The following is a 56929-nucleotide window of genomic DNA, read 5'->3' as shown; positions in this document are numbered from 1 at the left end:
TGGTGGTCTGCTGGGTCACCAGGCGCTGCTTGCGAGACCGGCCCGCTTCTGTCTTGAGCCAGTCGGCGAGCTTCAAGGCAAAGGGATCAAGTCTGGAAGGGCTGACCCGCTTGGGGTAGTGCGGCTCGTCCTCGCCTGCGCGCAGGTACTTGCGGATGGTGTTGCGCGAGAGGCCCGTGCGGCGGGCGATCTCTCGGATGGACAGCTGCTCTCGCAGGGCCCAGCGCCTGATGACACTCAGTGTTGCCACGTCTATCACTCCTGGTCTCCTGCTGCTCAGCAAAGCAGCAGGCTAGGGTTAGTACGTGGGTCAGATTTAGATGGAAATCCTGGGGGTCAGTGGGTCATTTCTGCGTGGAAATCAACAGCCTTCTATCTCGCCTCAGCCGCGCACGGCAAAGGCGTATGAGCTACTGGCGATGGCGCAAGACCGGTGCTTGGATCACGTCTACTCCATGCGCATCATGCGGGCCTTCTTCCAGGAAGACCAAGACATTGGCAAGCCGGAAATCCTGATCGGGCTTGCCGCCGAGGTTGGCCTTGACCTCGACGAAGCCCGCCAGGCATTGGAGAGAGGAACCTATGCCCAGCGTCACCAGGAGGCGCTGCGCTATGCCCGTGAGGACATGCAGATCACGTCCGTTCCCACCATCGTCGTTGGCGATCAGGTGTTCCGTGGCACGCCACCTCTGGAAGCACTCAAGCACGCCATCGACCAGCTCCAAAGCGAGCAGACGAGCGATTTGCTGCCGGCATCACCGCACGCTTGAACGCGCATCTCTCAACTAATCACCCAACCGCCCTCTGGGGCACATCAAGGAAAGGAAACTTCATCATGAGTTGGCTATATCTGGGCATCGCCGTGGTCTTTGAAATCGCGGTGGCCATTTCCGCAGGCAACGCAAAAGGCTTCACCCGTTTCGGCTGGACAACTGCCACGCTGGTCAGCTGGGGGATCGCCACCTATTTCCTCAGCCTCGCCTTGTTGACCTTCGATGTTGGCGTTGGCTACGCCATCTGGACGTCCGTTGCCGGCGTCGGAATTGTCATCTTCGGCGCCTTGTTCTTCGGGCAGGGTCTGAGCTTGAGCAAGCTCTTTGGAATCACGCTCGTCATCGGCGGCGTCGTGGGCCTGCGGCTCAGCGGCGCGGCATGAAGGCAACAGACCATCACCTCATTCATTTCACAAAGGAATCCGACATGACGACTATCAATGAAACGAACAAGAGCAACGGCCGCGCATGGATCATGCTGCTGCTCGCCAGCGCCTTCGAGATTGGCTATGCCCTCAGCGTGGGCGGTAGTCAGGCCTTCACGGTGCTTGGTTGGTCAATTTCCGCAGGGGTGTTCTTCCTGCTGACGCTGTACTTCCTCAGTGCAGCCTTGAAAACCATCGACGTGGGGATTGGCTACGCCGTATGGGCGGGCATTGGCTCAGTGGGCGCGGCAGCGTTCGGCAGCGTGTTGCTCGATCAGCCGCTGACGCTCGCCCAAGCATTCTGGCTGGCGGTCATCATTGGCGGCGTCGTCTGGTTGAAGCTCGCGGACAGCGCCAAGCTCTACGCCCACAAAAGCGGAGTACCCGCATGATGGCCGACGACCCCACGGCGTGCCTCACGCAGCGCATGAAGGACGCCGTGGCCTACTCGGCAGAGCATGTTCACCGCGGCGGAATTCCCTTCACCGCCTTCGTCGTCGATACGTACGGCACGGTTCTCGGGCGCGGCGTCAACCGCGTCCGGGAACACCACGACCCTACCGCTCACGCGGAAGTCGAGGCCATCCGGGATGCGTGCCGTACCACAGGCATGCCACATCTTCCCGGCATGACGCTGCTGGCGTCGGGAGAGCCATGCGCCATGTGCTACCTGAGCGCGCTCTATGCGGGTATCGAGCAGGTGTACTTCGCCGTTGATCGGAACGAAGCGGCAGCACACGGGTTCGACTATCGCGGAACCTACTCGCTGTTTTGCCACGATCCGCAGGTCTGGGAGTCTCCCGCCGCACGCAAGTTATCGGTGCAAGAGGGCATGCAGCCGTTCCTGGCGTTCCGATCCCGAGTGCGCGTGCTGCAGGGCAGAATCTCTTGAGTTACTTGCATGGGCATGCATATGAGAAAATGGACAGCCCATCGTTCAAGAGGAGTGCGTGTCAGCAATGTCAAAGAGAAGCGATGCATGGCTCAAGCTCATTCAAATCGTCTCCAACGTAGAGGCCGATCTGGGCAGAGTCTTACAAGCCCAACATGGGATTGGCCTGTCCGAATACCGGGCTCTGGACATACTGGCCCGGTCTCAGGATTCCGAACTGCGAATGCAGGAGTTAGCCACCCATCTGCGTTTGAACCAAAGCTCGGTCTCTCGGATGGTCGAACGGTTGGAGCGCGCCGATCTGACCATTCGAGACCTGTGCCCGGACGACAAACGCGGGGTGTATACGGTGCTGACCAAGAAGGGGCGTGCGCGCCTGGAAAGTGCACAGCCCGACTACGAGAAGGCACTGGAGGCAGCGCTCGCCGAGCATGGTGGCGAGAAGTTGCTGGCGATGCAAGGCTTGAAGGCGCGATAGGCCGTTCCTTGGGTTCTGCCAATGTGGCAAGGCTGATTGGCGCGTGTTGCATGTGCGTTCCATGCGCAGCCAGCCCGGTGCGGCTTGTCATCGGCCATGAGGTCAGATGATGGAACTCCGGCATCTACGGTGTTTTCTCGCTGTGGCCAAAGAACTCCATTTCGCCCGTGCAGCGGAGAACCTGCATATTGAGCAGTCGCCGCTGTCGCGGGCCATCAAGGAAATCTGCGTGGTGCTGTTCGCACGCGCCACGCGCAGCACCCGGCTGACCTGTGCAGGTTCATTGCTTCTGGCGCATGTGCGCCGCGTGTTCACGGTCTTGCAGCAAGCGCGCGATAGCGCTCAGGTATCAGTTCAGGGCGTCAACGAGTCATGCCATCGCGTTTGCCGGCGCTCCTGGCGTTGTGTCGCCAGGAAGAACCGGAGGTCGAGCTTCGATTTTTTGAGATTGCCCTATCGCAGCAGATCAAGGGCTGCATGATGACCTGTACGACGTGGGTTTCGCGCAGTCCGACGAGGTGGGCAATGGAGTCGTTGCTACGGCCGTCTGGAGTGATGCATTTATGGTGGCGGTGCCAGCGCGGCATCCTCTGCTGGCGCACAAGCGCATTTCCCTGAACGAGCTGCTGCGCTATCCGTAGGTCCTGTGTGAAGGGGCATGCGAGGCCTGTTGAGCGTGTTCTACGTTGAGTCGATATGGAGTCGCTGGTCGCGGAACGGGTATGTAAATCAGTTTCTGCGACTCAGCTCCTGGCTGCTGTTGCCACGACCTGCTGCGCGCGCTTGAGCAGCGGACCGTCCACCATGCGGCCCTCGAAGTCGATGGTGCCCAGACCCCGGGCCATGGCCTCTTCGTAGGTGCGGATCAGGCGTTGGTAAAAGTCCACTTCCTCGGCACTGGGTGAGAACGCGGCATGGGCCAGCTCCACCTGGCGTGGCAGCAGGCAGATCTTGCCCTCGTAGCCTAGGTCGCGGCCGCGCTCGGCGTCTTCCTGGAAGCGCGCGTCATCGCGGATCTCGATCACGGCCTGGTCGATGGCCGTGACGCCCGCGCGCCGCGCGGCCAGCACGACTTGCGAGCGCGCGTAGAGCACTTCGGTGCCGCTGGGCGTGCGGCGTCCGCCAATGTCAGAGATGAAGTCCTCGGCGCCAAAGTACATGGCCGCCACCATGGGGTGTGCGCTGCACACGGCATGGGCGTTGGCCACGCCTTCCATGGTTTCAAGGCCCGCCAGCAGGAAGCCCGTGGGCTGTGTGCCCTCCAGGCGGCCCGCCTGCCGGGCAGCGTCGATGGCGGGCTGCAGTTCGGCCGCGCTGCCGGGCTTGGGCACCACGACGCCATCGGCGCCGCTGGCCCAGGCGGCCTGCAGGTCGGTCGCATGGTGGGGGCTGGCGGGCTCGTTCACGCGCACGGTCACCAGGCCTTGCACTGCGGCAGCGCGCAGGGCCACCACGTGGGCAGTCAGCTGCTGGCGTGCGTTGGCCTTGTCGGCTTCGGGTGTGCCGTCTTCGAGGTCGAGGACGTAGCAGTCGGCCGCGGTGCGCGGCAGCTTGGCCACCAGGTCGGCACGGTTGGCGGGCGCAAAGAACAGGCTGCGAATCAGGGGGGCGGGGTAGCGTTGCATTACCAGGCTTGGCTCAAGAGGGTTTCGAGTTCGACCGCGTTGTGCACGCGGCGGGGGTTGTCGCGCACGAACCAGTCGTCCATGCAGACTTCGGCCAGGGCGCCCAGCGCATCGCGGGTCACGCCCAATTGGCGTAACTGGGTGGGCAACTGCAGCTGGCGCGAAAGTGTCTGCAGCGCATCCAGCAGTGCGTCGAGCGTGGGCGCCTGGTTCAGGGCCCTGCCCATCTTCTGCAGCCCTGGCTGGGCCGCCGGGGCGTTGAAGCGCAGCACATGCGGCATGACGATGGCATTGGCCAGGCCGTTGTCTACATGAAAGCGCGCGCTAATGGCATGGCCCAGTGGAATGGCGATGCCGGCGCCCGTGTAGTCTGTGTCATGGCCGCAGAGGATGGAGGCCATCATGAGCTGGGCGCGCGTATCGGCGCTGTCGCCATCGGCCAGGGCGGGCAGGTGCTCCACGATGAGGCGCAGCGCATGCATGAGGTAAGCGTCGGCCATGGGGTCACCGCGCGTGGAACACAGGCCCTCGATGGCCATGGCCAGGGTGTTGAGGCCGGCACTTAGCACCAATTCGTGTGGCGGCGTGGCCAGCAGGGCGGGGTCGATGAACACCGCGCGGGCGCGGGTCTTGGGGTCGAACAGCGCCATGCGGGCGCCGTAGGCCGGGTTCAGCATGGCACTGCCCGCCTTGACGATGGCCGTGGTCGGCGTGGTGGGGATGACGAACTGCGGCAGCTTGGGCGCCTGCAGGCGCGGGCTGTGCAGGCGGCCGTGGGTATCACGGGCCGTGCACAACTGCGCGGCGGGCGCGGCTTCGGCCCGCAGTTGCTGCAGCGTGCGTGCGGCCTCCTGCACATCGGGCAAGGGGCTGTGGGCGCGTACCAGAGGGGCCATGCCGGCGCAGCGCGATCCCAGGGCTGCGCGCACGCGTTCCATGGAAGGCATGTCGCGCGCGAGGGAGGCCCCGCAGAGCACGACGGCGCGGGTGCAGCCCAGGGCGGTCGAGTTCCGTGCCGAGTTGCTGCAGGGCCTGTGCCCCCTGGTGCAAGCGCAGCGCCGGGGTGGTGTGGCTGAAGTCATGCATGGTGGCTGGGCCCTGGCGTGGCGGGCGTTATTGGGCTTCGATGCCGGCGCTCTTGGCGATGTCCTTGAAGCGCTTGTTCTCTTCGGCCACAAACTTCGTCATGGCCGCGCCGTCATGACCCAGCGGCTCCCATCCCAGCTTGACCAGGTAGTCCTTGGTGGTGGGCTGGTTCATGACCTGCACCATGGCCTGCGAGAGGCGGTCGAAGATGGGCTGGGGCGTATCGGCGCGCACCACGAGACCGATCCAGATGAAGTTGATGTAGCCCGGGAAGGTCTCATGGACGGTGGGCACGTCGGGCATGTCGGCCAGGCGCTTTTCCGAGGCGATGGCCAGGGCGCGCACCTTGCCGTCGCGTACCAGCGGCAGGGTGGAGAGGTAGTCGGCCGACATGGTCTCGAGGCTGCCGCCGATGAGGTCCGTCACGGCCTGCGAGGCACCGCGGTAGGCCACGTTGGTGATGGGTACGTTGGTCAGCGTGGACAGCCAGGCCGCGCCGATTTGGTAGGAGCCCGCGTAAGTGCCCATGGCCAGGGGGCGCTTCTCGCGCTTGGCGGCGTTCACGGCATCGCCCAGCGTCTTGAAGGGCGAGTCGGCGCGCACGAAGAAGCCGATCGGGCCCTTGGACATGCCGGCGATGGAGCGGAAGTCTTCCACCGTGTAGTTGGCGTTCTTGCTCATGATGGGCGTGACCACGAGCGAGGGCGAGACCACGGCCACGGTGAGACCATCGGCCGGGGCGTGCTTGACGGCCTGCAGGCCCAGGGCACCATTCACACCGGGCTTGTTTTCCACATACACGCTGGTGTTGAGGACCTTGGCGAGCTGGTCGGCGAAGTAGCGGCCCTGGCTGTCCACGGCGCTGCCGGGGCCGAAGGGCACGATGAAGCGGATGGGCTTGGAATGGGCCGCCGGGCCCTGGGCCTGGGCGGCCAGGGTGCTGGCGAGCAGGGCCGTAGCGAGGAACAGGCGCCGGGCGTGGCGGTGTTTCTGGATGGTGTTCATGGTTTGTCTCCTGATGATTGTGGGTGGCTTGGCGTCAGGCGCCTTGCCATTGGGGGGCGCGTTTTTCCTTGAAGGCCGTGGGGCCCTCGATGGCATCCTTGCTGCGGTAGACGCGGTCGAAGGCGTGGTCCGCGGCGCGCAGGGCGGCCGTGCGGCCCATCTCGGTCGAGAGGTAGACCACTTCGCGCGCTGCGCGCACCGTGAGCGGGGCGTTGGCGGCAATCTTTTCGGCCAGGGCCAGGGCCGTGGGCAACAGCTCGTCCTGGGGCACCACGCGGTTCACGAAGCCGATCTCCATGGCGCGGCGCGCGTCGATCATTTCGCCCGTGAGCATGAGCTCCATGAAGAAGCGCTGCGGCAGCATGTGGATCAGTGGCGGTGCCCAGGGCATGCCGCGCCCGACCTTGGCCTCGGTGATGCCAAAGCGCGCATGCTCGGACGCCACGCAGAGGTCGCACATCTGCGCGAACAGCCAGCCACCGGCCGTGGCCACGCCGTTCACGGCGCAGATCGTGGGCTTGGTCACGCGCAGGCTCTGGCCAATGATGGGCAGGTAGCCGGGCGGCAGCGGCTGGTTGGCCATGCCCGACATCATCTTGAGGTCCATGCCCGCGCAGAAGGCCTTGTCGCCCGCACCCGTGAGCACGGCGCAGAGCAGGGTGTCGTCGTTCTCGAAACGCTCGAAGGCCGCGAACAGGCCTGTGCGCACGTCTTCGTTGATGGCGTTGCGCTGCTCGGGGCGGTGGATGGTGATGATGGCCGTGCGGCCCTTCACTTCAAAGAGAACGGCGTTGTTCATCGGGTGCTTTCTGCGAGGGTGGGTTCGACCACGATGCCGCGGTCACACAGTTGATCGATGTGGGTGTCGCTGAGGCCCAGGCCCTGGAGCAGGGCGCGCGTGTCCTGGCCCAGCGGCGGGCCTGCAGGGCGCAGTGGCGCGGGCTGCTGGCCAAAGATCACGGGCGGGCGCGGCATGCGCAGCGCGCCGTCCTGGGCATCGTCGAGGGACTGGAAGAAACCCACGTCCTGCAGGTGCGGGTCGAGGAACAGGTCTTCGGTGGTGTTCACGCGCGCCGCAGGAATGCCGGCGGCTTCGAGTGCGGGCAGCCACTGGGCCGTGGTGCGCTGCGACAGGGCTTGGCTGATGGTGTTGCACCACTCGGCCACGTTGCGCGAGCGGTCCTGCAACGTGCGAAAGCGCGGGTCATCCTTGAGTTCCGGGCGGCCCGTGAGGTCGGCAAAGGCGGCCCATTGCTTGTCGTTGTAGGCCAGCACGGAGATGAAACCGTCGGCCGTCGGAAAGGGGCGGCGTTCGCGCGAGATGGCGCGCGGGTAGACAGGGCGGCCCTGCGGCGGGTCGTAGAGCGCGCCCGTGAGGTGCTCGACGAGCAGAAACGAGGCCATGGTCTCGAACATGGGCACATCGACCTCGGTGCCCGCGCCGCCATTGCGCTCGCGCTGCAGCAGCGCCGAGGTCACGGCATAGACGGCCGTGAGGCCGCAGACCTTGTCGGCCATCACCGTGGCCACGTACTGGGGCTGGCCTGCCAGCTCGGACTGGAGCATGGCCATGCCGCTGGCGGCCTGGATGGTGTCGTCGTAGGCGGCCTGGCCAAAGTAGCGGCCGCCCCGGCCAAAGCCCAGCAGGTTGCAGTACACCAGCTTGGGGTTGTGCGCCTGCACCTGGGCGTAGTCGAGCCCCAGTGCGGCCATGGCCTGGGGGCGCATGGAGTGGATTAGCACATCGGCATCGGCCACGAGCTGCAGCAGCAGTGTCTTGGCCTCGGCGTCCTTGAGGTTCAGCGCCAGGCTGCGCTTGCCGCGGTTGAGCCAGCGGTAGAGCGCGCTGCTGCCGCGTGTGCGCGCAGGGGGAATGGCGCGCAGCGTGTCGCCGCCCGGGCTTTCGACCTTGATGACTTCGGCACCCATGTCGGCCAGGATCTGCGTGCAGTAGGGGCCCATGATGACCGAGGTCAGGTCGACGACCTTGATGCCCGCGAGGGGGAGCGAAGAGGATGCGGTGGCGGTCATGCGCCGGACTCCTTGGTGAGGGGATGGGCAGCGCGCTCGAGGGCTTCGCGCTGCGAGGGGTCGGCGATGGCGATCATGGCGCGCATGCGCTGGCGCAGGCTGCGTCCGCGCAGTTCGGCCACGCCATGTTCGGTGACGACCAGATCAACATCGCTGCGCGCCGTGGTCACGGGGCCGCTGAGCTGCGTGACGATGCGGCTGGCCCCCTTGGGCGTGATGCTGCCCAGGGCCATGATGGAGCGCCCGCCGGGCGAGAGGGCCGCGCCGCGCACGAAGTCCACCTGGCCACCCACCCCACCCAGCGTGTGGGGACCCAGGGCCTCGGCATTCACCTGGCCCGTCAGGTCGATTTCCAGCGCGGAGTTGATGGACACGAGATTGGGCAACTGCGCCAGCCGCACGGGGTCATGGGTGTACGAGAGGGGCGCCAGGCGTACAGCAGGGTTCTGGTGGCACAGCTGGTACAGGCGCTGCGTGCCCATGAGGGCGCCCGTGACGCTCACGCCGCGGTCGAAGGGCTTGTGCTCGTTGGTGATGGCGCCGCATTCGACAAGGTCCACGAAGCCATCGCTGAGCATGCCCGAGTGCACGCCCAGGCGCTTGCGGTCACGCAGTTGCAGCATCAGTGCGTCGGGCACGCCGCCAATGCCGAACTGGATGGTGGCGCCATCGCCGATGTAGGGGGCCGCCCAGTTGGCGATCTGCGCATCGAGGGGGCTGACCGTGGCCGCGGGGACCTGTGGCAGCGGGCAATCCACATGCACGGCGAAGTCGATGTCGGCCTCGGTGAGCGGGATGTCGCAGGGCACCCAGGGCACCTGGGCGTTGACTTCGGCAATCACCACGCGCGCGCGCTCCACGGCGGCGCGCAGGTAGTCGCCCGTGAGCCCCAGGCTGTAGCGGCCCTGGGCGTCTGGCGGGCTGACCTGGATCAGCAGCACGTCGCAGGGCAGCAGGCCGCTGCGGATGGCCGATTCGACCTGTGAGACATGCATGGGCACCATGTCGAGCACGCCTGCCTTGGCCAGTACGCGGTTGGCACCGCCCGCGTTCAACGCCAGCATGTGCACGGCGTCGGCATGTTCAGGCTGCAGGGTGTTGGCGGTGCGAAAGCCCATGAACACCTGGAATTGCCCAATACGGTGGCGTTGCGCCATCAACTGCTGCGTTAGCAGCGTGGGTTCGGCGCAGACCTGGCCCCACAGCACCGTATCGCCTGCTTGCAATAGGGCTCCGAAGTCCAGCGACTCGATGTCATCCACCTGCTTCATTGCATTGTCTCCACCAGCACTCTTGTCAGAATTCTGGGCATCCTAGTCATTCACTGGATGGAATGCTAATTATTAAATTAATATCAATTTCGGTATGACTTGGAGCTGCCATGAACCCATCCGAAATGCCTGCCGATGCGGTGCCACCCGCGCTGCTGAGTGCCCATCTGGACAAGCTGCGTCGCCGTGACTTGAATGCGCTCGTGACCTTGTATGCCGTGCTGCGCACGCGCAGTGTGTCGGGGGCGGCGCGTTTGCTGGGACTGACGCAACCGGCCGTGAGCCGGACCCTAGAGCGACTGCGCAGCGAGTTCGATGACCCGTTGGTCCTGCGGCAGGGCAATGGCGTAGTGCCAACGCAGCGCGCGCGGTCAATTGAAGCGGCGCTGGTATCGATGATGGATCTGACGCAGCAAATCTTCGCGTCAGGTACGTTTCATCCGGCGACCGCGCAGCGCGATGTTCACCTGGCCATGAACGAGCATCTGCAGCAACTGCTCGTGCCACGGTTGCTTGATTGCACGGCGCATCAGGCGCCGGGCATGCGGCTGTTTGTGCGCTCCATTTTGCGTAGCGATATGGCGGTGCTCAAGGATGGGCATCTCGACATGATTTTGGGCATGTTGTCGCCCGACGAGCCGCTGCGCGAGATGCCTCTGCTGCGCCAAAGGCTGCTGTGCGTGGCGAGGCCGGACGTCGCACGCAACCTGGTAGGTGACGGGGCGTTGACGTTGAGTGCCTTTGGAAGGCATCCCCAGGTGGATGCCCAGCCCGCGGGCATTGGGCAAATCTCGGCAATGCTTAACGAGCTTTTTAAAGGAACCCACACTCGCCGCAACATAGTGTGCGTGGTCTCAAGTTTCGAAGCACTCATGCGAACGCTGGAGACAGGTCCGTATCTGGGAGTGGTGCCCGAGCTTGCGCTATTGCCGCGTTGGCATGAAACGCTCGCCGTCGTGCCCCTGGCATTCAAGTTGCCCACGTACGCCGTCTCGGCTTGGTGGCATAACGTCGCCAATCATGATCCGGCCCTGCAGTGGTTGCGTGAACAGCTGCGCCAGATCTGTAGCGAGCTGCACTGCGATGTGTCCGAGCGTGCCAGCGGCATTTCTTGATGCGTCTATGACGCGGTGAGGTGTTTACGACTTTAGGTGAGCTTCGCGTTGGGAAGGGTGTTGTGGAGGGCGCATGAATGCTACGCCCCTGCTTACGACTTTCATTGCCAAGAATAATCGTTGTTCTGGGTAATTAAATTTGTAAACACGCCTCTAGTTAGCGCTTGTGGTCCACCCGACGCGCCAGCCATTCGCCTGCGAACTGGATCAGCGTGACCAGGGCCACCAGCGCCACGATCACCTCGAACATCACGCGTGTCTCGTAGCGCTCGTAGCCGTATCGGATGGCCAGGTCGCCCAGGCCGCCGGCACCGACCGCACCGGCCATGGCCGATGCGTTGACCATGGCGATGATGCTCACCGTCATGCCGCCGATGATGCCGGGCAGAGCCTCGGGCAGCAGCACATGGCGCACGATGTGCCAGCGCCGGCAGCCCATGGCGCGCGCGGCCTCGATGAGGTCAGGGTCCACGTCGTTCAGGCTGACCTGGGCGATGCGCGCGTAGAACGGGATCAGGTTGATGGACAGCGGCACCACGGCCGCCCAGGTGCCCAGTGTGGTGCCCACCAGAAAGCGCGTGACCGGCAGCAGCGCCACCAGCAGGATGATGAAGGGAATGGCGCGGAACACGTTGACCGTGATCGACAGGCCCTTGTGGAAGCGCGGCCGTGGGTACAGGCTCTTCGCTGCGGTGACGGTGAGAACCACGGCCAGCAGCAGCCCGACAGCGATGGCGATCACGGCCGAGACGCTCACCATGAGCAGGGTTTCCAGGAAGGCCTGGACGTACTTGTCAATCAGGGGAGCGGACATAGCCGAGGATCTCTATGCGGTCGGCGCCCAGCGCAGCGCGCGTGGTGTCGTCGATGTGGAAGCTGATGCCGGCGGGCACGGACACCAGCAGCCGGCCATGGGCGTGGCCGCGGATGCGGTCCAGTCCGCCATGCATCAGCGTGGCGCCAGGGCCCAGGGCGGCCAGGGCTTGCAGCGGCAGGCCCTGGGGCCGTGCTGCGCCTGCAAAGCCCAGGCTGAGCACCGCGCAGCCGGGGCGGCCGTCAAGGTCTGGCACCAGGGCGCTGGACAGGTCGGCCGGCAGATCGTGCTGCAGCGGGCGCAGCAGGGCACGTGTGGCATCGGTTTGTGGCTCGCCAAAAACGCGCCATACCTCGCCCAATTCCACCAACTGGCCCTGGTCCACCACCAGCACGCGGTCGCAGACCTCGCGGATGACGGCCATGTCGTGCGTGATGAGCGCGATGGTCAGGCCCAGTGTGCGGTTGATGTCGGCCAGCAGCGCCAGGATGGACTGCGTTGTCTCGGGGTCCAGCGCCGAGGTGGCTTCGTCGCACAGCAGCACCTCTGGCTGGTGCACCAGCGCCCGCGCAATGCCCACGCGCTGCTTTTGCCCGCCCGAGAGCTTGGCGGGGTACACGTCGGCCTTGTCGCGCAGGCCGACCAGGTCGAGCAGGGCGTCCACGCGCGGCGCGATGTCGGCGGGCTTCACGCCGGCGACCTTGAGCGGCAGGGCCACGTTCTCGCGCACCGTCTTGGCCGACAGCAGGTTGAAGTGCTGGAAGATCATGCCGATGCGCCGGCGCAGCGCCACCAGGGCGTCTTCGTCCAGCTCGCTCACGTCGACACCGTCCACGCTCACGCGGCCGCCGCTGGCGTCTTCGAGCCGGTTGATGGTGCGCAGCAGGGTGGATTTGCCCGCGCCGCTACGGCCGATGATGCCGAAGACCTCGCCACGGCGCACGTCAAAGGAGATCGCATCCAGCGCCTTTACCGGGCCGCTGGGGCCAGCGTACTCCTTGTGGACTTGGTCAAAGACGATGTGCGGGTTGGCCTGGGCGGGCGCTGCGCTGTGAGAGGGGAGCATGGGGCAGGCCGGAGGGGGCGGGGCGTGCGTGTCAAAACGCGGGGATGACCGAACCCTCGAACTTCTTCAAGATGAACTGGCGCACTTCCTCCGATTGGTAGGACTTGACCAGCGGGGCCACCCAGGGCTTGGCCTTGTCCTGCTCGCGTACCACCAGGATGTTGACGTAGGGGTTGTTTTCGCGCTTCTCCACCGCGATGCCGTCGCGCGTGGCGATCAGGCCAGCCTGGTAGGCGAAGGTGTTCACGATGGCCGAGGCCTCCAGGTCGTCGAGCGAGCGCGACAGCACGACCGAAGCCGCCTCGATCAGTTGCACCTTCTTCTTGTAGCCCGTGATGTCGGCCAGCGTGGCCGTGCCCGTGGCGGGGTTGAAACCGTCGCGCAGCGTGAGCACGCCCTGGTCGCGTAGCACGACGAGCGCACGTGTCTGGTTGCTCGGGTCGTTGGGGATGCCCAGGCGTGCGCCCTCGGGCAGGTCCTTGAAGGCCTTGACCTTCTTGGAATAGAAGGCGATGGGCGAAATGTAGGTGTCGCCCACGGCCGCCAACTTGTAGCCGCGCTGCTGGATCTGGTCGCGCAGGTAGGGGTTGTGCTGAAAGGAGTTGGCTTCGAGGTCGCCGTTGTTGAGTGCCTCGTTCGGGCTCGCCGTGCCGGTGATCACGACGGGCTTGATGGCCAGGCCATTCCTTTTGGCCACCTGGGTGACGACCTCCCAGATCTCCTCGTCCACACCGCCGCGCACACCCACGCGCAGGGTCTGGTTGGACTGTGCCCACCCGGCAGCGGTGGTGACGAAAAGGGCGGTAGCGGCCAGGGTGCGTAGTACAGAGCGTTTTTGCATATGGATGGTCAGGAAGTCGATGGACAGGTTGGAGGCAGACGAAGTCTAGGAAGCAATCGGCTCCAGGCTGCGAAGCTTTCTGAGCAAGCAAATGCCATTTCCGAAAAAGCCTTTGGCGCAACGTACCGGTGGTGCCTTTTCGCATGTGCTTGGGCAAAAAACTTCGTTGGCGTGGTTGCAGGCGCTTCCGACAATGCCCTCCCGATCCGATACCACTGCGGGCGAAGGCCCTGCGGTTTTCCATTCCATGACCACGACACCCTCAGTTACGGCACTGCCCATCCTTGATCTCCATGAATTCACCGCAGGCAACGCGCCAGTGCGCGAACGTTTTGTGCAGACGCTGCGAGAGGTCGCCCATGGCGTGGGCTTCTTCTACCTGCGCGGCTATGGCGCCGCGCCTGGGCAGGAAGATGCGCTGTTTGAGGCGGCACGTGCCTTCTTCGCGCTGCCGGCCGAGCGCAAGCAGGCGCTGCGGATGGTGAACTCGCCGCACTTTCGCGGCTACACCGGCCCGGGCCTGGAGATCACGCGCGGCGCGCAGGACTGGCGCGAGCAGATCGACATTGGATCGGAATATGCAGCCATCGCCCAGGGCCCGGGCGTACCGGCATGGACGCGCCTGCAGGGCCCCAACCAATGGCCGGCAGAGCTGCCCCAGTTCCGCTCGGCCGTGGTGGCCTGGCAGCAGACGCTGACGGTGGCGGGGCGCCAGTTGCTGCAGGCGCTGGCCCTGGCGCTGGGTCAGCCAGAAGGCCGCTTCGATGCAGCCTTTGCCACAGCCCCCATCCAGCACGTCAAGGTGATCCGCTATCCGGGACGCGGGGCCGACATGTCGCAGCAGGGCGTGGGGGCGCACAAGGATGCCGGCTGCCTCACCTTGCTGCTGCAGCACCGCGAGGCGGGCTTGCAGGTGCTGGACCGCAATGCACCCGGCGAAACCTGGATCGATGTGCCGCCCATCGAAGGCACGGTGGTCATCAACTTGGGCGAGGTGCTGGAAGTCCAGTCGGGCGGCTACCTGCGTGCCAATATTCACCGCGTGGTGAGCCCACAGCAAAGCCGCGAGCGCTTTTCCATCGCCTTTTTCCTGAGCCCGCAGCTCGATGCGGAACTGCCGCCCCTGCAGCTACCGCCCGAACTGGCCGCCCGGGCGCGCGGGGTGGACCGCGACCCCCGCAACCCTCTCATCGCCCACACTGGGCGCAACCTGCTCAAGGGGCGCCTGCGCTCGCACCCCGATGTGGCCGAGCGTCACTATGCCGATGTGCTGGAGGCCGAGGGGATCCGCAGGGGCGCAGCGGCAACCGCCTACGTCTGAGGGAGGTCAGCACCTGCGACCTGCAGGTGCTGCACGGTCGCGCCTCAGGCGTATTCCGTCGAAGGCTTTTCCCAGAGGTTGATGCCGCCTTCGACCGCGTACTGGTCGATCTCTGCGAGCTCCTCGGCGGTGAACGACAGGTTCTGCAGCGCCGCGACGTTGTGGGCGATCTGTTCGGGCCGGCTCGCGCCGATCAGAGCCGAGGTGACGCGCGCATCGCGCAGCGTCCAGGCCAGCGCGAGCTGGGCCAGGCTTTGGCCGCGGCGCTGCGCAATCGAGTTGAGTGCGCGGGCACGCTCGATGTTGGCTTCAGACAGGTGTTCCGCGCGCAGCGAGCCGCCACCGGGGCGGTTCACGCGCGCATCCGCGGGCGTGCCGGCCAGGTACTTGTCGGTCAACAAGCCCTGGGCCAACGGGGTGAAGGCGATGACGCCGGCACCGATGTCTTCGGTGGCGGCGAGCAGGTCCTTCTCGATCCAGCGGTTGAACAGGTTGTAGGCCGGCTGGTGGATCAGCAGGGGCACTTTCCATTCCTTGAGCAGCTCGGCGATCTCGCGGCTTTTGCGCGCGGAGTAAGACGAGATGCCCACGTACAGAGCCTTGCCCTGCTGCACGGCCTGGGCCAGTGCGGCTGCGGTCTCCTCCAGCGGCGTGTCGGGGTCGTAGCGGTGCGAGTAGAAGATGTCCACATAGTCCAGGCCCAGACGCTGCAGGCTTTGGTCCAGGCTGGCCAGCACGTACTTGCGCGAGCCGCCACCCTTGCCGTAGGGGCCGGGCCACATGTCCCAGCCGGCCTTGGACGAGATGATCAGCTCGTCCCGGTAGGGCCGGAAATCCTCCTTGAGCAGGCGGCCGAAGTTGATCTCCGCACTGCCATAGGGCGGACCGTAGTTGTTGGCCAGGTCGAAGTGGTTGATGCCCAGGTCGAAGTGGTTGATGCCCAGGTCGAACGCGGTGCGCAGCAGCTGGCGCTGCGTATCGATGGACGTGCTGTCGCCGAAGTTGTGCCACAAGCCTAGCGACAGGGCGGGCAGTACCAGGCCACTGCGGCCCACGCGGCGGTAGGCCGCGCCTTCGTATCGGGAGGGGGAGGCGGTGTAGGTCATGGAGTTTCCAAAAAAACGAGCGGAACGGTGGGGCAGAGTGCCCCGTCAGTTGCGGCTGGCCAGCCTGCGTACCAGGGCTTCGCCCACGAACTGCACCAGGCTCACGAGCAGGATCAGCAGAGCGATCACCATCAGCATCACCTGCGTGTCAAAGCGTTGGTAGCCATAACGTATTGCCAGATCGCCCAGGCCGCCGGCGCCCAGCGCACCCGCCATGGCAGACGAGCCGATCATGGCCACCACGGTGAGTGTGAAGCCGGCGATCAGGCCCGGCAGCGCCTCGGGCAGCAGCACACGCAGCACGATGTCCCGTCGGTAGCAGCCCATGGCCTGGGCGGCTTCGATGAGGCCGCGGTCCACGGCGCGCAGGCTCACTTCCGAGACGCGGGCGAAGAATGGGGTGGAAGCTACGGTCAGTGGTACGGCGGCCGCCCACACCCCGATGGTGCTGCCAATGAGCAGACGTGTGAGCGGGATCAACGCCACCATGAGGATGATGAATGGTGTGGAGCGCAGCATGTTCACGCCCGTGCCCACCACGCGGTTCAGGCGCGGAGCCTCGTAGATACCGCCGGGGGCGGTGGTCACCAGCAGCAACGCCAGGGGAATGCCCATCACCAGGGCTGCGAGGGCCGAAACGGAGACCATGGCAAGGGTATCGCGGATGGCCGCGAGGAAGAGTTCAGGCAAGGACATGGCGAACTCCGACGATGCCGACGCGGTCGGCGCAGGGTTGGGCCATGGCGCGCACCTGCGCGACATTGGGCAACTGCGTGGTGGCCGAGACCACCAGGCGCCCCTGCGGGCGCTCTTGGATGCGGTCCACCCCGCCATGTAGCAGGTGGATGCGTCCGCCCAGGGCCAGGGCGAGCGATCCCAGGTCGGGCTCGCGTCGGCTTTCGCCGGTGTAGATCAGCTCCAGCAGCAGCTGGTGGCCTGCTGCGAGGCTGAAGGCATCGTCCACAGGCTGCAGGTCGCGCAGCAGCTCTGGCGGAAGGGCATGCACCAGCGGCTGGAGAAGGGCGCGCGTTGCATCGCTCTGTGGGTCGCCAAAGACCTTCCATACCTCGCCCAACTCCACCAGCCGGCCTTGTTCGAGTACCGCCACGCGGTCGCAGATCTCGCGGATCACGGCCATCTCATGGGTGATGAGCACCACGGAGAGGTTCAGCCGTTTGTTGATCTCGCGCAGCAGCGCCAGGATGGATTGCGTGGTCTCGGGATCCAGGGCTGATGTGGCTTCATCGCACAGCAGGAGGTCGGGGTCGTGCACCAGGGCGCGGGCGATCCCTACGCGTTGCTTCTGGCCGCCCGAGAGCTTGCCTAGGTAGGTGTCGCGCTTGGCAGCCAGGCCCACCAGTTCGAGCAACTGGTCGACTTTCTGCTTCGCGAGGGCCGGGTGTACTTTGGCCACCTGCAGGGGGAGGGCCACGTTCTCCCAGACTGTCTTGGATGACAGTAGGTTGAAGTGCTGGAAGATCATGCCGGTGCGGCGGCGCAACTGCACCAAGGCATGCTCGTCCAGGCTATTCACGTCGGTGCCCTGCACGAGCACACGGCCGGCCGAAGGCCTTTCCAGCCGATTGATGGTGCGCAGCAAAGTGGATTTGCCCGCGCCACTGCGGCCGATGATGCCGAAGATCTCTCCGCGCTGGACGCAGAGGTCGATTCCGTCCAGGGCGGTGACGGTGCCCGCAGCGCTGTCATAGGTCTTGCCCAGTCGCTCGAACACCAGCGGCGGTGCCTGCTCCTGGCGGCCTGCGGCCGCCTGCACAGGTCGGATATCGGACATGTCGGTCATGGAAGAGGATGCACTGCGAATCGGGAATGGAGGGAAAATTCTAGGAAGGCTGCTGGGGTATATTCGGCAATGGAGTATTTGATTTTCGATTTTTCATATGAGAAAAATGAAAATATCGTTATGAGATATTCGGTGCGTCAATTTTTTGAGGGGCGGCTATATTTTTCTGGTTGCAATCAACCCATTTCCCTGTCGTGAAAAATATTGGAAACATTCTGTTGATCGGCTTGAGCGCCTTCTTCGTATCCACTGCAATGCATGCGCAGGACAAGGCGAGCATCAAACTGGGCATCAGTGGTGGTGTGATGGAGGACATCGCCCAGGCGGTACAGAAGGCCGCCGCCCGTGAAGGGCTCAAGGTGCAGCCCGTGGTGTTCAGCGGGCACATCAATGCCAATGGCCCGCTCAACGACGGAGACGTCGACGCCAATGCGTTCCAGCACCAGCCTTTTCTGAATGGCCAGATAAGGGCCTTCAATTACAGGATCGTGCCGGTCGCCAAAACCCTGAGCGCCCCCCTGGGGATTTACTCGACCAGGGTCAAATCACTGGGCGAGCTCAAGGAGAAAGCCGTCATCGGTATTCCGGGCGACGATACCAACCGCAACCGGGCCTTGCTAATCCTGCAGCACTATGGCGTGATCAAGCTGCGCCCTACGCTCGACGTGGCCAAGGGTGACAACGCCACGTTGCTGGACGTGGTGGAGAACCCCAGGAAGGTGCAGATCAAGGAGATCGACTCCCTGATCCTCGCGCGCTCATTGGCGGACGTGGATGCCGGCGCCGTGATCACGGCCCAGGCCTCGCAGGCGGGTCTGCTGCTGGCGCGAGATGCCATTGCTGCAGAGCCACCGGGCGGCCCCTATGCCAACGTGATCGCAGTGCACGAGAAGAACCAGAACCAACCCTGGGTGCCCAAGCTCATCAAGGCCTTCCATTCGGCCGAGGTGCGCGAACTGCTCAGCACCAAATACAAGGACACGCTGCTGCCGGCGTTCTGAGCGCTGCCCCGGGTGCTGAGTGCCTGCCGTATCCCCGCCCCGCCCTGCGGTGATCGCCGCACTGGATGCAGATCACAGAGCCTACCTGCCTTGGTCCTGAATGACGAACACCCCGTGACTGGTGATGCCAAGGCGCTTGGGCCCAACCCGCTTCGTGAGCGACGCGAACCGCATTCTGGAACTGGTGGCTGAGCGCCACGGCATTCAGGGACTGGTACGAGCAAGTCGACATGGCTAGGATGTACGCTATCGCTTGATTTCGCGGAAAAAAATTAGGCGAGTCAACGCTGATTTATCTGCGTTGATTCCTGGTGGTCCCCATGCATGCAGGTGAACGGGAGGCACATCCATGTCGATTCAGCCGGTGGTTCTGTCGGGTGGCTCGGGTACGCGTCTATGGCCGCTCTCACGTGAAAAGTATCCCAAGCAATTGCTTGCTTTTGCGAATGGGGAATCGTTGCTGCAAGCAACGCTGCGCAGGCTTGAAGGAAAGGCGTGTGCTGACGTCGCTTCACCTCTGGTGGTCTGCAATGAAGAGTATCGCTTCGTGGTCGCGGAGCAGCTGCGCTTGATTGGCAAGAAAGGGCGCATCGTGTTGGAGCCTGCGGGGCGCAATACCGCACCAGCTCTGACATTGGCGGCACTGGCAGCTCAGTCAGAGGGGGACGACCCCGTGCTGTTGGTCATGCCTGCAGATCACATCGTGGCCCAACCAGACGCGTTTCAGAATGGGGTATGTCATGCCGCTCGACTGGCACAGGATGGTGCCATTGTCACTTTCGGGGTTGCACCGAATCGTCCTGAAACGGGCTACGGCTACATCCAGGCGGGCGCTGCGGTGGATGAGGCCGGCGCCTGTGCCATCGCCCGTTTTGTAGAAAAGCCCGATCTGGCAACGGCCGAGTGCTATCTGCAGAAGGGCTGCTATCTCTGGAACAGCGGGTTGTTCGTGCTGCGTGCCTCGGTTTGGCTGCGGGCATTGGAAGCGTGCCGCCCCGATATCTTGGCTGCGTGTGAAGCGGCATGGAGGGGAGGCGAATCCGATCTGTCTTTCATGCGTGTGGAGCCGGAAGCATTCACTGCCTGCCCAAGTGATTCCATTGACTATGCCGTGATGGAGCGTTTGGCGGGTGCTGTGCCCGTGACCGGCTTGCCTCCGGGAGTTGTCGTGCCGCTGTCCGCTGGGTGGTCTGATGTGGGAGCCTGGGATGCGTTGTGGCAGATACTGTCCAAGGATGGCGATGGCAATGTGGTGCAGGGCGAGGCCTTCATGCAGGGCTGCAGCAATACCTTGGCGCTGTCTTCTGGGCGTGTACTGGCTTGCGTGGGCGTGCAGGGGTTGGTCGTGGTGGAAACACCTGATGCAGTGCTTGTCGCTGATCAGCGCCACACACAGGACGTCAAGAAAATCGTTGATCGTTTAAAGAGTGAGGGGCGCACCGAGGCTATGGCGCACCGCAAGGTCTATCGTCCATGGGGGTGGTATGACGGCGTCGATGCGGGCGAGAGATTTCAAGTCAAGCGCATCATGGTCAAGCCTGGTGGGAAGCTATCGCTGCAAATGCATCATCATCGTGCGGAGCATTGGATCGTTGTGCGCGGGACGGCTTGCGTGACAAGGGGCGATGAGGTGTTCTTGCTCTCCGAGAATCAGTCTACGTACATCCCACTGGGAGTGACGCACCGGCTAGAGAACCCAGGGCATGTTGATCTAGAGATGATCGAGGTGCAGTCAGGTGTCTATTTGGGCGAGGACGACATCGTTCGGTTTGACGATGCCTATGGGCGCTGAGTGACAGCTGTAATAGCGGCCATTTCGCTCGAATCTACGAATTACATCGTTTGTCAATACCTACTTTCTTTGCCCGCAGCTGAGGCCCCGTCGGCGCACGGAATCACTGCTAATTTGTACATGTGGCGTCGGTGGATGGTCATCGGAGATACGCAAATTTGTGTTTACGCGTAGCATTCATTCACTGTATGCTGCACTCACATTTGGTTAGATTTGCTCTAAACGATGTATAGGAGTTGCGCCATGCAGAAAAACGTTTCGAGGCTCCTGGGTTCAATGATCCACATCGTAGCGACAGCCATCATGGCAGCGTTTGTGGTTGGCTGTGCCGGTATGGGTGGGGGGGACTACCCCGCAGCGCCAGTCAAAGCGGCCGCACCGGATTACAACTACATCGTGGGGCCCGGCGATACGCTCAACATCATCGTTTGGCGCAACCCCGATCTTTCTCAGGTAGTGCCCGTGCGCCCAGATGGGCAAGTGTCAACGCCATTGATTGATGGGCTTGTTGCACAGGGCAAGACTTCCGCACAGATTGCGCGGGATGTCGAGAAAGAGCTAGGCCGATATGTGCGGGACCCGGTTGTCACCGTCATCGTGACCAACTTTGTCGGCCCTTATAGCGAACAGATTCGCGTCGTGGGTGAGGCGGCCAAGCCGCAGTTCCTGCCATACAAGCAAAAAATGACGGTACTGGACGTCATGATTGCCGCAGGTGGACTGACCGATTTCGCGGATGGCAATCGCGCTACGCTGGTGCGATCGGTTGAAGGAAACAAGCGCTACAACGTGAGGCTGGATGATCTGATCAAGCGTGGCGATATCGGCGCCAACGTAGAAGTTCTTCCTGGCGATATCCTCATCATTCCACAAGGGTGGTTCTGAATCGATTGCTAGCAGTCGGTGGCTTCTAAGCGTCCTGCCAACCTGTCAAGAGGTGTGAAATGGATGAGCTGTTAGGCCAAATATCCACGACCCTGCGCGGCATGTGGATCAACCGCAAGTTGGCCATGCTTGTCACTTGGTTGGTTGGAATTCTGGGTGTCGGCGTGGTGCTCATGATGCCGGGCTACTACCAGGCATCGGCGCGTGTGTTTGTGGATACCCAATCTATTCTGCGTCCGCTTATGACGGGTATTGCCGTCCAGCCAAACATCGAGCAGCAGGTGGCCATGTTGAGCCGTACGCTGATCAGCCGGCCTACGGTGGAGCGGCTGGTGCGGATGGTCAATCTTGATCGTAGTGCGCGATCAAAGGCGGAGAAGGATGCGGTGGTTGACGCAGTAACCAAAGCTATCAGCATCCAGACAACGGGGCGTGACAACCTCTACACGTTGTCCTACCGAGACCAAAGCCCAGAGATGGCGCAACGTGTGGTGGAGGCCTTGCTCGCCATCTTTGTGGAGTCCAGTCTTGGTGCAACGCGCGAGGACTCGGATAGTGCGCGACATTTCCTTGAAGAACAGATCAAAAACTACGAAGCCAAGTTAAGAGGTGCAGAAAGTCGTCTTAAAGAATTCAAGCTGCGCAACATTGAGTTGCAGTCAGTGACCGGCTTGGATTCGGCGGGGCGGGTGGCAGAGATTGCCAATCTTCTGAGCGAGGCTCGGCTTGAGTTGCGCGAGGCTGAGAGTGCGAGATCTGCGGCAGCTCACCAGCTCGAACTAATACGTTCGCAAACTCGCAGACCCGTCGCAGGTTCCGTGATTACCGTGCAGACTCCGGAAATAGACGCACGCCTCAATGCGCAGAAAAGAAATCTTGACACATTGCTGCAGCGTTATACAGATGAGCATCCGGACGTGACCAATGCGCGCCGCTTGATCGGCGAACTTGAGGTGCAAAAAAGCCATGAAATGGATGAGTTGCGACGGAAAATTGAAGCGAATCCATCTGCGCCGGTGGTGGCCGGTGCAAGTCCTGCAGTGGTGGAACTCAGTCGCATCTATTCCGCCGCCGAGGTGAAGGTGGCCTCATTGAGGGCAAGGGTGGCTGAGTACGAGTCCCGTGCCAGCCGTGCCTATGAGCAGCTCAAGGTAGCACCTCGGCTGGAAGCCGAATTGGCACAGCTGAACCGGGACTATGAGATTCACCAGAAGAACTATGCTGACTTGGTGACCCGTCGTGAATCTGCGCTGATGTCAGGGGAGTTGGAGAACAAGTCAAAAATGGCTGATTTCCGGGTGATTGATCCCCCAAGAGTGGCATCCCAATCTATCGCTCCCAACAGGGTGCTTTTGCTCTTACTTTCTCTTTTGGCTGCTCTGGGGTCTGGGTTGGGAGTGGCATTTTTGCTGCATCAGATACGCCCGGTGCTTTTTGATGGCTTTGCGCTCCGTCAGCTGACGAATCTACCGCTGCTGGGCGTAGTTAGCTTGATCTCCAGTGATGATCTTCGACAGCGCGAGTCACAGAACATGAAAAAATTCGCGATGAGCTTGCTTGCATTCATATTTCTCTACGCGGGCGGCGTAATCGCGCTGTCCTACCAATCCGGTGTCATAGGGTGACGTGCCATCATGACCAGTTCCATTGAAAAAGCTGCCCAGCGATTGGAACAATTGCGAAAGGCAGGAGCCGCGCTGCCGATGGATACGGTGCAGCCAGAAGTGAAGCCTTCGTCAAGCTCCATGCCTGAACCAATGCAAGAGGCATCGCCTGTAGAGAAAGGCAATATGGATGTGCACTCCTCGCACTTCCATTCCGTGCCAGGATCAAGAAACGTACAAATCGATCTGGCAGCGATGGTGGCTGGAGGCTATGTAACTCCTAATTCTCCGCCGACTGCAACCATGGATCAGTTCCGTGTCATCAAGCGTCCCCTTCTGGATAACGCTACGGGAAAAGGTGCGTCGTTGGTGAAAAACGGGAACCTCATCATGATCACCAGCGCTTTGTCGGGCGAGGGGAAGAGCTTCACTGCCATCAATTTGGTCATGAGCTTGGCGATGGAACTCAACCATACCGTTCTGTTGGTAGATGCTGATGTGACGAACCCAGCGGTCATGAAAAAGTTGGGTTTGCCGCCTGCGCCAGGTCTTCTGGATCTACTGCAGGATAAGAGCCTCAAAATGTCCGATGTGCTTTTGCGCACCAATGTAGAAAAGCTCACTATTTTGCCTGCAGGTCTTCCGCATCCCCGTGCCGCAGAGCTATTAGCCAGCGATGGCATGACCGCGCTGCTTGAAGATATGGGTAAGCGCTACAGTGACCGAATCATCATTTTTGATTCACCACCGCTGCTGCTGACGACTGAGGCGCGAGCACTTGCCACCCACATGGGACAAATCGTGATCGTCGTCCAAGCTGAAAAGACGCTTCAGTCTCAAGTCATGAGTGCCTTGTCCACCATCGAGGATTGTCCGGTTAAATTCATGGTGCTCAATCAGGCGCGCGTACAAGCCCTGGATAACTATGGGTACGGTTACGGGTACGAACAGGCGCTGAGTGAAAAAAGAAGATTCACCGCTGCAATATGAACTAAGAAGGGAGATTCCGTATGCGCCTATCGCATCGTCGCACAGCAAAAAGAACGGTTGCCCGCTGTGCTGCGTTGGTGCTGGCAAGTACACCGGCGCTGCTAGCCGGTGTTGCCGCTGCACAGGAGGACCACGATCAGGATGCAGCCCGTCAGACAGGCTTGTGGTTGGAGCCGCGTGTTTCTCTGCTGCACACCGTGACCAGCAATGTGCGGCTTGATGCGACAGATATCAGCGATCATGTGACGCAGGTGGTCCCAGGATTTCGATTGGTCAGCAACACGGCGCGGATTAAAGGATTTGTCGATTACTCACTGTACGGGACGCATTACGTACGAGACTCGACATCCGAGCATGTATGGCACAACCTGAATGCCAGCGCCGTCGTTGAAGCAGTAGAGCAGAGGTTCTTTGTGGATCTGGCAGGCGTCGTTGCGTTGCAGCCGATCTCCGCCTTTGGCACGCCAGTAGCGAGTTCCTCCGCCAATCCGAATACATCGCAGACATCAAGCTTCCGTGTGTCGCCTTATTTTCGCGGCAACTTGGGTGGGGATGTGGATTACGAGGCACGTTACAGTGTTCAGGATACCCGCACTGCAGCGGCAGAGCGATCCGATGTCACGAAGCAAGACTGGATACTGCATTTGGGCGAGAGAGTCGCTGGGAAAACCCTGGGCTGGTCAGTAGAAGCCAATCACCAGACGATTGATTTTTCGCTAGGGCGGAACATCGATACCACGGCTCTGCGTACCCGATTGAGTTACGCCACTTCGCCGCGGTTACTATTCTCTGGGGTGGCTGGAGCCGAGAATACAAACCATATCTCACCGACACGCAAATCCCATGCGATCTGGGGCGCGGGCGTCATTTGGCGGCCATATGAGCGTAGCCAAGTCGCTTTGGAGCGAGAGAGTCGGTACTTTGGCGAGGCCCACAATGTGACGCTTGAACATCGTACTAGACGCACGGTGTGGCGCTACACGGATTGGAGAGGTATTTCCAACGGGTTTGGTGCGCATTCAGCGTCACTTGGCAATATTTTTGAATTGCTGGATGGTTATTATACGCGGTTTGAAAAAGATCCCGTGCGACGCACTCAACTTGTCTTCACAGAGCTTGAGCGCCTGGGTATTCCTTCCAATACCCAAGTCTTTCAAGACTTTCTTAGTTCATCGAGCACCGTGAGGCGGCTGCAGCAAATGTCTCTGGCATTGCTGGGGCAACGCAGTACGGTGACGCTTGCTTTTTCACGTTCTGAGGATCGATTGCTCGACAGCACACTGCGTCTCGGCGACGATTTTGATACCAACACGCAGATTAGCCAGAGAGGGTGGAGCCTGCTGTTGGCTCACCGTCTTACACAAAATGCCTCTGTACATGCGAGCTTGGGTGAGCAACGCAGTATGGGAACTGTACCCGGGTTGGAAACTCGGGTGCGTGCGCTTGTTTTGGGGTGGAACACCCTTCTGACGCGGCGCACAAGTGGCGGTATTCAAATACGCCGTGTAATTTCTGATGGGGCGTCCAATCGATTCAATGAGTCTGCCATTGTGGGAATCATCACGCATCGGTTCTAAGCCATGTATGAAGCATTTTACGGGTTGAATAGTAAACCCTTCCAGTTGAATCCAGATCCAGGCTTCTATTTCAGTAGCAAGCAGCATCAGCGCGCACGTGCATATCTTGAATATGGTGTCATGTGTTGCGAGGGGTTTATCGTGATCACAGGGGAGGTGGGGGCGGGGAAAACCACCATCGTGCGCAGCCTGCTCGACAGCCTAGATCAGGATGCGGTAGTTGCCGCCCATTTGGTGAGCACCCAATTATGTGCCGAGGATACGTTGCGCCTGGTTGGTGCTGCTTTCGGAGTGCATGTTCAGGGTATTTCAAAGGGAGATCTGCTTCTGGCGCTGGAGGCCTTCTTCGTCACTCAGACTCTGCAAGGAAAACGTTGCCTGCTTATTGTCGATGAGGCGCAGAACCTTCAGCCCCTGGCAGTAGAGGAGTTGCGCATGCTGTCCAACTTCCAGAATGGCCAGGATGCTCTGCTGCAGACATTTCTTGTGGGACAGCCTGAGTTTCGCGAAATTATTGAAAGTCCTGGCATGGTGCAACTGCGACAACGGGTGATCGCTACCTGCCATTTGGGGCCATTGGATGCGGCTGAAACCCGAGATTACATTTTGCATCGCTTGAAGTGTGCCGGCGCTAGCAGCAAGCCTACCTTTGATCCCGAGATTTTTGATGAAATCTATCGCTTTACAGGTGGAATTCCCCGGCGAATCAATACCTTGTTTGATCGCGTTCTTCTGCAAGGATTTCTGACGGACAGAACGCACATTGATCTGGAGCTGGTGAGCGGAATCATTCACGAGGTTCAGTCCGAGATGGAGGTCCCGCAGAAGACGGTGCATCCTTGGGAGATGTCGCTGAGAACCGCAACGCGAGGGGCAGCGCGTGTAGGGGCAGAACAGGCGAAATCGGAGCCGGGAGTATTGGAAATAGATAGCGCCTTGGTTGACAGCATGGCCGGCCATCTTGCTCATGTGACGGCTGAGCAATTGAGTGCCCGTCTACTGCGTATAGAGCGCAGTGTGCTGCGCCAGGAGCGCGTGAGTTTGGAAATTTTGATGAATCTGCAAAAGCTGCTGTCATCTGGTCGGCGGCAGCGTTCGGATAGCGTCTCAAGCTAGTGGCCGGAGTCCATTGTCATGCGCAGATCGACCTCCATCACCAACGCGCTGACCATTGACGTTGAGGATTATTTCCAGGTATCTGCTTTTGCTCCCTACATTGAACGTAGCAACTGGGAGTCGCGGGAGTGTCGGGTAGAGCGCAATGTTGACCGCATTCTTCATTTGTTGAGTGATGGCGACATTCAGGCGACTTTCTTCACTTTGGGATGGATCGCTGAGCGGTATCCGACTCTGGTACGCCGCATTGTGGACGGCGGCCATGAGATTGCCAGTCATGGCTATGCCCATGAGCGTGTGAGCGATTTATCGGAGGAGGATTTCTTCAGCGACATCTATCGCGCGAAAGCCCTGCTTGAAGACATCGCAGGCTTGCAGGTGCAGGGTTACCGTGCACCGAGCTTCTCCATCGGATTGGGCAATCTATGGGCGCTGGACACATTGCGACGGGCCGGTTACCGCTACAGTTCCAGCATTTACCCCATCCAGCATGACCACTATGGCATGCCAGATGCACCACGCTTTGCCTACCAAGTATGCGAAGGGTTGATCGAAGTGCCGCCGAGCACCCTGCGCCTGTTCAACCGCAACCTGCCGTCGAGCGGAGGTGGGTATTTCCGACTTTTCCCTTACGCATTGTCACGATGGATGTTGCGTCAGGTGAACAGCCAGGATCGCTCCCCAGCAGTTTTCTACTTCCACCCCTGGGAAATTGATGCGGGGCAGCCGCGCATGCAAGGCATTGGCTGGAAAACGTACTTTAGACACTACGTGAACATTGGTCGTATGGAGAAGCGGCTTGCCCATCTCCTTCAGGACTTTCGCTGGGGGCGCATGGACCGAATTTTTCTCCATCAGCATACGAAGGAGGTGAATCTTGTCTAGCACTACTTCTATGCTGAGCGTTCGCATGCTTGACCTACACAGCCCAGCTGATGCAGCTCGATGGGATGATTTTGTTCAGAATTGCCCGCAGGCCACTTTCTTCCACCGTTCTGGATGGCAGGTTCTGATTCGTGAGGTGTTTCGCCATGACACCTACTTCCTGTATGCCGAGAGTTGCGGGAGTATCAGAGGAGTCTTACCGCTTGGGCATGTCAAGAGTTATTTGTTCGGCAATGCACTCACCAGCTTGCCATTCTCCGTGTACGGAGGGGTCGTCGCACTGGACGAAGTAGCTGCGGAGGCTTTGGAGCGCGAGGCCAGATATCTGGCTCGGCATCTGAGTGTGGATCACTTGGAGCTGCGCAATGTGGAGCGTCGCCATGCGGATTGGCCGCTGCAGGACATTTACGTGACGTTTCGCAAATCCATTGCATCGAGAGAGGAGGACAACCTGCGTGGTATCCCGCGGAAGCAGCGTGCAATGGTGCGCAAGGGGATCAAGAACGGGCTGACTTCCCATATAGATGCAACGGTAGGCCGTTTTTTTCCCCTGTATGCCGGTAACGTGCACCGCCACGGTACACCGGCACTGCCCAAGTCTTACTTTGAAGGACTGCGCCTCGTTTTTGGATCTGATTGCGAGGTGCTCACTGTTTGTGCACCTGATGGGCGTCCCGTCAGCAGTGTGCTGAGTTTTTATTTTCGTGATGAGGTGCTCCCCTATTACGCAGGGGATGATGAGTCCGCGCGAGAGTTGGCGGCCAACGATTTTAAGTACTGGGAGCTCATGCGTTTGGCGTGTACGCGAGGCTTGAAAGTTTTTGACTTTGGACGCAGCAAGAGGAACACAGGATCATACGCATTCAAGAAGAACTGGGGTTTCGAGCCAACCCCTTTGCACTATGAGTATCAGTTATACAGAAGAGAAGACATCCCACAGAACAATCCTGCGAACGCCAAGTATCGTTTATTGATAGGTGCCTGGCGGCGCATGCCTATTCATCTTGCCAATTGGCTAGGGCCAAAGATCGTTCGAGATCTTGGGTAGATGGCATTACGGCAGACATCAATCGTGAGCAATATTCTCTACTTGGTGCATAGGCTGCCATACCCTCCCAACAAGGGAGACAAGGTGCGTTCGTACCACTTGCTACGCCATCTGCAAGAAGGTCACCGTGTGTTCCTTGGCACTTTCATTGATGATCCTGACGATGGAAGGCATCTGCCAACGCTCCAAGCCATGTGTTCTGATGTGCACGTGGAGTGCATTGATCCGCGCCGGGCGAAAGTAAAAAGTCTGATCGGTCTCTTAACCGGAGAGGCACTTACGCTGGCCTACTATCGCAACGCGGGTATGCATCGCTGGGTAGAACAGACGAAACGGGCACATGAACTGGATGCCTGCGTGGTTTTCTCATCGGCTATGGCACAGTACGCAAGGCCACTTCTTCCCGAAATTCCGATGCTGGTGGATTTCGTCGATGTGGATTCTGCGAAGTGGACGCAATACGCAGCAGCGCACCGCTGGCCTTTGTCCATGCTGTACCGCCTTGAGGGGAGGCGCTTGCTTGCGTATGAGCGGGCGATGGCTGCATCGTCGCTTTGCTCTTACTTCGCCACCCCTAATGAGCGTGCATTGTTCCTCTCGCAGGCTCCCGAGTGCAACGGGCGAGTGCATGCCATGGGAAATGGCGTGGATACTGAATTCTTCTCGCCGCTTCCCCAGCGAAGCAGCCCATTCAAAGTAGGCGAGCAGGCCGTGGTTTTCACGGGGGCCATGGACTATTGGCCCAACATCGATGGTGTGAGCTGGTTCGTGAAAGACATGCTTCCACGGCTGCAGTATGGCTGGCCGAAGACGCGTTTTTATGTTGTTGGGCGCAATCCATCGTCTCATGTGCAGGCACTGGCCAATGCGCATGTGGTTGTGACCGGAACCGTGGATGACGTCAGGCCGTATCTGCAGCATGCCAGTGCAGTAGTGGCTCCCTTGCGGGTGGCGCGTGGTATTCAGAACAAAATTCTTGAAGCCATGGCCATGCACAAACCCGTGATCACCGTGAGAAGTTGTGCTGAAGCCGTAGGTGCTACAGCAGAGCAGGGATTGCTGAGTGCAGATACTCCTGATGAATTCGTTGGTGCATTGGGTGCGCTGTTGGATTCCCCTGGGTTGGTCGATTCGCTTGGGCGTAAGGCCCGTAGCTATGTGGAGAAGACATGCAGTTGGAAGACTCATCTGAGTCGCATAGACAGCTGTTTTGTTGGCAGGCAGTCAGTGGAGTGATGGCGTATGTGTGGCATCTCCGGATTATTCGACACGAATGGACGGCGGTGGTTTGACCGTGTTCTGGCTTCGCATATCAATAACGTTCAGTCTCACCGTGGTCCCGACGAAGAAGGACTGCATTTCGAGCCGGGCTTGGCGCTGGGCCATCGGCGGCTGTCCGTGATCGACCTTGCGGCGGGCCAGCAGCCACTTTTCAACGAAGATGAATCTGTCGTTGTTGTTTTCAATGGAGAGATCTACAACTATCAGGAACTCATTCCTGAGCTGAAAGAACTTGGGCACTGCTTCAAGACGCGCAGTGACACGGAAGTGATAGTGCACGCTTGGGAGTCTTGGGGAGAGGGTTGTGTTCTGCGTCTGCGGGGAATGTTCGCTTTTGCACTGTGGGACCGCAAGCAGCAAACCCTTTTCCTGGCGCGGGATCGCATGGGTGTCAAACCCATGCATTACGCCTGGCTTCAGGATGGTAGCTTCGTATTCGGATCCGAACTCAAGGTTCTGACTGCCCATCCAGCGTTTGTGCGAGATATTGACCCACTCGCGGTGGAAGAATACTTCTCATTGGGCTACGTGCCGGATCCTCGCTGCATTTATCGGAACGCCTACAAACTGCCCAGTGGACACACCCTTACCTTGCGCCGAGGTCAGACTGGCCAACTTCGTCCCGTAGCGTACTGGGATGTGAGTTTTTGCGCCAACAATCCCATCAGTCTGGCCGACGCGCAGGTTGAGTTGCGCGATCGATTGCGTGAGTCGGTTCGCCTGCGAATGGTTGCGGATGTTCCGCTGGGAGCCTTCCTTTCAGGAGGACTTGATTCCAGCGCTGTAGTCGCCGCCATGGCCGAACTGTCTGATTCGCCTGTGCACACATGCACGATTGGATTTGACGATCCTCGATTCAATGAGTCTGACTATGCGCAGCAGGTCGCCGACCGGTACCAAACAGATCACAGGCTTGAGATTGTCAAAAGTGATGACGTTGGTCTTGTGGATACCTTGGCGTGGCTGTATGACGAGCCGTTTGCTGACAGCTCGGCTATCCCTACCTATCGTGTCTGTCAGGCTGCGCGAAAGCATGTCACGGTGGCGCTGTCCGGAGACGGTGCCGATGAAAGTTTTGGTGGGTATCGGCGGTACCGCATGCATCTGCTTGAGGAGGCGGTTCGTCGGCGATTGCCTCAAGGGGTGAGTCGGCACTTGTTCGGAACGCTTGGGAAAATCTATCCAAAGGCCGATTGGGCGCCGCGCATCTTTCGTGCGAAAACTACCTTTCAAGCCTTGGCGATGGATACGGTTGAAGCCTATCACCACAGTGTGTCTTGCCTGCGGGAAGACCAGCGCTGTCAGCTATTTTCTCCGACGCTGCATCGCAGTCTGGGAGGCTACAACGCGCTTGAAGTTTTCCGTGAGCATGCAAAGCGCGCGCAGACGGACGATCCGCTCGCTCTCATTCAGTATCTCGACTACAAGACGTGGCTGGTCGGCGATATCAATACCAAGGTGGACCGTGCCAGCATGGCCCATTCACTAGAGGTACGGGAACCATTGATGGACCATCAGCTGATTGAATGGCTGGCTACGCTGCCAAGCCGCATGAAAATCCAACGAGGCGAGGGGAAACTCATTTTTAAGATGGCCTTCCGTTCGCTGTTGCCGAGAGAGGTCCTGGGTCGGAGAAAAATGGGGTTCTCTGTGCCAATGGCGAGTTGGTTACGTGGGCATTGGCGGACACGAATTCGTGATTCAGTACTGAGTCAGAGGATGCTATCGACTGGCTACTTCAACGCAGGGAATTTGGAGTTGCTAGTGAGCCAGCATTTATCAGGAGAGAGAGATAACGCGATTCAGTTGTGGATGCTGATCATGTTTGATGCATTTCTACGGCGCTCTCAGGACTCCATGCCATGACTGCCATGCAACCTCGCCGGCGCATCGTTCATGTTGTTTACCGCTTCGGCGTTGGCGGGTTGGAAAACGTGCTTGTGCAGCTGATCAATCGCTTGCCGATTGAGCAGTTTGAACACATCGTTTTGTCTCTTACATCAATTGGCGATATCAAAAATCGCATCACTCAACCGGGTGTCCGATTCATCGAGCTGCACAAGCCGCCTGGCCATGCCATTGCCTTGTACCCGAGTATCTATCGCCTATTGAGGGAGATCCGTCCCGATGTGCTGCATACCTGCAACCTGGCTGCGTTGGAGATCACGCCCCTCGCCAGGCTGGCTGGGGTGCGCTGGCGCGTCCATGCAGAGCACGGATGGGATGCGCACGATCCCAAGGGGGAGAGCTCACGCTATCAATGCATCCGCAAGCTTTACAGACCCTTTGTGAGCCATTACGTGGCTGTCTCAAGAGACATCAACAACTACCTTGGACGGTCGATCGGTGTCCCGGCGCATTGCCGATCTTTGATTGCCAATGGAGTCGACACCAACAGATTCACTCCAGTCTTTGGGGCGCAGGCTACGGTTACGGGGTGCCCCTTTGATCCGGCGCAGCATTGGCTTGTCGGCACGGTTGGTCGGCTGCAGACGATCAAGAATCAATCGCTTTTGGCACGGGCCTTCGTAGAACTATTAGGCCGCCATCCAGAGGCGGCAGACCAAATGCGACTGGTCGTGGTTGGTGAGGGGCCGCTACGCGCAGAGGTCGAAGGCATCCTTGCGAGCGCAGGGGTGAGACAACTCGCCTGGCTGGCGGGCTCACGAGATGACGTGGCGGACATCCTGCGATGCCTTCAGTGTTTTGTTTTGCCATCGCAGGCGGAGGGCACATCATGCACGTTGCAGGAGGCAATGGCTTGCGGCCTGCCGGTTGTTGCTACGGCGGTGGGTGGGAACCCAGAGCTGGTAGAGCCAGGCGTTACGGGAGATTTGGTACCTCCTGGCGATGCAGTGTCGATGGCCGACGCGATTTGGAAGATTTACTCCAGTCCCGAGCGCGCAAACGGCTATGGACGGATGGCTCGAGACAGAGCGGTAGAAGGACTTGGGGTGGACGGAATGGTCGCTTGCTATGCGCGCCTTTTCGCAGGGGGGAAAGCAGATTGGGAAGGCCTCGTGGCCTAGCTCCCCAAGTTCAAAAGTATCCTTTTGGGTGACTTGTTGATCTGCATGGTTTTAGAAGAATATTTGAATAACGTATCGAGATTCCTCAGTAGGTCGTGAGGCGTGGCATTGTTGGTAGAGAACTGCTTATACCCGTGAGGAGGAGGCTGTTCAATGAAGGTAATGCTTGTTTTTGGTACGCGGCCCGAGGCGATTAAACTCGCTCCGCTGATTAAGGCGTTGAAGGCGCAGGCGCCACATCTGCAGACGGTGGTGTGCGTGAGTGCTCAGCATCGTGAGATGTTGGATCAAGTGCTGCAGTTGTTCGATATCGTGCCAGACTACGATTTGAACATCATGAGGCCGGGCCAAGATCTGTTCCACCTTACCGCAAGCATCCTGTCAGCGCTCAAGCTGGTCCTTCAGAAAGAGATGCCGGATTTGGTCTTGGTCCATGGCGATACGACGACAACACTCGCAGCTAGCTTGTCGGCCTACTATGCGGGTGTTCCTGTGGGGCATGTGGAGGCGGGTCTTAGAACTGGTAATAAGCATGCACCTTTCCCAGAAGAGATTAATAGGCGGATTGCTGGAGCAATATCTGATTTGCACTTTGCGCCTACTGAGAACGCGCAAGCCAACCTGCTGCGAGAAGGGGTTAATAGGAGCTGTATTCATGTGACGGGAAACACCGTCATTGACGCCCTGCTGATGGCGGTGGATTATTTGCGGAGTCATGATGCTCTGCGAGCGGCACTTGATCGCAAGTTCGAATTCCTAGACTCTGGCAAGCGGCTTATATTGATTACTGGCCACCGAAGAGAGAATTTCGGAGAGGGATTCGAGCAGATCTGCTTAGCGCTGGCCGACATCGCAGAAAGTGAGTCAGATGTTGAGCTACTTTATCCTGTGCACTTGAATCCCAATGTGCGCAAACCTGTCAACGATATTCTGGCGAATCGACATCTGGGCAATGTGCATTTGATTGATCCAGTGGATTATCTGCCATTCGTTTACCTTATGAGTCGCTCCTATCTCATCATTACGGATAGTGGTGGAGTGCAGGAGGAGGCGCCATCCTTGGGTAAACCAGTGCTGGTCATGCGAGAAACAACCGAGCGCCCAGAGGCTGTCGCGGTCGGCGCAGTGGCCTTGGTGGGTACCTCGCGCGATTGCATTGTCAAGGAAACCTTGAGCCTACTGCACAACCCGTCGGCATACGCAGCTATGTCGAGGGCTTGCAATCCTTATGGCGACGGTAAAGCAGCAGTGCGCATTGTTCAAACCATATTGTCATTCAAGCAAAAGTGAGGACAGGTATGGCACGCATCACTCAAAAAATCGTTGTCATGGGGTTGGGCTACATCGGGTTGCCAACGGCGTCAATGCTGGCCACAAAAGGGCATCATGTGGTGGGTGTGGATGTTAATGAAGAGGCCGTGAGGGTGATCAATTCAGGGCGTGTTCCTATTAGTGAGCCTGATCTGGATATTCTTGTGCGCTCGGCAGTCAATAGCGGTAACTTGAAAGCATCTATGGAGCCGGAAGAGGGTGATACCTTCATCATCGCCGTGCCCACGCCGTTCATGGAGGTAGATGGTGATCCCAAAGCACCTGATTTGTCATATGTAAAGGCAGCAACAAGGGCCATTACGCCATATTTGCGGCCTGGCAACTTGGTGATTCTTGAATCTACATCGCCGGTTGGGACGACAGAACTCATCTATCAAATAGTTTCCGATATTCGGCCAGATCTCAAGGGTCAAATACATATGGCACATTGCCCCGAGCGTGTTTTGCCGGGGAATATTCTGAGGGAGCTTGTAGACAACGACAGAATTATTGGGGGCCTTTCTAAGGCCGCTAACGAGCAGGCTAAGGCGCTTTATAAAAGCTTTTGCAATGGGGCAGTTCTACTGACAGATAGTAGAACTGCTGAGCTATCAAAATTAATTGAGAATGCGTTTCGTGATGTCAATATTGCCTTTGCCAATGAGCTTTCCATGATTTGTGATCAGCTGGGAATTAACGTCTGGGAAACCATAGCGTTGGCTAATCGCCATCCACGTGTGAATATCCTCCAGCCGGGACCCGGGGTGGGGGGGCATTGCATCGCGGTGGATCCCTGGTTCATTGTGGCTTCAGCTCCTGGGTTGGCGAGACTGATCCGTACGGCACGTCAGGTTAACGACGATAAGCCGCATTGGGTCATCGACAAGATCAAGGCGAGAGCCGCGCGATTCAAGTCGCCTGTCATCGGCTGTCTCGGCTTGACATTCAAAGCCAATATTGATGATCTGAGGGAGTCTCCAGCGCTCGAAGTTGTGCGCGAACTCTTGCGTCAGGATGTTGGGCGTATTCTCGCGTGTGATCCTAATGTGCATCCTGGGAAGCTGGAGCTGGAGCTTGAGCTGTATCCCCTTAAACAAGTGATTAAGGAGGCGGATATCCTGGTGCTGCTAGTGGATCACTACGAGTTCAAGGAAATCGACTTGGACTCCATTCGTGACAAGGTGGTGATAGACACTAGGGGCGCATTGCGCTGACCTTGCCATGAGAATTCTCTACCATCATCGTGTGGCCTCTTGCGACGGGCAGGCTGTTCACATCGAAGAGATGATTGGTGCGCTGCGGTCACTCGGGCATGAGGTGCGGGTGGTAGCCCCCTCTTTTGGAAAGACGCCAGGGTTGCGGGGCCAGATGGGGTCTGAAAACAAATGGATTAAATACATCAAGGTTGCCACGCCCAGGGCGGTTTACGAACTGCTGGAACTGGCTTATTCGTTAGTCGCCTACAGGCAGTTGCGCCAGGCAGTGGAGGTTTTTCAACCAGACTTTATTTATGAGCGCTACAACCTGTTTCTCATGGCAGGCCTGATGCTCAAGAAACGCATGGGTATTCCCATGGTGCTGGAGGTTAATTCACCACTGGTATACGAACGCTCCTTTCACAGTGGTGGCCTATCCTTGAAGAGGCTTGCGGAATGGTCTGAAGGTACGGTTTGGCGGGGAGCTGACGTGGTGTTGCCGGTGACGCGTGTACTGGCGGAGCATGTGATGGGCCGTGGGGTAGCGAGCCGACGGATCAGTGCCATACCCAACGGCATCAATGCAACCTCCTTCAGTTCTGCTCCCTCTCCGGACGTTGCCAAAGCGACACTGGGTTTGCAGGGAAAGTTGGTTCTCGGTTTCACAGGGTTTGTTCGGGAGTGGCACGGCATGGACCGTGTGCTGGACTGGATGGCGGTCCCACGGACGCCGTCCAAGACCCACTTGTTGGTGGTCGGTGATGGGCCGGTGCGTGAGCAGCTTGAGCGGCAGGCCCGGAGACTAGGGCTGAATGAGAGGATCACCTTCACGGGCGTGGTCCATCGCGATCAGGTGTCGTCATATGTGGCCGCCTTCGATATAGCTTTGCAGCCTGCGGTCACGCCCTACGCATCCCCTCTAAAGCTAATGGAGTACCTCGTCATGGGGAAGGCCATCGTTGCTCCGGATGCGCCCAACCTGAAGGAAATTTTGTCCAATGGGATCAATGCACTGTTGTTTGATCACACCCGAGGGGGAAGCTTCGAAGAGGTACTGACGGCCCTGTGCGTCGATCAGGATCTCAGGTTCAGGCTGGCGCGGGAGGCAAAGGAAACGATTAATAAGCTTGATCTTACGTGGCTTGGTAATGCGCGGCGCGTTGTAAGTCTGGTGGAATCGCTGCGATGAATGTTCTCCTTTTCAGCTCACTCTATCCCAGCGAGCAGCGACCTATTCACGGAGTCTTTGTTGAGACACGTCTGAGGGAACTGGTGAACACGGGGCGCCTCAATGTCCAAGTTGTTGCCCCGGTTCCTTGGTTTCCTTTCAAAAGTGCCCGTTTCGGTGAATATGCAAAGTTTGCAGCGACTGCGCGGTATGAACTCCGTCATGACCTGCAGGTGCACCATCCGCGTTACTTTTTACCCCCCAGGGTGGGTATGACGCTGGCACCATTCAGCATGGCACTGGGAGCGTTCGAGACGGTCCGTCGCTTGCAGCGCGATGGCTTTGATTTCGAATTGATTGACGCGCATTACTACTACCCTGATGGCGTGGCCGCTGCCTTGTTGGCTAGGTGGTTCAAGAAGCCGCTGGTGGTGACTGCGCGAGGAACAGACCTGAACCTCATGCCGCAATACGCCATCGCGCGTCGCTTGATTTTGAGCACGGCAAAGCAAGCGGGAGCTTCAGTTGGTGTTTGCCGTGCTCTCATGGACCGGCTTCATGAACTGGGCGCCGATCCGGGCAAGTTACATACGCTGCGCAATGGCGTGGATCTGAAGAGGTTCACGCCGGAGCCTAGGTGGGCGGCACGGCATCATCTGGGGCTGGAGGCAAATCGTCGCTATCTTCTGTCGGTTGGGCATCTTATCGAGCGCAAGGGACACTTGATTGCCATTGATGCACTGGCGTTGATGGCATCTGATGTGTCTTTGCTGATTGTGGGAGATGGGCCGGAAAGGTCAGCGCTAGCAGAAAGGGCTGAGCGCCTCGGACTTGGGACAAGGGTGCGCTTTGCGGGAGTCGTAGCGCAGCAAGATTTGAAGTGGTGGTACAGCGCTGCCGACGCTCTGACCCTGTGTTCGAGCCGTGAAGGATGGGCCAACGTTTTGCTGGAGTCCATGGCCTGTGGTACTCCAGTGATCGCAACCAACATCTGGGGGACCCCGGAGGTCGTAAGCCATTCGGCGGCTGGTGTATTGATGGATTCGCGCACGCCGCAAGCGCTGGCCAAAGCTTGGCATGGGCTCCTGCGTGAATATCCTGCACGTGAAGCCACGCGGCTCCATGCCGAGGCTTTTTCCTGGGACTCCACTACGGAGGGGCAATGGAGAATTTTTCAGGAATTGGTGAAAAACCAGCGGGCAGGCGAGGTCCAGTTGCCTTCGATCTCATGAACTGAACCGACCATTCATGCGCAGCCTGTTACTCACTGCCGCTTACTTTCTCATCATAGGGCTGGGCTTTCAGGCTTCCTATGTATGGGTGCTGGGATACGTATGGGTTGATATCTTTACGCCGCAACTGCTTGCTTATTCCATGCTGCCATCGCTTCCAGTGTCGATGATCCTCGCAGTGCTGGTGCTCCTCGGGCTGCTTGGCCTACCAAAAGATCCCGATGTTGGGATTCGCGGTGTAACAGTACTCACAGTGCTCTTCGGTGGGTGGATGTCGCTGACATTGCTGTGGTCCGAGGTGCCGGGTGCTGCCTTTGATAAGTGGAGCTGGGCCATCAAGAGCGTCTTGTTTTCGTGCTGCGTTCCCTACTTTTTGCGCAATCGCATTCATGTAGAGGCTTTTCTTTGGACATTGGTGCTTTCGGGCATGGCGCACTGCTTGACGTTTGGGGCAAAGGTGCTGATTTCAGGTGGGGGCTATGGCATGCCATTGGGATTATTAAGCGTGAACTATGGGTATGGTGAAAGTAGCACCCTTGCGATGTTTTCGGTTAGTTTGATTCCAATATGCCTCTATCTGTATAAATGGCAGACATTGCTACCCCAGACCAAAATTGTACGCCTGATGTTGATTGGCTTTATGGCGGCAGCCTTGCTCACCTCGATAGGAACTTATGCTCGTACTGGGCTCATCAGTATTGCCGTGCTGAGCATGTTGCTGATGTTTCGGTCCAAGCGACGTCTGCGTTACCTCATCATCACGCCAGTGGTGCTGGCTTTGCTCTTTAGCAGTACCAGCGAAAACTGGATGAATCGGATGTCCACGATTGGCGATAGTTCTGAAGAGTCGGCGATGGGGCGGGTGGCTGTCTGGCTATGGACGATCAAGTATGTCATGGCCCACCCTTGGGGAGGGGGATTTGAAGTCTTCCGGATCAACGAAATGACTATATCGTTGCCTGACGGGTCCACACTCACAGTGTTTGCCAAGGCGTTTCACAGTATCTATTTTGAAATTCTTGGCGAGACAGGGATTCCAGGATTCATGCTGTTTCTGGCCATTGTTCTGGTGACGAGGAGAACCTTTGTAAGGCTGAAGCGAGAACGTTTTGGTCCAGAGGCGGAGTGGCTCAGCGATGCAGGGCAGTATTTGCTTTTTGCACTGTATGTATTCCTCGCTGGAGGAGCATTCATTGGAGTTGGGTTCCAGTCTTATTTTTATTACTTGGCTGCGATGTCTGTGGCGCTTCTTAATATTAGGCAGAAGATTTTCCGAGAGAATTCAAAGGGCGCAAAATAGGTGGGTGCATACAACTCGGAGTTAATACTGCAGTTGGTGATGGGGTCGCTTGGATTTGTGGTTGTATAGGTTTTGCCGGCGGTGTGGGTGGCTTGTGAGGAAGAGTTTTTCGCGATGAATGTTTTCGTCAAGGACGGGGGTTATTCATGCTGGATAATATATCAATATCAATATCGGTAGGATTGCTGATATATGTGATCATCCAGTCGATACGGAAGGGGCGGTGATGTTGCTTCCGGGATTAAGCCTGCTATCACGCGGTAAACTGACCGTGTTGCTGTTCCAGCAGGTGCCAGATCGGGCAGATCCATTGACGGTGGGTGCGCTTGATGTTCCAGGTTTTGAGCAGATGCTGGACGTAATTCTCACGATATTCCGCATCATGCCGTTGGTTGATGCCTCGCGTGCCCTTCGGGCGGGCAACTTGCCTGATAGAGCGGCGTGCATCACCTTTGACGGTGGCTATGCCGATTGGATGCGTGGCGTCATACCGGTGTTGGAGAGACGTATGGCTCACGCCACATTTTTCGTCTCTACCGGGCAGTTTGCTGGCCGGCCTTTATGGAGTGAGCGGGTCGTGCATTCTGTCCGGAATGCTCCGGCGGGGTTGCAGGGCGTCCAGTTGTCAGGCGTTGATTCGCCACGGGTAGCCTTCAGCGACTTGCACGCGCGAGTGGATGCGCTAGATCACTTATGCCGTTTTCTGCGGACTCAGAGCCCAGAGCATAGGGGGCTGCTCATACAAGAGCTTGAAGAAAAAACCGGTACTGCTGTGGACGAAGTACCTCGCATGCCGGTCGCTGACTTGCAGGCCATTCATGCCAAAGGTTTCGATATTGGTGCCAACTCCGTGGACTCGCCGGCCTTGTCGCGGTGCTCGATTGAGCAGGCACGATGCGAGATAGGTGCGAGTAAAGAATATATTGAATCAGTGATTCGCGGGCGCGTCACTGCATTCTCGTACCCACATGGGATTCCGCTAGAGGATTTTAATCAAGAGCATGTGCAGGCAGTCCGTCAGTGTGGTTATGAACTCGCGGTGGGGGCCCACAGGGGGGTCGCCTCTGCTCAAAGCTCCATGTTCCAGATCCCAAGGTACCGCCCAGCGGAAGGCACAAAACCTTGGCAAAAGCTCCGGCTTCTGGGCAACCTGCTCGAGCCAAGAAGACAGGTGGCTGAGCCACAACGTGAAGGGGGGCGCCGTGTGCTCATGGTGGCGTTCCATTTTCCACCGCAGGCGGGCAGCAGTGGCATCCTGCGCACACTTAATTTCGTGAGGCATTTGCCATCACATCACTGGTCTCCGATTGTCCTGACAGCCTCGCCGTCGGCATATGAGGAGCAGCGAAATGACCTGATCGCGGCTGTTCCGCCAAATACTCCGATCCTGAGATCTTTTGCTCTGGATGCTGCACGGCATATGTCCATAGCCAAGAAGTATCCGGGCATCCTCGCGCTTCCCGACCGTTGGTCTACATGGTGGTTCTCTGCTGTGCTCAAGGGCATGAAGGTTGTGAAGCAGCAAAAGCCAGCGGCAATATGGAGTACATACCCGATCTCAAGCGCCCATCTGATAGCGGCGACGATCAATCGTCTGACAGGGCTGCCTTGGATCGCTGATTTTCGGGATCCGATGCTATCGGAGGATTTTCCGCCGTCTGGTATGCAGCGCAATATATGGCGCCTGCTGGAGGCGCATGTCCTTCGCAGTGCAACGGCCTGCGTGTTCACTACGGACCGTGCTGCAAAGGAGTATGCGATCCGCTATCCCCTGGAAGCATACAAATGCGAGGTGGTCCCCAATGGATATGACGAGACGGCTTTCACGGGTATCAGTCCTGTGCGTCAGGGGGTGCATGGCCAGACGTTGCTAATGCTACACAGTGGCTTGATTTACCCACGGGATCGTGACCCTTCCACGTTCTTCGGTGCAGTGCGGGACCTTATCGACGAAGGTGTGCTGGAACGGAAGCACCTGCGCATTCGCTTCAGGGCTCCCAAGCACGGGGACGAGGTTTGCGCGGCAGCGGCAAGGCATGGCCTAGACGACGTGATCGAGATATCGCCGCCAGTACCTTATGGCGAGGCCATCGCTGAAATGTTGGGAGCGGACCTTCTGCTTGTTTTTCAGGGGCCTCGTTTCAATGCGCAGATTCCTGCAAAGATCTATGAGTACTTGCGGGCGCAAGGTCCATTGTTGGCCTTGCTAGATCCTGCGGGCGACACGGCAGTTGAACTGAGCCGGTTTGACGGTGTGTTTATGGGGGACATCGCTAGCAGTGCCGCCATACGGCAGGCGCTGTTGGCGTGGCTGGATGCGCTGAAACTGCACGGAGGAAAGATGCCGCCAAGGCCTTTGGATACGATCAAATCGTTGTCCAGGGCCGCTCAGGCGGAGCGGTTGAGTCGGCTGCTCAACATGCATACGGGGCGCGTTCGAACTGAAATTTAGAAGCGCTCGGCTCAGGGCTTGTCATGGCGCTCTGCTGGGTCAATACTTGTACCGAATGGCTTCAATTTGGCTAAGGAGCTTGCATGAACAGCGCGGATATCTTTCGTGTCCCATCATTTGCATGCCGCCATTGCGGTGCAACGGTTTCATTGCCGTTCGCAGACTTGGGGATGACGCCTCTGTGCCAGACACAGATTGCCCCTGAGGCCTTTGACAAGCCAGAGCGCTATTTCCCATTGCAGGCCTATGTATGTACGCAATGTTGGCTGGTGCAGTTGCGGGACTGCATCAGTTCCGGCGATGTGTTCACTGATTCCTACCCTTATTTCTCCTCTTACTCATCGAGTTGGGTTCAGCATGCCAAGTGCTATGTGGACCGCATGGTCGAACATTTGGGGCTGTCAGTTGACAGCCTAGTTGTGGAGTTGGCTAGCAACGACGGCTATCTGCTGCAACATTTTTTGCCGCACGCTGTCCCGGTACTAGGTGTGGAGCCATCTCGCAGTGTGGCTGAGTCCGCTCGGGAAAAGGGCATACGGACGGAGATCTGTTTTTTTGGAGGAGAAGCTGCACACAGCTTACTCAATGAGTATGGTGCGGCGGACTTGATCGTCGGGAACAACGTGCTGGCGCATGTGCCGGATGTCAACGATTTTCTGGCGGGCGTGAAGAGGATGCTGAAGACTGGTGGCACGGCTACGTTCGAGTTTCCACATTTGCTTAATCTCATTCGATTCAGTCAATTCGACACGATTTACCACGAGCATTTTTCCTATCTTTCTCTGCACGCTGTTATTGCTCTGTTTAGTACAGCAGGCCTTGAGGTGTACAACGTCGAGGAGTTGAGCACGCATGGTGGGTCGCTGCGGGTATTCGGTCAACATGCGGGAGGAGTGCATGCAACAGGGCCTGCTGTGAGGGGTGTGCTGGAAAAGGAGCGAATCGCGGGAATGCTTGATGGGGAAACCTACGAAAAATTTGCGGAGCAGGCAAGGAAAAGCAAGCGCGAGATCCTGAGATTCTTGATTGATGCCAAGCGAGGCGGGAAGCGCGTTGCGGGCTATGGTGCACCCGGCAAAGGCAACACGCTTTTGAACTTCTGTGGCATCGGTACGGATTTGATGGATTTCACGGTGGATGCCAATCCCGCCAAACAGCACACGTTTGCACCTGGTAGCCGCATTCCTATTTATCCACCTGACCACATCCGATCCGAAAAACCAGACTATTTATTCATTTTGCCATGGAATCTAAAAGAAGAAATCATGGTGCAGACGGCATACATTCGAGAATGGGGTGGACAGTGGGTGACTCCTATACCAGAACCACGGGTCTGGCCCGATGTGGTCATACCGGCTCAGTCGAGGTGAAGCATGAAAGTTGTACTCTTCTGCGGAGGCATGGGAACGAGGATGCGGGAGTTTTCGGAAACGATTCCCAAACCCTTGGTTCATGTCGGGCATAGGCCCATTATCTGGCACCTCATGCGGCATTTTGCATATTTTGGGCACAGAGATTTCATATTGTGCCTGGGCTACAAGGGGGAAATGATTCGAGATTTTTTTGTCAACTACAAGCCGCACATGAGTGAAGACTTCAGGCTGGAGAGGGGGGTGGCCAAGCTGCGTTCTGATGTGACGGATGTTCACGATTGGAGCATTGACTTTGTAGACACGGGACTTCGACGCAACATCGGTGAGCGCTTAGTCGCAGTTCGGCATCTGCTCCAAGAGGATGAATTATTCTTGGCAAATTACTCGGACCAACTGTGTGACATCGATTTGGATGAGTACATTGGATCGGCCAAAAATCATGGAAAAGTCGCCAGCTTCATTTCCGTGCATCCTGCCGGTAGCTACCATACTGTTGCCACAGAGCCAAACGGAACGGTGAGCTACATCGGCCCCTGGTCGGACGCAGATCTGTGGATTAATGGGGGTTATATGGTGCTCCGCCAGCAAATATTCGATCACATTGAGCCAGGAGATGAGCTGGTTGAGGCGCCATTTCAGCGCTTGATTGCCAAGAAGCAGCTGTTCTCATACCAGTACCAGGGGTTTTGGAAAGCCATGGATACCTACAAAGACAAGCTGTCATTTGATGAAGATTATGAGCGTGGGCATCGGCCGTGGGAGCTCTGGAATCGCATCTGAAATGCGAGGGTGAGGGAGTGGCCTTCCGTCATCCGAGCAGGAGGATGATCGACACGCCCATAGTGCCAAGGGCTAGCGCACCAGGTAACAGTACTTTGCCGTGGAGCCTGGTAGTCCTCCAAACGAAGTCGGTGCCGATCACCAATAGGGTCAGAAAGATTAGCGACAAAACAGGCGGCCAAGCCAGTTGGCTTCCATCAATAAGATATTCCATCATGGTTTTTTTACCGGCCTTCTGAGGATGATGGTTTCACCCGCCACCATACGTTGACCTTCTTTGACGTCGAATGAATACTGCTCATCGACCTCGATGACGCAGGTACTTCCGAACAGCATTCGGCCTATGCGCGCTCCCTTGCTGAGAGTGCTGCCGACCGGGTGAAAGAACTCGATGCGCCGGGACAAGTAGCTGGTAATGAAGCGAATACGAGCCAAGCCATAAGATGTTTGAAGCTCCATGTAGCGTTGCTTCGGGGCGCGTTTCCCGCGCAAAAAATAGTAGGGTTCGTCACGCAGGGGATCAGCCCTGTCACTGTCAATGATGTTTCCATGGTCTACATAGCCTGTGATAGTTCCTGGGAATGGAGCGCGGCCTACATGGACATCCCAGACGTTTAGGGAAATGACAAGAAAGTTCCGTCGACCCCGGGACAGTTTGGCTAGTACGGTTCCGTCGACAGCGGATACCCAGTCATCTCCTGGCGGTATGCGGCGCTCGGGATCTCTCATGAAGAAACGCAGGAACCCAGGATCTGGAGATCCATCTTCTACCCACTTCCAGAGTTGCTCGACAGGCCACCGTTTCTTGGGATGCAGGAAGGGCGCAACAACCCGGGATGGAAACGGAAAACGCAAGGCGTAATCTCCCAACAAGGCTAGGCAGGCCGAGATGATGGTTAACTGAATCAGAAGTACCCAGCTGAACGTCATGCCACTACCCTTGTGTTGTTGGAGAGAAAGGACAGACGAGGAGCCGCTGCATTGATGCCGAGGGTGCCTTCGACATTTTCATACGGCCTGCCTTTGGCGGTTGATCCTAGACCATAGAAAACGGCTGTAATGGAGCAGGCCAGGAAGTGGGTCGGATAGCCGGAAATACGCATCTGTTGTGGCGCATTTCAGCGTATGGTCGACCAGGGGTGGAGCCGCCTGGCGCGAGTAGCGGGCGGCTGGATAGTCAATCCAGCTTCTGGCGCAGGAGTAGTTTTTTTGCTCTGGGACCGGGCGTTGCATCATGTCCAAGTAGGCCGCATACAGCCAATCTGAACCGTTGAGTGTTGCAACTTCGTGCTGGTAGTCAGTGCGGTAAACCGTGGGTTCGACGAGGTAGAAGGCTCCATCGCGCGTGTCTTGCTTGTACTCCATGCCGATGAGGCCGCGAAAGCCCATTCTGGATAGGAAGCACTGGCTGATTCTAGTGAGTTCGGCGTGGTGCTCCGGGGCAGCAATGCAGGCGGCGGTTCCGCCTACTGAGGGGGGCCAGCACAGCGTTTTCCGACCCACGAAACTGCGAAGCAGATTTCCAGAGCGGTCTACATAGAGTAGGTTGAAATAAATATCCGCATCCTCTCCTTCAATCCATTCCTGCACGATTAGAGGAACGGTTATCTGCTGCATTTGCGAGAGCAGTTGATGGAGTTCCGCGGCACTTTCGACACGGTAGGCCTTTCTGAAGCGATGTGAGTAATCGTTGTCACGCCAGGCGGGCTTGAGAACACAAGGCATCCTGAGGGATTCCAGCTTCTTGCGGTCTGCAGGACCCGTGAGCGTGACAGTCTTCGGTGCGGTTGCGCCATGCCTTCCAGCCAGCAGATCGCAGTCGATCTTGCTCAGCAACTGGAGTGCCAGATCGGGTTGATACAGATAGGTTCGAAAACAGGTATCCCACGGAGCCGGTTGGCCAGCAATGAGCGCTACATCGTCTTCTTCCGTCAGGAAGAGTGCGCATTGCCCGCTCTTTAGGCCCAAGGCAGACACCAGTTGTGATGGTTCGAAAGGGCTGCTGGATACGACCTTCCGCACCACATGCCTGGAGTACATGGCTGGGCCGCTGCCATCATGCGCAGCCACTGCGCAACGCACTCCATGCACCGCAAGAGAGCGAACAACGCCCAGTGCGTTGAGTCCGCTGCCCAGGATGACTGCTTCGACATCAAGCACTCAGGACCACCTTGCGCGCATGAAAGGCTTCTGCGAAGCCCGATGCGGAGCGGCATTCGATGCCCCGCATCTGCATCAGCCCCGAGAACACGGGTTCGCGGAACCAGTCCTTGGACCTCTGGGAGCTGAAATGGGTCATGAGATGGCGTAACTTGTGCCCCGCCTGCTTTGGAGTCAGTGGGACATACAAATTCGGTTGGCCCAAATCGCCTTCATATTTTGGAATCTCATATTCAAGTATCAATTGGTCGCGCCAAGTCTGCCAAGTCATTTCGGCAATCACGCGATGGTCCTGATGCCTGTCGTTCAGTTGATGTGTGAGAACAATGTCCGGAACAAACCAGTCCCGGATCGATGCGAGGAAAGACTTGGCCTCACAGAACTGCGCGGGTATGAGTCCATCCTTGAAATTTCCAAGAATGACCCGTGCCAGGGCTTTCCCGAGCAAGGCCTTCGCACTTTTGCGAGCCTCAACCGCGCGTGCGTTATCCGTACTCATGACCACCCAGCAGACCTGTAATTGGGGATTGCTTTGGCGCCACGCCATCAGTGTTCCCGCACAGCCTATCTCTATGTCATCGCTGTGAGCGCCTATGCAGAGCAGGCGGCCGGTGGATGGCGGAAAGGTCAGGTTCATCATGGTATGGGCGTCCGTTTGGTCGCCGAAGTCCGGTCTGCCGATTGGCGAAATTGCAGCAAGGACGTTATGCCGAGAGATATGTCTCGAAGAAGACGGCTGCGGTCCCAAAAGCACATCTTGGCGATGTAGCCATACGCTTGGCGCTTCTCGGCCGCTGGAACCGGTGTTTGATGAACGGCTTGCACCCACCCTGTGAAAAGATGCCAGGTGGGAAGCTGTGAGCGGAAGTCGGGGGATGGGTAGTGGTGCCGGATGTCATCTTCGCTGTCCATTAGAATCGTGGCTGTGCGAGGATCCATCCTGCGCAGGAAAATGGCTCCCTGTGCCAGTGCCAGCTTGCCTTGCAGGGCCAGGCAACTCATCATCACAATGTCTGCCCGCATGTAATGGTCCATCACGGGATGGCGCGCCTTTAATGCTTTTGTTCGGATCAGGCCGTTCATCGCGTTGTTTAATTTGATGCTTTCGATCAAGTCCTGGAAACGCTTCGCGGGAGAATCGTCTAGGACTTCGATATCTCCAGCGTAGGGCGCCGATTCATTCGGATGATTTTCGAAAAGGCCTGTTACAGGTGCGGCAACAACCACATCCGGGCGTGCGTCGAGGAGTGCGACGCAGTGCGAGAGAAAATCCGGGTGACACAAATCGCTGCATGTGGCCCATTTGAAGTAATCCCCACGCGCAGCATTGGCCACGGCACTGAAGTTGCCGTTCGCTCCCACATTGCGCGGTTGTTGTATCAGCCTAACCCGGCTGTCCCGCTGGCAGTAGGATTTGACGATATGGACGCTGTCATCCGTGGATGCATTGTCGGAAATGATCAGCTCAAAGTCTTCAAAGCTCTGGCTCAGAAGACTGTCGAGCGACTGGGCGATTGTCAAAGCACCGTTGTATACGGGCATCCCGATGGTTGCGCGTGGAGGGGCATTTTCCCTGGTCATGGCACCTCCCGGAGCGTTAGGTCCAGAACAAATCTTCATCGACTTGGCATGTTCTTTGGAGATACTGCAGTTGCCTCAGTCGAGTAAAAGACCGCCAAGCGTAAATTTCCTTGGAGAAATCGATGCGCTTGAAAAGGCGTGCCAGTTCATCTGCGCCCTCGCAAGCAGTCCATCGTGCCTTGAAGCCGGGGAGGTGCGAGGCAATCTTGTCGAACGACACGCGGTAGCTACGGTTGTCTGCACTGGGTGGTCCAGAGGAGACCTCACATCCAGGAAACGCGCTGGCGACAGTGGTCGCTATTTCTCGAACGCGGTAGTTTTCGCTGTTGGCCCCGACATTGAAAATTTCACCGTTGACGGCATCACTAGGAGCCTCTACAGCGCATGTCATGGCTTGGCAGATGTCTTCGATGTGCACGATGGGGCGCCACGGGCTTCCATCACTGGTCATGGCGATCCGCCCTTGGGTGCTGGCGAGGGCGCAAAGATCATTGAGCACAATGTCGAAGCGCATGCGGGGTGATGGCCCGTAGGCCGTGGCGTTGCGGAGAAACACTACGGAGAATTCATTGCTGGCCAATGGAAGAACGTCCCGTTCCACGTTGACCTTGCAGTGTGCGTATGCCGTCTGCGGGTTGACTGCAGCAGTCTCGCTCAGGAAGTCTCCAGTGCCTGCACCATAGACGCTGCAGGAAGATGCATATACAAAGCGTCGAACCCCGGCCGCCTTGGCCGTTCGGGCAAGGTTCACCGAACCTTCGTGATTGATCTTGTAGGTGATTTCTGGACGGTTCTGTCCTAGTGGGTCGTTAGACAGCTCTGCCAGGTGGATCACTGCGTCAAAGCCCCGTAAATCGCCCTCCGATGCATTGCGCAGATCCTTGCATACCGTTCGCGGGGCCATTGGCATTCCCCGCGTGTCTATGTAGAGCGTGCCATCTTTGTAGAACCCCGTATCAAGGCCCACCACATCGTGCCCGCGCGCCATCAGGATCGGCGCCAATCGCGCACCAATGTACCCCTCAGTCCCCGTTACCAAGATTTTCATTTTGGCTTCCTTCTGTGGTGGAAAGGTGGTCGCTTCGCAGCCCCAGAGGCGCTGAGTCGCTCTCGGTAGACGGCTGACCCAGGGTTAAAGGTTCAGCCGACAAAAGCCCTACCTGTTGGGCCAGCTCTGCCGCATGCAGTAGCGTCTGGAAATCCAGTTGTGATGCTTCTGCGATGTCCTGCAGGCTGTGCAGACCATCGGAGTAGTTCAAAACCCAGAGAAGGGCATGCTGCGAATCGGAAATACCTGTCTGTCCGCCCATGGCTCGATACAGGCCGCGCCTGCCGAGCTGGGGCTCTCCGAAGGGTGAGCGGTTGAGATATCGGCGATCAGATTCGAGGACGCATAGGATTCTCATGATCTTCTGAAGCGAATCTTGCAGATGCTCTGCCTTGACAAGATCAAGGTTGTCCGCCGAAGTGTGATATTGGGGGAACTCGCCATTCGGAGTACGTGTGAATCGCCCGACGGGGAGATTGATTCCCGGGGAGCAGAACTGCCGCTCGTCATAGCCCCAGGGCGAGAACGGAAGTACTGTCCCTTGCGTTGCACTTTCTCGCACGATGTGCGCTGCAGCACGATCTATCAAGGAAGTCCCTTGGCGAGAGCATTTGTATGTAATGGCGCCGGAGTCTCCGGCCACGGAGACAATCAATCCCGCTTTAATTTTGTTGAGATGTTCTCTATTTCGGCTGAGCCAAGTGATGGATCCTATGGTGGCTGGTGCGAAGATGATTCGGTAGGTCCAGTTCAGTTGGCACCGCAAAAGGTACTGCCCGAGAACCGTCAGGAGAATCACGCCCGATAGATTGTCATTGCACAAAGAAGGGTGACAGACATGGGCAAAAAGCAGCACCTCATTCGTACTGTTCCCCGGCACAACGCACTCTGCATAGCTCAGACTTCCGGGCTGCAGGTCTGCGTCTATGAGCACCTCATATTCACCATCCTGCAATGAAATCAGTTGCTTGTGTGTGAGGCAGAAACCCCAGTCTTCTCGGTAGTAACTTGTGCGGTACGGAATCCAGTCGGGGTGCTCTGCATCGCTGTGCAAGTGTTTCTTGAGATCGCTGAGGCTGAGCCTCTGGTGTATAGGGGTGCTGTAGCCAACCACATGAAGGTTGGAATGCATGAAGTCCACGATACGGGTGCCAGAGGGGTCTTTGATCCACGCATGGCGGATAGTCCATTCGTTGGGGATCACCCAGTCAAAGACGCATGTACCGGTCGGCACTTCGCTGCGAGTAATGGGAAGATGCTCTTGCAGTATGTCCAGTGTCTTGCGCACACCAGGCCCAGTGATGCTGCGGCAGATGGGGTAAAGGCGCTCCATCAAGGCAAACATGCGGGCGCCTGCCCGGTCCGTTGCCAGTTGCTGCAGAAGGTCCTGAAGTCGTTCCATGGAATGCTTCTTAGAAAGGGGATTGGGTCCAGAGCGCCGGCCGTTCGGTGCCGACCCATTCAGGGTGGTTGTGGCGGCCTGAGTGGTCCGAGATGTCGTCCGGCGTTGGAGCCGTGTTCAGGTACCAGAGGCTCTGGCGGCCTGTTCTAGTGCTTCCGGGGGCGCGTGCCTCCTGCGCCATCTCGTCCACAGAGAGGCAGGTTTGATAGATCTGGATGCCGCTGAGAGCACCGTGCCATACCTCGTTGCCCGGGGCCCATGGCGCATCGCCCCAGGTCAGGGTGGGGCGGGGTGGTGCGGCGTTTCCCCAATGCGGCGGTGCCGTGAACGTGACGCGGTGTGGGGCATTAGTGAGGGGGAGATCCCAGTAGAACTCGTGGTGTTTTCCAAGCGGGCTCGACCAGGCGCGAAATCCTTGCACATGCCAGCGGCCATAGTCGACAGCTGCTCCCAGCAGGTCCCTCTGCAGAATGGAAATTTCCCAGCGGTGATTGGCGCCGGATGGAGCTGGTTGGGGATAGGGGTGAGCTCCATAGTAGGTATCTGCCGTGCCTTGGCGGGTCCATAAGAATGTCCGAAGATCGTCCTGACCATCGTCATTACCCCAGAAGAATGCGGTGTAGTAGCCGCGCTGGCGCAAGGGATAGGCATGCCATATGTATGTCGCGGGATAGATAGCCAGCGGCCGTGTGAAGCGAAATCGCATGGTGCGACGAACCCCCTCCGAGCCAGGAAATCCCAAGCCGATCCTGGGCGCCGCCAGGTAAGAGGCGGAGCCACTGTCGCAGCCAGAGGCGGCCAGAGACGCCGTTGCGGCTGAGGCGGTCAGAAAGTCACGGCGGCGCCATTCCATGTCTTCACCTCTCGGGCCCTTCCACGCGCCGCAGCCAGATCTCTCTCCAGTAGGTGTTGGAGGCTCGGGGGCAGCCTATGCGTTTGGGCGTGCATTCGGCACGGCAGAAAACCCCTTCGAGCTGGATGCAGGGAGTCTTCATCTGCATCATCTTTCCCGTCTGCTCGTTGATGAGCTTTTCTACGCGCATTTGTACCTGGTGGCGCTCCCCGCAGTACTTGGACATTTCCATGTCGTAGCGCATGCCACGGTTGAAGCCGTCACGTGTGATCGTCTGGAGGATTTCAGCCACGGGCTTGATCTCGATCCACTCGCCAGGCTGGAGGTTGAGCGTCTCCGTTGGCGTGGGGGCTCCCTCGGAGATCACTCCATTGCCAAGAGGGTAGGGCTTGCCGCCGCGCCAGCGCTGGAAGCGATTGAAAGAGGACACCAGAACCCGGTATCCGTATCCGGTCTCCACCAGTTGGCGGTAGCCTGCGAACAGCAGCAGCTTGACAAGATGCCATGCGCTATGGTTTCCGCTAGCTACGTCACGGACGTACTGGCGTACATCCCACCAGTGGAGCAATGTCGTCGCCTCGTGAAGCGCAGTGGTCTGGCAGGCGTAAACGGGGCATCCGTTCTCGTCGGCTGATTTTGCGTACCGCTCTACATCAGTTCGTGTGACTTTGGGGCGGGGGAGGGGGGCGTGCGTCACTTCGTCTGAGCGCTTGAGCCAGGCCTCCTTCCAGAAGAAGACGCAATCTGCCATGCAGCCATCATGTCCTGAACCGTTACAGCGTGCACCCTCCAGATGCACCGCGTCACGCATGCGGCGGCCTCCGGTCTTCTTGATGTTGTCACAGGTCTTGTGGGCTACTTTGGAAACCCTCATTCGTTGACCACAGAAGGAGAACATCTCTGGCTGAAAGGGCAAATGGTCGAGACATGCGCTTTCGTCGAGTGAACTCAGTATCTCCTCGGCCGATCGGACAACGACCCAGTCTCCAGCGTGCAGGTTCAGTCTCTGGGGCTTGGTGAGGACAGGTTCTTTCACGCTTCCTTCTCCTTGTGGTGATCTTCAGGAACGATTGAGATCCGCACGTTTCTTGAAGAGAAGGGACCACTCTTTGGAAAGGCGCTGCAGCAGTACTTGCTCTGCGCCGGCAGGACTTCCCGCAAGACGCCACGCCAGCAGTGTCATGCAAAGGTAGGTTAGCAGGGCCACGAGACTTCCCGCCACCAGCCAAGTGAGGCTCGATGTGAAGGTTGCGTGAAGGCTGTACGCAGGTGTCGCCCATTGCAAAGCCAATATCAAAGCCGCTGATGCGAATGCAGGGCGCAAGGCTGCTTTGAGAAAGATGAACGGGTGCAAGCCCAAGCAGTGATGAATCTGGTGCAAGTAGATTGGTGTGGACACCACTGAGGTGAAAAGCGCCGCGTAGGCGGCTCCCATCACGCCGACACTTTGTCCGCGCAAAAAAAACCAGGCCAGCAGCGAAAGCAGAATCACTGTGTAGGCCAGGTTTGAATACATCACCCGTGCGGGGAATCCCCGCCCTATCAAAACGGCGCAGATGGAGGCATGGAGCAGCAGAAGAACCCCATTGAAAACCAGCAACTGCATCAGAGGGACGACGCCGAGCCATTTGCTGCCCAGCATGCAGTGCACCAGATAGGGGGCGAGGGCGTACATGCTGGCGGCGACGGGAAAACTCACGAGCATGAGAAGCCCCACGGCATTGGCGTAGGCGCTGCAGACTTCGCTGGGCTCGTTCATGCAGGCAAAGCCTGGAAGGAGTGCGCGATTGATGGGCGCACCTAGCTCCGTGGTGGGGAGATGGGCGATCTCATAGGCGATGTTGTACGTCCCCAATGACGTGGCGCCGATCATCCGGCCAATGAAGAAATCAGCCGACCGCTCCTTGAGGAACCCCGCGACGTTGTTGATCAAAAGCCAGCGCGAGAAATTCAGCAACTCACGCGTCTTCGAGAAGTCGAGCCGGGGGCGGTACGGGTGCATCAGATAGCTGATGAGTGTGCCCACGAATTTCGATACCAAGATACCTGCGACCAAGGCCCAGTAGCTTCGAAACAGATAGGCCAATGGAATCACCACGCCAAAGCTGATGAGCTTGCGGCTGACCTGGAATTTGAACTCCCGGCGGAAGTCGAGCTCCTTGAGAAAGGCGACCACGCCGATGTTCTGCGCACCGGTGAACAATGGTCCGAAGGCCAATGCGCTGACGACCCACGCCAGTTCAGGCGTGCCGTAGAAGGCGGCAATGGGCACCGCCAAAGCGGTCATCAAAAGCGTGATGCACAGCCCCAGCAGCAGGCTGCAGGTCCAAGCGCTGTTGTAGTGCTCGTGGGTGGCGGACTGATTCTGAATGATGGCGGTATCAAAGCTGAAGGCGCTTAGAAGTTCGGCCATGGCGATGAAGGACATCGCCATGGCGACGACGCCGAAGTCCTGAGGTAGAAGCAGTCGCGCCAGAATCAGCGTGCTCACCAGACCAAGGCTCCGTTCAATCAGCTTGAAGGAAACCATCCATACCGCACCTTTGGCGATCCGGGTCTGAGTGCTGTGGGGCATGGCGCATTCGCCTGCGATAAGAGTGCTGTGTACGGGGGCTTATCGCGCTACCAACGCATAAGCAAGATCCCATGCACCACAAGCCACCCGCCTTCTCTTAAAGGCACGAGCATCCCACCGGACGGACTGTGCAGACTCTGTATGGACGACACTTTTCCTCCTTCATGCGACCCACAGGTGCGCGAATGAGTTCAGGGCGTCTTCATGATCAACCTATCCGAAACTATTTGCAATAGTTTCTTTGCGTTGATTTTTCCCGTGAGGGGCGGTGCAGCGAGACGGTTGAAACTGCTTTCGCATGAGCGCCAACGATGGGACACTCTATCGTCGCCAGGCAGTGCTCCTATGGCGGAGGCACCGGCCTCGCTGCAGGCGCTTGGGTGCTTTCGATGCCGAATGAGCGGAGAGGGAATCGACATGAAGCCGACCACCATTGCACGCATTTTCCGGGAGGCGCTTTTCAGGCAAAGCTCCCGTGCATCGTACTGGCGCACCGCAGCATTCGTGCGCGAAGTCGGTGCGCTGCGTCGGTCTCGCAACAGGGGACTCCGCGGGCAGGTCGCTGGGGAGCTGGGGCGATTCTTGGTGTCGGGCAGCCGGCCCGTCACGGGTGAGGTCGACAGCCGCATACGCGCCGCGGTGGACTGGATATTGCGTGCCCAGGCCGCAGCGGGGGATGGTGGAGTCGCCTTGGGGTACTTCCCCTGCGGAGAAGGTGCCACTGGATGGCGCCCCTCCTACCCTGAGACAACGGGGTACATCATCACGTCCCTGTTGGATTATTCGGCGAGGTACGCAGACCGTGCAGCCGCGCAAGCCGCGATGCGCATGGCTTACTGGGAGGTATCTGTCCAGATGGCTTCGGGGGCCGTGCAGGGTGGGGAAGTGTGCTCTGCGGACCGCCAGACGGCGGCAGCCTTCAATACCGGCATGGTGCTGGATGGCTGGTGTTCCGCCTACCTTCACTCGGGGGATGCAAGCCTCCTGGAGGCGGCGCGGCGCGCGGCGGATTTTCTGGTTCAGGATCTGGATGAGCGCGGCTTCTTCAAGACCAATGGTGCATTCGTCAGCAAGGGGGAAGTCAAGACCTACACCTGTTTATGCGCGTGGGCGATATACAGGTTGGGGGACATCGTCAACGACGACCTGTATCGGCGCGCGGCCGTTCGGAGCATTGAGGCGGCGCTGCGTCAGCAGCAGCCCAATGGCTGGTTTGCGCACAATTGCTTGAACCGCTCCAGTGCGCCCTTGACGCACACGATCGGGTACACGCTGCAGGGGATCCTGGAGGTCGGCATCCTTGCGAACAGGGGGGATTTCATTGCGGCCGTTGAGCGTACGCTGGCGCAGATACTGCCCAGGCGATCTGCCTCCGGCTATCTGCCGGGGCGTTTCTTTGCCGACTGGGAGCCGGCAGGGTTTTCCTCCTGCCTTACCGGTGCGGCACAGATCGCCATCGTCAGCTACCGGCTGGCCGGGCATTCTGGCAACCATGCCTACCGTGAGCATGCCGATGCGTTGGTGAACTTCCTGAAAGCGCACCAGCGGATGCAAGCGGCAGACCCCGCCGTGGTCGGTGCGCTCGCAGGCTCCTACCCCTTGTTCGGCGGCTATATGCGTGCAGGCTATCCCAATTGGGCCACGAAGTACCTGCTGGATGCGCTGATGCAGCAGGTCGCCGTCATTCCGTCGCCCTCGTAAAAAAGGCTCCCAGAGGGAGCCTTTTTTTGTGGGGTGCGACTCGCTGGGTTTCAGCTCATCGCGGGACGATGGCCCAGGTGGGGTCGGAAGCGAAGGCGGCGTCCATCTTGGGCGTCATGGACTTCCACTTGGCATAGGCCGAGGCGGCATTGGCGACGCCGGCGTTAGCGGAGGCGCCCAGCATGGCGCGGATGTAGGCGGCGTAGCCGGCGGCCTCGTCGGGATAGCCGCCCTGGGCCAGGGTCGGGCAGGAGCCGGTGCTGGAGTAGTTCAGCTCGTACAGCGCCTTCCAGCTGTTGGCGAAGTTGCCGCTGCCATCGCGGATCATCCAGTAGTAGCCGGGAGCCTGCGCCGCGCAAAACCCGTTGGCCTCATTGGTCAGGCGGCCCACGTTGAACTTGCTGAACCAGTCCAGCACCTCCTTGGCCTTGGGCTCGCCGGCCTCGGCCAGACGGCTGAAGACAATACCCACGAAGTCGTTTTGCCACGGCCCCGTCTTGCCGAACTCATCGGGCTTCTCGATGGCCCCCAGGGGCGACTGATTGGCATTGTTGATGTAGTTCGCGGCATACCAATCCATGTTCTTGGCCAGCACATTGCGGAACAGACCCTTCATGGCATGGTTGTCGGGCAAGGCATAGGCAGCCTCGCTGATGGAGCGCAGCATCCAGGCCTGGCCACGGATCTGATCCCACTTGACCAGACCATCACCGCGGCCGCGGTAGTCGGGATTGCCGTAGGCCAGATTCCAGCTGCCCCAGAACATGAGCTCATCCTGGTAGAAGGCATCGCCCGTGATCAGATACGGGATATAGGCCAGGGACGGCTGGTGGGACTGATCGGGCTCCCAGACGGTCGAGCCGGAAGCGCTCGGCAGGGCCGGTGTCGAGCTGCCGTAGCCGACGGAGACGCCGGGATACTTCTCGATGCTCAGAGGCTGATCGGTACTCTCATCGCGGTAATGCACGGGAATGCCGCCAGCGGCATCGGCATTGGCCAGCAGGCTGGCGCGGGCCCGGTCGTCCTGCGACACCAGATACAGGGCGGCCCAGCGCGGCAGCGGGCCGATGTCGGCGCGCCCTCCCGTGCCCGGGAAATAGGTCGCGATATAGGCGGGCCCCATCGGCTTGGTATCGGCCTGGGCCAGGGCGGAGGCATCGGCCGCCAGCACACTCTCGGGCACCTTCAGGTTCAGGTCATAGTTCCACGTAATGCGGCTGGCCATGAAATACGGCATGTGATGGCGCAGACGGCTGGAAGGCTGCGCCCCGCCGGTCCACAGCACCTTGTGCCAGCGCGCATGGTGGTTGTGGGTGAACTTGGGCTGGGAATGCAAGACCGCGCCATCGCGCTTGATGGTCAGGTCATAGGTGATATTGCCCGGACCGGCCGTGAACGTGCGCGTGTTCTCCATCACCACATCGGTGCGGATACGGTTGCCGCCATCGTAGAGCGCGGTGTGCAGACGCGCCGACAGATGCGGATGCACGGCGCCGGTGGCCTTGTTCTTGAACGGCGTGACCACCGTGTACTCGGTCGCCACGGCGCCGCTCAGGCGGCGGCCCGAGCCCTGCGCGATCTGGTTTTGCAGCTGGGCCTGGGGCTGGGCCACCAAGGTGGCGCTCACATTGCCGCTGGCGTCATACACCTTGGCCTCCAGCTCCAGGTTCCAGGCCGGAGCGGCGGGAACGCTGGGGGTGCTGGAAGACTTGGAGCCGGGGTAGAGATTGATGATGCGCGTCTCGCCGGGCTGGACATTGCTCAGCTGGGCGCTGAGCACGGCAAAGCGGGCGGAGCCGTCGCGGTGGGAGGAGACCTCATCGGTCTGCAGCGGGATGGAAGAGCCGGCGACCTTGGCCACGAGGCCCTGGGTGGAGGGCTGCCAGTCGCCGGACTTGAAGGGCTGGCCGAAGGTGACGGGCAGGCTGGCCTGGGTCTG

At 58.9% G+C, this 56929-nt stretch carries 51 protein-coding genes and 1 pseudogene; 29 read left to right on the top strand and 23 right to left on the bottom strand.

What is annotated here, in order from left to right; genetic code table 11:
• A partial coding sequence (locus tag BP68_RS18260; RefSeq protein WP_496374429.1) for a winged helix-turn-helix transcriptional regulator occupies window positions 1–259 on the bottom strand: 259 nt, incomplete at its 3' end.
• A gap of 61 nt (window positions 260–320) precedes the next feature.
• On the opposite strand from BP68_RS18260, the gene BP68_RS18255 reads away from it, so the two are divergent.
• The 6 genes and pseudogenes from BP68_RS18255 to BP68_RS18230 all read left to right on the top strand — a co-directional run.
• Complete coding sequence (locus tag BP68_RS18255; protein ID WP_496374427.1) at window positions 321–770, top strand: DsbA family oxidoreductase; 450 nt, start codon at window positions 321–323, stop codon at window positions 768–770.
• 65 nt (window positions 771–835) lie between these two features.
• Entirely contained in the window at window positions 836–1156 is a 321-nt protein-coding gene (locus BP68_RS18250) for a DMT family transporter (protein WP_496374425.1), read from the top strand.
• A gap of 44 nt (window positions 1157–1200) precedes the next feature.
• On the top strand, window positions 1201–1590 hold the full coding sequence (locus BP68_RS18245; protein ID WP_496374423.1) for a DMT family transporter: 390 nt from the start codon (window positions 1201–1203) through the stop codon (window positions 1588–1590).
• Window positions 1587–2090 carry a nucleoside deaminase gene (locus tag BP68_RS18240; RefSeq protein ID WP_496374421.1) on the top strand — a complete coding sequence of 168 codons (504 nt, stop codon included), beginning with the start codon at window positions 1587–1589 and terminating at the stop codon, window positions 2088–2090. The genes BP68_RS18245 and BP68_RS18240 overlap by 4 nt, the downstream gene beginning before the upstream one ends.
• A 67-nt stretch (window positions 2091–2157) precedes the next feature.
• Entirely contained in the window at window positions 2158–2568 is a 411-nt protein-coding gene (locus BP68_RS18235) for a MarR family winged helix-turn-helix transcriptional regulator (RefSeq protein ID WP_496374419.1), read from the top strand.
• Between the two features lie 109 nt (window positions 2569–2677).
• A pseudogene (locus BP68_RS18230) lies at window positions 2678–3354 on the top strand (LysR family transcriptional regulator); the annotation flags it as partial.
• Here the strand turns inward: BP68_RS18230 and BP68_RS18225 are convergent.
• The 6 genes from BP68_RS18225 to BP68_RS18200 all read right to left on the bottom strand — a co-directional run bounded on the left by BP68_RS18225 (window position 3312) and on the right by BP68_RS18200 (window position 9586).
• Complete coding sequence (locus tag BP68_RS18225; RefSeq protein WP_496374417.1) at window positions 3312–4193, bottom strand: HpcH/HpaI aldolase/citrate lyase family protein; 882 nt, start codon at window positions 4191–4193, stop codon at window positions 3312–3314. The pseudogene BP68_RS18230 and the gene BP68_RS18225 overlap by 43 nt on opposite strands.
• Window positions 4193–5140, bottom strand: coding sequence for an iron-containing alcohol dehydrogenase family protein (locus BP68_RS18220; RefSeq protein ID WP_496374415.1), 948 nt, complete (start codon window positions 5138–5140; stop codon window positions 4193–4195). The genes BP68_RS18225 and BP68_RS18220 overlap by 1 nt, the downstream gene beginning before the upstream one ends.
• Before the next feature lie 166 nt (window positions 5141–5306).
• Window positions 5307–6284: a Bug family tripartite tricarboxylate transporter substrate binding protein gene (locus tag BP68_RS18215; RefSeq protein WP_496374413.1), complete on the bottom strand. Its 978-nt coding sequence runs from the start codon at window positions 6282–6284 to the stop codon at window positions 5307–5309.
• Window positions 6285–6318: 34 nt separating this feature from the next.
• Complete coding sequence (locus tag BP68_RS18210) at window positions 6319–7083, bottom strand: enoyl-CoA hydratase/isomerase family protein (protein ID WP_496374411.1); 765 nt, start codon at window positions 7081–7083, stop codon at window positions 6319–6321.
• A complete protein-coding gene (locus BP68_RS18205) occupies window positions 7080–8315 on the bottom strand; it encodes a CaiB/BaiF CoA transferase family protein (protein WP_496374409.1) in 1236 nt (411 codons plus the stop codon). Before BP68_RS18205 ends, BP68_RS18210 begins: the two co-directional genes overlap by 4 nt.
• Window positions 8312–9586, bottom strand: coding sequence for an acetyl-CoA hydrolase/transferase family protein (locus tag BP68_RS18200; RefSeq protein ID WP_496374407.1), 1275 nt, complete (start codon window positions 9584–9586; stop codon window positions 8312–8314). The genes BP68_RS18205 and BP68_RS18200 overlap by 4 nt, the downstream gene beginning before the upstream one ends.
• A gap of 110 nt (window positions 9587–9696) precedes the next feature.
• On the opposite strand from BP68_RS18200, the gene BP68_RS18195 reads away from it, so the two are divergent.
• A complete protein-coding gene (locus BP68_RS18195) occupies window positions 9697–10701 on the top strand; it encodes a LysR family transcriptional regulator (RefSeq protein ID WP_496374405.1) in 1005 nt (334 codons plus the stop codon).
• 157 nt (window positions 10702–10858) lie between these two features.
• Here the strand turns inward: BP68_RS18195 and BP68_RS18190 are convergent, their stop codons facing one another.
• The 3 genes from BP68_RS18190 to BP68_RS18180 are packed head-to-tail and all read right to left on the bottom strand — an operon-like array spanning window position 10859 to window position 13422.
• Window positions 10859–11515 (bottom strand): methionine ABC transporter permease, encoded by a 657-nt coding sequence (locus BP68_RS18190; RefSeq protein ID WP_496374403.1) that lies wholly within the window; start codon window positions 11513–11515, stop codon window positions 10859–10861.
• Entirely contained in the window at window positions 11496–12581 is a 1086-nt protein-coding gene (locus BP68_RS18185; RefSeq protein ID WP_496374401.1) for a methionine ABC transporter ATP-binding protein, read from the bottom strand. The genes BP68_RS18190 and BP68_RS18185 overlap by 20 nt, the downstream gene beginning before the upstream one ends.
• A 31-nt stretch (window positions 12582–12612) precedes the next feature.
• Window positions 12613–13422 (bottom strand): MetQ/NlpA family ABC transporter substrate-binding protein, encoded by an 810-nt coding sequence (locus BP68_RS18180; protein ID WP_496374399.1) that lies wholly within the window; start codon window positions 13420–13422, stop codon window positions 12613–12615.
• A 91-nt stretch (window positions 13423–13513) separates the two neighbouring features.
• On the opposite strand from BP68_RS18180, the gene BP68_RS18175 reads away from it, so the two are divergent.
• Window positions 13514–14743 carry an isopenicillin N synthase family dioxygenase gene (locus tag BP68_RS18175; protein WP_496374397.1) on the top strand — a complete coding sequence of 410 codons (1230 nt, stop codon included), beginning with the start codon at window positions 13514–13516 and terminating at the stop codon, window positions 14741–14743.
• Between the two features lie 44 nt (window positions 14744–14787).
• On the opposite strand, the gene mgrA is transcribed toward BP68_RS18175, so the two are convergent.
• Genes mgrA through BP68_RS18160 form a run of 3 tightly spaced genes read right to left on the bottom strand, consistent with a single transcriptional unit; the run spans window position 14788 to window position 17641 of the window.
• Entirely contained in the window at window positions 14788–15849 is a 1062-nt protein-coding gene (gene mgrA / locus BP68_RS18170; RefSeq protein ID WP_496374395.1) for an L-glyceraldehyde 3-phosphate reductase, read from the bottom strand.
• 45 nt (window positions 15850–15894) lie between these two features.
• Entirely contained in the window at window positions 15895–16545 is a 651-nt protein-coding gene (locus tag BP68_RS18165; RefSeq protein ID WP_496374393.1) for a methionine ABC transporter permease, read from the bottom strand.
• The gene (locus BP68_RS18160; protein WP_496374391.1) at window positions 16532–17641 is read right to left on the bottom strand and encodes a methionine ABC transporter ATP-binding protein; all 1110 of its coding nucleotides are present in this window, start codon (window positions 17639–17641) and stop codon (window positions 16532–16534) included. The genes BP68_RS18165 and BP68_RS18160 overlap by 14 nt, the downstream gene beginning before the upstream one ends.
• A gap of 203 nt (window positions 17642–17844) precedes the next feature.
• Here BP68_RS18160 and BP68_RS18155 point away from each other — a divergent pair, with 203 nt between their 5' ends.
• The 20 genes from BP68_RS18155 (at window position 17845) to BP68_RS18060 (ending at window position 43670) form a co-directional block, all read left to right on the top strand.
• Window positions 17845–18651: a MetQ/NlpA family ABC transporter substrate-binding protein gene (locus tag BP68_RS18155; protein ID WP_496374389.1), complete on the top strand. Its 807-nt coding sequence runs from the start codon at window positions 17845–17847 to the stop codon at window positions 18649–18651.
• Window positions 18652–19000: 349 nt separating this feature from the next.
• Entirely contained in the window at window positions 19001–20443 is a 1443-nt protein-coding gene (locus BP68_RS18150) for a mannose-1-phosphate guanylyltransferase/mannose-6-phosphate isomerase (protein WP_496374387.1), read from the top strand.
• 243 nt (window positions 20444–20686) lie between these two features.
• Window positions 20687–21328: an XrtA/PEP-CTERM system exopolysaccharide export protein gene (locus BP68_RS18145; RefSeq protein WP_496374385.1), complete on the top strand. Its 642-nt coding sequence runs from the start codon at window positions 20687–20689 to the stop codon at window positions 21326–21328.
• A 59-nt stretch (window positions 21329–21387) separates the two neighbouring features.
• On the top strand, window positions 21388–22953 hold the full coding sequence (locus tag BP68_RS18140) for an XrtA system polysaccharide chain length determinant (protein ID WP_496374383.1): 1566 nt from the start codon (window positions 21388–21390) through the stop codon (window positions 22951–22953).
• Window positions 22954–22962: 9 nt separating this feature from the next.
• On the top strand, window positions 22963–23922 hold the full coding sequence (locus BP68_RS18135; protein ID WP_496374381.1) for an XrtA-associated tyrosine autokinase: 960 nt from the start codon (window positions 22963–22965) through the stop codon (window positions 23920–23922).
• A gap of 20 nt (window positions 23923–23942) precedes the next feature.
• Complete coding sequence (locus tag BP68_RS18130; RefSeq protein WP_496374379.1) at window positions 23943–25499, top strand: TIGR03016 family PEP-CTERM system-associated outer membrane protein; 1557 nt, start codon at window positions 23943–23945, stop codon at window positions 25497–25499.
• A 3-nt stretch (window positions 25500–25502) separates the two neighbouring features.
• Window positions 25503–26615, top strand: coding sequence for an XrtA/PEP-CTERM system-associated ATPase (locus tag BP68_RS18125; protein WP_496374377.1), 1113 nt, complete (start codon window positions 25503–25505; stop codon window positions 26613–26615).
• Window positions 26616–26633: 18 nt separating this feature from the next.
• Window positions 26634–27500 carry an XrtA system polysaccharide deacetylase gene (locus BP68_RS18120; RefSeq protein WP_496374375.1) on the top strand — a complete coding sequence of 289 codons (867 nt, stop codon included), beginning with the start codon at window positions 26634–26636 and terminating at the stop codon, window positions 27498–27500.
• Window positions 27501–27525: 25 nt separating this feature from the next.
• A complete protein-coding gene (locus BP68_RS18115) occupies window positions 27526–28548 on the top strand; it encodes a FemAB family XrtA/PEP-CTERM system-associated protein (RefSeq protein WP_496374373.1) in 1023 nt (340 codons plus the stop codon).
• Complete coding sequence (locus BP68_RS18110) at window positions 28549–29784, top strand: TIGR03087 family PEP-CTERM/XrtA system glycosyltransferase (RefSeq protein ID WP_496374371.1); 1236 nt, start codon at window positions 28549–28551, stop codon at window positions 29782–29784.
• Between the two features lie 6 nt (window positions 29785–29790).
• On the top strand, window positions 29791–31695 hold the full coding sequence (locus BP68_RS18105) for an XrtA/PEP-CTERM system amidotransferase (protein ID WP_496374369.1): 1905 nt from the start codon (window positions 29791–29793) through the stop codon (window positions 31693–31695).
• Window positions 31692–32858, top strand: coding sequence for a TIGR03088 family PEP-CTERM/XrtA system glycosyltransferase (locus BP68_RS18100; RefSeq protein ID WP_496374367.1), 1167 nt, complete (start codon window positions 31692–31694; stop codon window positions 32856–32858). The genes BP68_RS18105 and BP68_RS18100 overlap by 4 nt, the downstream gene beginning before the upstream one ends.
• Window positions 32859–33011: 153 nt before the next feature.
• Complete coding sequence (wecB, locus tag BP68_RS18095; protein WP_496374365.1) at window positions 33012–34148, top strand: non-hydrolyzing UDP-N-acetylglucosamine 2-epimerase; 1137 nt, start codon at window positions 33012–33014, stop codon at window positions 34146–34148.
• Window positions 34149–34156: 8 nt separating this feature from the next.
• The gene (wecC, locus tag BP68_RS18090) at window positions 34157–35383 is read left to right on the top strand and encodes a UDP-N-acetyl-D-mannosamine dehydrogenase (protein WP_496374363.1); all 1227 of its coding nucleotides are present in this window, start codon (window positions 34157–34159) and stop codon (window positions 35381–35383) included.
• A gap of 7 nt (window positions 35384–35390) precedes the next feature.
• Window positions 35391–36554: a glycosyltransferase family 4 protein gene (locus BP68_RS18085; RefSeq protein WP_496374361.1), complete on the top strand. Its 1164-nt coding sequence runs from the start codon at window positions 35391–35393 to the stop codon at window positions 36552–36554.
• Window positions 36551–37765 (top strand): glycosyltransferase family 4 protein, encoded by a 1215-nt coding sequence (locus BP68_RS18080; protein ID WP_496374359.1) that lies wholly within the window; start codon window positions 36551–36553, stop codon window positions 37763–37765. The genes BP68_RS18085 and BP68_RS18080 overlap by 4 nt, the downstream gene beginning before the upstream one ends.
• A 16-nt stretch (window positions 37766–37781) precedes the next feature.
• A complete protein-coding gene (locus BP68_RS18075) occupies window positions 37782–39065 on the top strand; it encodes a putative O-glycosylation ligase, exosortase A system-associated (RefSeq protein ID WP_496374357.1) in 1284 nt (427 codons plus the stop codon).
• 271 nt (window positions 39066–39336) lie between these two features.
• The gene (locus tag BP68_RS18070; RefSeq protein WP_496374355.1) at window positions 39337–41517 is read left to right on the top strand and encodes a polysaccharide deacetylase family protein; all 2181 of its coding nucleotides are present in this window, start codon (window positions 39337–39339) and stop codon (window positions 41515–41517) included.
• Window positions 41518–41600: 83 nt separating this feature from the next.
• Window positions 41601–42887, top strand: coding sequence for a methyltransferase domain-containing protein (locus BP68_RS18065; RefSeq protein WP_496374353.1), 1287 nt, complete (start codon window positions 41601–41603; stop codon window positions 42885–42887).
• A 3-nt stretch (window positions 42888–42890) separates the two neighbouring features.
• Entirely contained in the window at window positions 42891–43670 is a 780-nt protein-coding gene (locus tag BP68_RS18060; RefSeq protein ID WP_496374351.1) for a sugar phosphate nucleotidyltransferase, read from the top strand.
• 213 nt (window positions 43671–43883) lie between these two features.
• On the opposite strand, the gene BP68_RS18055 is transcribed toward BP68_RS18060, so the two are convergent.
• The 9 genes from BP68_RS18055 to BP68_RS18015 all read right to left on the bottom strand — a co-directional run bounded on the left by BP68_RS18055 (window position 43884) and on the right by BP68_RS18015 (window position 53289).
• Complete coding sequence (locus BP68_RS18055; RefSeq protein ID WP_496374349.1) at window positions 43884–44600, bottom strand: phosphatidylserine decarboxylase; 717 nt, start codon at window positions 44598–44600, stop codon at window positions 43884–43886.
• Between the two features lie 78 nt (window positions 44601–44678).
• Entirely contained in the window at window positions 44679–45830 is a 1152-nt protein-coding gene (locus BP68_RS18050) for a carboxylate--amine ligase (protein ID WP_496374347.1), read from the bottom strand.
• Window positions 45823–46470: a PIG-L deacetylase family protein gene (locus BP68_RS18045; protein ID WP_496374345.1), complete on the bottom strand. Its 648-nt coding sequence runs from the start codon at window positions 46468–46470 to the stop codon at window positions 45823–45825. The genes BP68_RS18050 and BP68_RS18045 overlap by 8 nt, the downstream gene beginning before the upstream one ends.
• The gene (locus tag BP68_RS18040; RefSeq protein ID WP_496374343.1) at window positions 46467–47411 is read right to left on the bottom strand and encodes a glycosyltransferase family 2 protein; all 945 of its coding nucleotides are present in this window, start codon (window positions 47409–47411) and stop codon (window positions 46467–46469) included. The genes BP68_RS18045 and BP68_RS18040 overlap by 4 nt, the downstream gene beginning before the upstream one ends.
• Window positions 47412–47427: 16 nt before the next feature.
• On the bottom strand, window positions 47428–48459 hold the full coding sequence (locus tag BP68_RS18035; protein ID WP_496374341.1) for an NAD-dependent epimerase/dehydratase family protein: 1032 nt from the start codon (window positions 48457–48459) through the stop codon (window positions 47428–47430).
• On the bottom strand, window positions 48434–49861 hold the full coding sequence (locus tag BP68_RS18030; protein WP_496374339.1) for a DUF4910 domain-containing protein: 1428 nt from the start codon (window positions 49859–49861) through the stop codon (window positions 48434–48436). The genes BP68_RS18035 and BP68_RS18030 overlap by 26 nt, the downstream gene beginning before the upstream one ends.
• Before the next feature lie 10 nt (window positions 49862–49871).
• A complete protein-coding gene (locus tag BP68_RS18025) occupies window positions 49872–50714 on the bottom strand; it encodes a hypothetical protein (protein ID WP_496374337.1) in 843 nt (280 codons plus the stop codon).
• 4 nt (window positions 50715–50718) lie between these two features.
• Window positions 50719–51750: a hypothetical protein gene (locus BP68_RS18020; RefSeq protein ID WP_496374335.1), complete on the bottom strand. Its 1032-nt coding sequence runs from the start codon at window positions 51748–51750 to the stop codon at window positions 50719–50721.
• Window positions 51751–51774: 24 nt separating this feature from the next.
• Window positions 51775–53289, bottom strand: coding sequence for a lipopolysaccharide biosynthesis protein (locus BP68_RS18015; protein WP_496374333.1), 1515 nt, complete (start codon window positions 53287–53289; stop codon window positions 51775–51777).
• Between the two features lie 417 nt (window positions 53290–53706).
• Between BP68_RS18015 and BP68_RS18010 the strand changes: the two genes are divergently transcribed.
• Window positions 53707–54990, top strand: coding sequence for a glycoside hydrolase family protein (locus BP68_RS18010; RefSeq protein ID WP_496374331.1), 1284 nt, complete (start codon window positions 53707–53709; stop codon window positions 54988–54990).
• A 55-nt stretch (window positions 54991–55045) separates the two neighbouring features.
• On the opposite strand, the gene BP68_RS18005 is transcribed toward BP68_RS18010, so the two are convergent.
• The coding region (locus BP68_RS18005) for an RIFT barrel domain-containing protein (RefSeq protein WP_496374329.1) at window positions 55046–56929 on the bottom strand (1884 nt) is incomplete at its 5' end.

Source organism: Diaphorobacter oryzae DSM 22780 (assembly GCF_059568935.1).
This window is presented reverse-complemented; position numbering and strand designations above follow the sequence as displayed.

Excerpts from the sequence above, each read along its gene's own strand:
- BP68_RS18255 (WP_496374427.1), top strand. The coding sequence starts at position 321 with ATGGAAATCCTGGGGGTCAGTGGGTCATTTCTGCGTGGAAATCAACAG.
- BP68_RS18250 (WP_496374425.1), top strand. The coding sequence starts at position 836 with ATGAGTTGGCTATATCTGGGCATCGCCGTGGTCTTTGAAATCGCGGTG.
- BP68_RS18245 (WP_496374423.1), top strand. The coding sequence starts at position 1,201 with ATGACGACTATCAATGAAACGAACAAGAGCAACGGCCGCGCATGGATC.
- BP68_RS18240 (WP_496374421.1), top strand. The coding sequence starts at position 1,587 with ATGATGGCCGACGACCCCACGGCGTGCCTCACGCAGCGCATGAAGGAC.
- BP68_RS18235 (WP_496374419.1), top strand. The coding sequence starts at position 2,158 with ATGTCAAAGAGAAGCGATGCATGGCTCAAGCTCATTCAAATCGTCTCC.
- BP68_RS18225 (WP_496374417.1), bottom strand. The coding sequence starts at position 4,193 with ATGCAACGCTACCCCGCCCCCCTGATTCGCAGCCTGTTCTTTGCGCCC.
- BP68_RS18220 (WP_496374415.1), bottom strand. The coding sequence starts at position 5,140 with ATGCCTTCCATGGAACGCGTGCGCGCAGCCCTGGGATCGCGCTGCGCC.
- BP68_RS18215 (WP_496374413.1), bottom strand. The coding sequence starts at position 6,284 with ATGAACACCATCCAGAAACACCGCCACGCCCGGCGCCTGTTCCTCGCT.
- BP68_RS18210 (WP_496374411.1), bottom strand. The coding sequence starts at position 7,083 with ATGAACAACGCCGTTCTCTTTGAAGTGAAGGGCCGCACGGCCATCATC.
- BP68_RS18205 (WP_496374409.1), bottom strand. The coding sequence starts at position 8,315 with ATGACCGCCACCGCATCCTCTTCGCTCCCCCTCGCGGGCATCAAGGTC.
- BP68_RS18200 (WP_496374407.1), bottom strand. The coding sequence starts at position 9,586 with ATGAAGCAGGTGGATGACATCGAGTCGCTGGACTTCGGAGCCCTATTG.
- BP68_RS18195 (WP_496374405.1), top strand. The coding sequence starts at position 9,697 with ATGAACCCATCCGAAATGCCTGCCGATGCGGTGCCACCCGCGCTGCTG.
- BP68_RS18190 (WP_496374403.1), bottom strand. The coding sequence starts at position 11,515 with ATGTCCGCTCCCCTGATTGACAAGTACGTCCAGGCCTTCCTGGAAACC.
- BP68_RS18185 (WP_496374401.1), bottom strand. The coding sequence starts at position 12,581 with ATGCTCCCCTCTCACAGCGCAGCGCCCGCCCAGGCCAACCCGCACATC.
- BP68_RS18180 (WP_496374399.1), bottom strand. The coding sequence starts at position 13,422 with ATGCAAAAACGCTCTGTACTACGCACCCTGGCCGCTACCGCCCTTTTC.
- BP68_RS18175 (WP_496374397.1), top strand. The coding sequence starts at position 13,514 with ATGCCATTTCCGAAAAAGCCTTTGGCGCAACGTACCGGTGGTGCCTTT.
- mgrA (WP_496374395.1), bottom strand. The coding sequence starts at position 15,849 with ATGACCTACACCGCCTCCCCCTCCCGATACGAAGGCGCGGCCTACCGC.
- BP68_RS18165 (WP_496374393.1), bottom strand. The coding sequence starts at position 16,545 with ATGTCCTTGCCTGAACTCTTCCTCGCGGCCATCCGCGATACCCTTGCC.
- BP68_RS18160 (WP_496374391.1), bottom strand. The coding sequence starts at position 17,641 with ATGTCCGATATCCGACCTGTGCAGGCGGCCGCAGGCCGCCAGGAGCAG.
- BP68_RS18150 (WP_496374387.1), top strand. The coding sequence starts at position 19,001 with ATGTCGATTCAGCCGGTGGTTCTGTCGGGTGGCTCGGGTACGCGTCTA.
- BP68_RS18145 (WP_496374385.1), top strand. The coding sequence starts at position 20,687 with ATGCAGAAAAACGTTTCGAGGCTCCTGGGTTCAATGATCCACATCGTA.
- BP68_RS18140 (WP_496374383.1), top strand. The coding sequence starts at position 21,388 with ATGGATGAGCTGTTAGGCCAAATATCCACGACCCTGCGCGGCATGTGG.
- BP68_RS18135 (WP_496374381.1), top strand. The coding sequence starts at position 22,963 with ATGACCAGTTCCATTGAAAAAGCTGCCCAGCGATTGGAACAATTGCGA.
- BP68_RS18130 (WP_496374379.1), top strand. The coding sequence starts at position 23,943 with ATGCGCCTATCGCATCGTCGCACAGCAAAAAGAACGGTTGCCCGCTGT.
- BP68_RS18125 (WP_496374377.1), top strand. The coding sequence starts at position 25,503 with ATGTATGAAGCATTTTACGGGTTGAATAGTAAACCCTTCCAGTTGAAT.
- BP68_RS18120 (WP_496374375.1), top strand. The coding sequence starts at position 26,634 with ATGCGCAGATCGACCTCCATCACCAACGCGCTGACCATTGACGTTGAG.
- BP68_RS18115 (WP_496374373.1), top strand. The coding sequence starts at position 27,526 with ATGCTTGACCTACACAGCCCAGCTGATGCAGCTCGATGGGATGATTTT.
- BP68_RS18110 (WP_496374371.1), top strand. The coding sequence starts at position 28,549 with ATGGCATTACGGCAGACATCAATCGTGAGCAATATTCTCTACTTGGTG.
- BP68_RS18105 (WP_496374369.1), top strand. The coding sequence starts at position 29,791 with ATGTGTGGCATCTCCGGATTATTCGACACGAATGGACGGCGGTGGTTT.
- BP68_RS18100 (WP_496374367.1), top strand. The coding sequence starts at position 31,692 with ATGACTGCCATGCAACCTCGCCGGCGCATCGTTCATGTTGTTTACCGC.
- wecB (WP_496374365.1), top strand. The coding sequence starts at position 33,012 with ATGAAGGTAATGCTTGTTTTTGGTACGCGGCCCGAGGCGATTAAACTC.
- wecC (WP_496374363.1), top strand. The coding sequence starts at position 34,157 with ATGGCACGCATCACTCAAAAAATCGTTGTCATGGGGTTGGGCTACATC.
- BP68_RS18085 (WP_496374361.1), top strand. The coding sequence starts at position 35,391 with ATGAGAATTCTCTACCATCATCGTGTGGCCTCTTGCGACGGGCAGGCT.
- BP68_RS18080 (WP_496374359.1), top strand. The coding sequence starts at position 36,551 with ATGAATGTTCTCCTTTTCAGCTCACTCTATCCCAGCGAGCAGCGACCT.
- BP68_RS18075 (WP_496374357.1), top strand. The coding sequence starts at position 37,782 with ATGCGCAGCCTGTTACTCACTGCCGCTTACTTTCTCATCATAGGGCTG.
- BP68_RS18065 (WP_496374353.1), top strand. The coding sequence starts at position 41,601 with ATGAACAGCGCGGATATCTTTCGTGTCCCATCATTTGCATGCCGCCAT.
- BP68_RS18060 (WP_496374351.1), top strand. The coding sequence starts at position 42,891 with ATGAAAGTTGTACTCTTCTGCGGAGGCATGGGAACGAGGATGCGGGAG.
- BP68_RS18055 (WP_496374349.1), bottom strand. The coding sequence starts at position 44,600 with ATGACGTTCAGCTGGGTACTTCTGATTCAGTTAACCATCATCTCGGCC.
- BP68_RS18045 (WP_496374345.1), bottom strand. The coding sequence starts at position 46,470 with ATGATGAACCTGACCTTTCCGCCATCCACCGGCCGCCTGCTCTGCATA.
- BP68_RS18040 (WP_496374343.1), bottom strand. The coding sequence starts at position 47,411 with ATGACCAGGGAAAATGCCCCTCCACGCGCAACCATCGGGATGCCCGTA.
- BP68_RS18035 (WP_496374341.1), bottom strand. The coding sequence starts at position 48,459 with ATGAAAATCTTGGTAACGGGGACTGAGGGGTACATTGGTGCGCGATTG.
- BP68_RS18030 (WP_496374339.1), bottom strand. The coding sequence starts at position 49,861 with ATGGAACGACTTCAGGACCTTCTGCAGCAACTGGCAACGGACCGGGCA.
- BP68_RS18025 (WP_496374337.1), bottom strand. The coding sequence starts at position 50,714 with ATGGAATGGCGCCGCCGTGACTTTCTGACCGCCTCAGCCGCAACGGCG.
- BP68_RS18015 (WP_496374333.1), bottom strand. The coding sequence starts at position 53,289 with ATGCCCCACAGCACTCAGACCCGGATCGCCAAAGGTGCGGTATGGATG.
- BP68_RS18010 (WP_496374331.1), top strand. The coding sequence starts at position 53,707 with ATGAAGCCGACCACCATTGCACGCATTTTCCGGGAGGCGCTTTTCAGG.